The organism is Ignatzschineria sp. F8392 (genome assembly GCF_002252045.1).
Lineage (GTDB): Bacteria > Pseudomonadota > Gammaproteobacteria > Cardiobacteriales > Wohlfahrtiimonadaceae > Ignatzschineria.
The window spans coordinates 230,686-288,356 of sequence record NZ_NEFF01000001.1; the positions used below are offsets into that span (position 1 = coordinate 230,686).

Below are 57,671 nucleotides of genomic sequence, written 5' to 3' on the forward strand. Positions count from 1 at the left end.
GCTCTCTTTAATTCGCTTGATTAAGCCTGAATTGCCATGTGTGGTTTGACACCAATCATCCATGAGGTCGAGAATCTCTTGAGGTTGATAGATCGCAAGGTTAGGGCCTTCTGCTAAGAAGTTGAGATCTTTATCTGTAATGATTGAGGCGATCTCAATAATGTGGTGAATCTCCTCATCAAGGCCGGTCATCTCTAGATCGATCCAAAGTAGATTGCTCTCAGATTGCATATTTTTCTTCCTATCTTGCGTCTTAAGTAATTGAATAGTGGAGTGGGAAAGGGGCATTATACCGAAAAGAGTGGGTCGGGAGAATTAAAAAGGCAGAGTCTCATTTTGAACTCTGCCTCGTTTATCTAAAGCTATTGGAATTCTTTAAGGAGTTTAGCCCCGGATAAAGACAATTTCGCCGGTGACATCATTAGGTTTATAGGCGTATCCTTCAAGATTAAATTTCTTTAGCTCTTGGAGATCTGTAATGTTGTTTTCACTGACAAAGCGAGTCATTAAACCTCGCGCTTTTTTCGCATAAACACCAATTACTTTATATTCGCCATTACTAAAATCTTTAAAAATTGGGGTGACAACTCGTGCTTTTAGCTTTTCAGGGCGAACAGCTTTAAAGTACTCATTAGAAGCGAGGTTGATAACCACTTTTGCATCGATCTCATCAATGCGTCTATTGAGATATTCTGTGACTAGATCTCCCCAGAATTCGTAGAGATTTTTTCCACGTGGATTAGGAAGCGCCGTTCCCATCTCTAAGCGGTAAGGGGCGATAAGATCTAAGGGGCGAATAGCACCATAAAGACCCGATAAAATCGCTAAGTGACGATTGAGAAAATTGACACAATTTTCAGGTAGATCGTATGCAGAGAGCCCTTGATAGACATCGCCATTGAAAAGGTAGAGTGCGGGTTTTGCATTTTGTGAGGTAAATGGAACCTCAAAGTCTCTAAAGCGCTCTACATTCTGCTCTGCAATTCGCTCAGATACTTTCATAAGACTCTGAATCTCTTCCGTTGAGTATTGGCGAAGAATATCAATAAGAGCCTGTGAATCTTGAAGTAACTCAGGTTGCTCAAGACTTGTAATCGGCGGTGGAGTATGTTCATCCAACATCTTTGCAGGAGAAAGTAAAAACAGCATAGTAATCCTCTTTATTGTTGTTTTAATTGTTATCTTAATCTTAGTTAATGATCAATTTTATCATCTATTTGCGTTACACTCTTTTCCATCAGAGTATCTCTTTTTGCTAAAAAATAAAAGAAAATTAAGGCGACGATGTAAGCGATGATTGTGCTGACAAAAAGATCGATAGGGAAATGCATCCCAAGTCGTAATCGACTAATCATCATTAACCCAGCCCAGAGAGTCATAATAACAATCGCGACCGCTGTTTTAGGATCTTTTTCCCGGGTCATAAAACCGACAATAATAAAGGCCCACATCACCGCAAAAATCGTATGCCCTGAAGGGAATGAGTAACCTGTTTCCGCTTGCCAGTGAGATTTTAACCAGTTGGGGGTTATAGGATCATCCTTAATTGCGTTGGCAACAATTGTGCCGCGCTCTTTGCGAGGAAGCTCATAAAATGACTCAATATCTACACCTTGATCGACGACATAACTCATGTAGGGGCGAGGCTCTTCCCAGAGAACTTTAATTGTACTTTTAATGATCTGTGTGCTGCCTTGTAGCAAAAAGACACTTAAAAAGATAATAACCCAGTGATGCTGTAATTTTTTACAACGCATACTCAGCCAGATAGCCAAAACAAGCGATGTTAGTAGTGCAAAATAGGGGGCGGAGCCAGATTCAGTTACGATAAAGAGGATAGCATCTATCGCCGTATAGCTGTGAAGTGGAGACCAGTGCCAGCCTAGAATCCAAGCTAAAAGTGGGATAAGTAGTAGTGCGATAAAAACAAAAGAGAGATTACGAAATAGGGTTTTATAGGTGTTCATCATAAATAGTTGATAATCAGGTGTTAGGGTGATTGGTTATAAATCAATTCTTTATTGAGGGATAACCTTGTCGTGATGAGCTAAGGGCAGTATCAGCGAAAATAGTGGAGCCCAAAGATCTGGTCAAGTTGCCGTGCTACGCCATCTTCAATGTTTTTAGCGATGATTCGATCGGGAAACTGTGCTTTTAACGGTTCTGTTGCATTACCCATAATAAAAGGGTGCGCCACCAGTGAGAGTAGTTCTCGGTCATTGAGTTGATCACCAAAAGCGATGCAATGTTGTGGGTCGATATTGAGTGCCTCTAAGACATATTGTGCACCGACTGCTTTATTGATCCCTAGCGGCATCACTTCGAGATAGGTTGATGATGAGGTTGAAACTGAAGCGCCATCAAAGAAATCATAGGCGATTGAGAGATGGTCGTGCAGCTCCTCTTCTGGTAAGACAAAGAGCGCCTTTGTTAATGTCTCATTGACCCAATCGTGATTAGGGCAAAGAACCTCAAATCGTTCGCCGGGGCAAGTGTAATGGTGGGGAATACCATCTTTGGTGTAGATAATATTATTGTGGTAGAAGATGGGGGGATATCGATACTCATTAGAGAAGTTGAAAACTTGCTTTAAGACAGGCTTTGGTAATGTTGCCTCATGTAGAACAGCATCTCTTTTAAAGTCAAAGACGCGAGCGCCATTGTAGTTAATGATATATTCTGTTCCACCAATGGCTTTTGCAAAAGGGAGGCTACCGGCAAAACTTCTTCCTGTACTGAAGATGATCTGAATCCCTTTCGATTTTAGTATCGTAAGAATCTCCTGAAGTGCCGGAGAGAGTGCATTATTATCATTGAGACTGGTGCCATCAAGGTCTAGAAAAATCGCTTTAAAGCTCATGAAAGATCCTTTTGTCGAGTGAAATGCATAAAAGAGAACTTGTAGAGTATAGAGTGATAGCGTGAAGGCGACAAGCGGTGATCAGATGATCTCTTTTATCCCTTTTCATTTCATCTTAGATCTAAATCTTGATCTAAATCGATTAATAGCGCTTTTAAGTTGGGCTTTTAATGATCGATATTATCGCTATATACTTGAAACTAATTTCTCATTTTAGTGCTAAATAGATTATAATAAGGCGGTAATAAAGCCGATCGATACTAGTCGGTAGCAGGCTTCATGTTACTATAGAGTCGGTTTCTTGTAGCGAGGAGCTCTGATAAAATAGAGAACTCATCATATAACGACGATAAGAACTAAAAAAGTGAGAACTAAAATGGCAAAAATGCAATCCCTTCAAGACCCGTTCCTGAACTTGCTTCGTAAAGAGCGTGTTCCGGTATCTATCTTTTTAATCAATGGCATTAAGTTGCAAGGACAGATTGAATCCTTCGACCAATTTGTCATTCTATTAAGATCAAATGTCAGTCAAATGATCTATAAGCATGCGGTGTCTACAATCGTTCCTGCGAGAAATGTTAATTTAAGCAGTGAAGTGGTAGGAGAAGTTGACGCTCCTATTGCTGAATAGCAGAGGTAAGGGCCCATCCTTTATTAATGAATCATATAGTAGAGCAATTTAGTCACGAAGATGACAGAGCAATCATCGTCTCTTTAGAGATGCCTGAAAGTGAAGAGGGGGATCTTGCAGAGTTTAAGGAGTTAGTGACATCTGCAGGTGTTGAGATCCTCTCCTGTATTACAGGAACTCGGCAAACCCCTCATCATAAATATTTTTTAGGAACTGGCAAAGCAGATGAAGTACGTGTAGCCGTAGAGCAGAGCGATGCTAATGTTGTATTAATTAACCATGATTTAACGCCTAGTCAAAACCGCAACTTAGAAGAGTTATGCGGTGTTCGTGTGGTTGACCGGACTGGCTTAATTCTCGATATCTTTGCCCAAAGAGCTCAAAGCTTTGAAGGAAAGTTACAGGTTGAATTGGCACAATTAACCCGATTATCGACACGTTTAGTACGAAAGCATACTAATCTCTCGCAACAAAGAGGGGGCGCTGTAGGACTTCGCGGGCCAGGGGAGACCCGGCTTGAGATGGATCGGCGCGTTATTAGTGATCGTATTCGGCAGCTTAAAAAACGTCTTGAGACCGTGACAAAGATGCGTGCGCAGGGGCGTATCTCCCGGGAACGTAACGAGGTTCCTACAATCGCATTAGTCGGCTATACCAATGCCGGCAAATCTTCTCTTTTCAATCGATTAACTGCCGCTGGTGTCTATGTGCAAGATCAACTCTTTGCAACACTCGATCCGACTCATAGAGCGTTAGATATTGAGTTTGTTGGCAGAGCAGTTTTAGTTGATACCGTTGGATTTATCTCTAAACTTCCTCATGATCTTGTAGAAGCATTTAAATCAACTTTGCAGGAAGCTGTTGAAGCGGATCTTCTTCTCGAGGTGATCGATGTTGCAGATCCAGAGAGAGATCTAAAGATGCGAGAGGTGACTGCTGTTTTAGAGCAGATCGGTGCAGAAGCAGTACCGCGATTACAGGTCTTTAATAAGATCGATCTTAAACCTGAGATTGAGCCCCATAATGAGATGTCAGAAGGGGGCGTTGTTAAAGCTGTTTGGATTTCAGCAGCTAAAGATATTGGTATTGATCTACTTTTAGAGGGAATCGCTTCCCACTTTCAGAAAGAGCACCTCTCAATGAGATTGATACTTCCCCCAAGTGAAGGGCGATTAAGAGCAGAGCTCTATGCGCTTGATGCAGTTAAAGAGGAAGCGTTTGGCAAAAATGGTGAGTTTCTTTTAGATCTCTATGTTGCTCGATATCGAATTATGCGACTATTGAAGGAGCAGCCAGAAGCAGCTTCCTATTTCGAACAATATCTATAGGTGCAAATAGCGTAAAAAATTGGTATCTTGTCGAGTTGGTATTCAACAGTTTCGGTAAGATCTGGAATCAAAGGGATTAAATGAAAAAAAATAACTTAGAGATGGCTTGGCAAGAGCCTAAAGATAGCCAGCAAGGTGGCTCATCAGGTAGTCCTCATGGAAATAATCAGCCGAATGATCAACGACCTAAAAATGGCGCTGGACCCGATCTTGACGAAATTTTTAAAAAGTTAGGCGGTGCATTTCGTGGTAAGAAAGGGATGGGCGGTCATCGACATGGCGGTTATGGTAAATATATCGCTTTAGGTGGTGCTGTTCTTCTATGTGGTTGGTTAGCAACAGGTTTCTATACAATTGATGCGGGACAGAAAGGGGTCGAGTTACTCTTAGGTCAGTATCATGCCACTAAAGATCCTGGTTTAAGATGGCGTCTTCCTAATCCGATTGGTGATCATCGCATCATCGATATTCAACGTCGATTTTCACAAAAGATCGGTTCTACCGCTAAAGGAAATCGTCGTGCTGCGATGTTAACAAAGGATGAAAACTTAGTTGATGTGAGTGTTGAGGTTCAATATCAGATTAATAATGATGATCCTTCACAATATTGGTTTACATCTGTTGATCCCGATAAAACATTAAAAGAGGTTGTCGATAGTGCAACCCGTGAGCGTGTTGGTCAAACATCTCTAGATGATATTTTGACAGATGGTCGAGAGCAGTTGATGCAAGAGGTTAAAGAGCTTGCTCAAAGTATCTTAGATAACTATCAGATTGGTCTTGTGATTACAAACGTGAACTTAGAAGATGCGCAAGCGCCGGCAGCGGTGCAAGATGCCTTCTCCGATGCGATTCGTGCCCGTGAAGATGAGCAGAGTCGAATTAACCAAGCGAATGCTTATCAGAGTAAAGTCCATGAAGAGGCGCGCGGGGAAGCAGAGAGAATTTTGCGCCAGGCAGAAGCTTATCGTGAGAGTAAAATCGCACAAGCACGCGGGGAGGCAGAGCGTTTTAATCGCCTCTACTCAGCATATGCTGTAGCGCCAGAGGTGACTAGAGAGCGTCTCTATCTTGAAAATATGGAAGAAGTATTACAAAACAGTAATAAGCTCTATATGGGTTCAGATAGTAATAACTTAATGATGTTGCCCCTCGATAAGATGACAGGCTCTACAACAAACTCAGGATTGAGTAAGACTGAGAAGAGAGAGGGAGCGGTGACAATCGAAGTCAAAGAGACAACGCCGACACCAGAGAGCATTATTCAAAATCAACCCAATAATAACAATGTGAACGATCAGAGAAGTCGTGCGCGTTTCACTCGTTAAGAGAGGAGAGAGAAAATGAGAATTGTAACTCGCATAGTTTTACCAATCGTCATTATTGTACTGCTTCTCTTAAGCACATCTTTAGTGATTGTTAAGGAGTGGGAGAAAGGTCTTCAGCTCCGTTTTGGGCGTATCGTTGCCGTCTATGATGAGCCGGGCATCTACTTTAAATTGCCCTTTATCGATAATGTGAGAATCTTCGATGGAAGAATTCAGACATTAGATACGCCACCAGAACCTTTCTTGACTTCTGAGAAGAAGAACTTGATTGTTGATACCTTTATAAAATGGCGTGTCATCGATCCTGAGGTCTATTATCAGAAAGTATCGGGTAATCCCGGTATCTTTAACCGCCTTTTTGAACCTATTGTGAAGAATAACTTTAGAGCGGCTTTCGGTAAGCGTGATGTTCAGACAGTTGTCGGCGGTAATGTTACCTCTAAAGGGAGCAAGTATCGTGATGGTTCAAAGGTGATTGTTGTTGATAAGCCGAGTGATGCGCTCTCCTTAGATCCTAAGACATTAGAAGAGATTCATTCTGAAGATGTCGATATCGTTATTCGCAGCAAAGAGAATGTTGTTCCTGTTATTGCCGGACAAGAAGTTGATCTGAATAATACTATTAGACAAGAGATTGAGCGGACAATTTTAGTCGCGCTCTCTGTGGAAGCAAAAGAGTATGGTGTTGAGATTATCGATGTTCGTATTAATGGTGTAGAGCTCCCTGATGATGTGACCGATAACGTCTTTAAGCGAATGAGAACAGAGCGTGAGCGCGTAGCAACTGAATTGCGTTCTAAAGGGGAAGCAGCCTATATCGAAAAAGTTGCAGAAGCTGATAGTAACCGAACCATTCTTTTGGCAAATGCTTATGAAGAAGCAGAGAAGATTCGCGGGGAAGGGGATGCTGGAGCCGCAACGATTTATGGAGAAGCTTATGGGCAAGATCCCGATTTTTACTCCTTCTATCGTAGTTTAGAGGCGTATAAAAATGCATTCCAAAATGATGGAGATCTCTTAATTCTCGATCCAGAGAGTGATTTCTTTAAGCATTTTCAGCAGAAACAGTAAGACATAATTGTGAATATTGAGAATTCAATATTGGATGTAACGTTAAATATTAGTTTCAATTTCACGCTGTCTATTTGTATCAATTTAAAGAGCGCATTGCGCTAGATTCATTTTCATGAGGAAAACTTATAATGGGTAATAATGTTGTTATTATCGGGACGCAATGGGGCGACGAAGGTAAAGGAAAGATCGTTGACCTCTTAACAGATAAAGCAGAAGCTGTTGTTCGATTTCAAGGGGGGCATAATGCTGGGCATACTCTTGTTATCGATGGCGAGAAGACAGTTTTACGTTTAATTCCATCTGGAATTTTGCGTGAACATGTTACCTGTTATATCGGTAATGGTGTGGTGCTCTCTCCAGAAGCACTCTTAAGTGAGATGGATGAGCTATTAAGTCGTGGCATCAATGTCGATGAGCGTCTAAAGATCTCAGAAGCTTGCCCTTTGGTGATGCCATATCATGTTGCGATTGATCAGGCGCGTGAAGAGAAGCTTGGTAAAAATAAGATCGGTACAACAGGAAGAGGAATCGGTCCTACTTATGAAGATAAGGTCGCGCGTCGAGCAGTCCGTGTTGCGGATCTCTTCTACCCTGAAGTTTTCCGTCAGAAGCTTGAAAGTGTGATGGAGTATCATAACTTTGTTCTTGTGAACTACCTTGGTAAAGAAGCGCTCTCTGTTGATAAAGTCTTTAATGATACGATGGAGCTGGCAAAACGTCTTCTACCATTAGTCACTGATGTCTCCTACGAGCTTAAGAAGTTAAGAGATCGTGGAGCTAAGGTGATGTTTGAAGGAGCGCAAGGAACATTCCTAGATATCGATCATGGAACTTATCCTTTTGTAACATCTAGTAATACATCTGCCGGCGGTGCGGCTACCGGTTCAGGCGTGGGACCATTAGCTTTAGATTATGTTTTAGGAATTGTTAAAGCTTATGTTACACGTGTTGGTTCAGGACCATTCCCAACAGAGTTAACTTGTGAAATTGGTCAAGGCTTAGCAAAACGTGGGCATGAGTTTGGTTCGGTAACAGGTCGTGCGCGTCGTTGTGGCTGGTTTGATGTTCCGGTATTAAAGCGTTCAATCGATATCAATAGCTTATCAGGTATCTGTTTAACGAAACTTGATGTGTTAGATGGTATGGATGAGGTGAGGATCTGTACAGGCTATCAGTTAGATGGTGAAGTGGTCGATTATCCTCCTTATGGTGCAGAGAATTTTGCACGCTGTGAGCCGATCTATGAAACAATGCCGGGCTGGTCAGAGAGTACAGTTGGTGTCATGAGTTTTGATGCACTTCCCGTTGCGGCTCAGAACTATATTAAGCGTCTTGAAGAGCTTGTTAAGGTGCCGGTAGATATTATCTCTACAGGGCCTGATCGTAATGAGACATTAGTTTTAAGAGACCCTTTTGATTAGTAGAAGGTAATCCTGTAATGGAGTTAAAAGCTTTTAAAGCTTACGATATTCGGGGGGAATACCCCCTTGAGATTAATGAAGACCTAGCTTATAAGCTAGGTCTTGCATTTGTAGCGGAATATCGGGCTAAAGTGGTCGTTGTTGGACATGATATTCGTCAAAGTAGTCCGCAACTTTTCACTCAATTAGTCGCAGGTATCTGTGATGCCGGCGCCGATGTTATCTCTCTCGATATCTGTGGAACGGAAGAGGTCTACTTCAATACTGTCTATCTCGAAGCAGATGGCGGCATTATGATTACAGCAAGCCATAACCCCAAGAGTCACAACGGTTTTAAATTGGTAGCGAGAGGCGCAGAGCCTATCAGCGGTTCCACTGGCCTTGAGGCATTAAAAAGACGTATTTTGCAGGAAGATTTTGGTCATTTCACTCTGAGAGAGAAGGGGCTATTAAGGCACTTTGTCGATAAGAGGCCTTATCTTCAAGCATTGTTGCAAGCCTCTTCAATGGCATTGCCGCAAAGAGGTGAAGATTTCCCTTTAAACTCATTCACTTCAGCTTCATCAGCGTCATCAGTTTCATCCACCCTATCCACCTCACTCATTTCACCCATTTCACCCATTTCACCAAAGTCATTAAGGATCGTCTGTAATAGTGGCAATGGTTGCGCCGGAGCGATTGTTGATCTTCTTGAGCCTTATCTGCCTTATCAGCTAATAAAGATTCATCATGAGCCAGATGGTGCTTTTCCAAATGGTGTGCCTAATCCACTTTTAGTGGAGAGACGACAGGCAACCCAAGAGGCGATACAGGCTTCTAGGGCTGATTTTGGTGTTGCGTGGGATGGTGATTTTGATCGTTGTTTCTTCTTTGATGAAAGAGGGGATTTTGTAGATAGTTCCTATATTGTTGGGCTATTAGCAACCGTATTATTAACGGATCATCCCAATTCTACTATTGTGATTGATACTCGGCAGACACTCAATAGTGAAGAGGCGATCAAGAATGCTGGTGGAAAGGTTGTTATTTCTGCCGGTGGACACTCACCGATGAAGGAGAGTATGCGGAAGTTTAATGCACTTTATGGTGGAGAGATGAGTGCTCACCACTACTTTCAAGCATTTCATTACTGCGATTCGGGAATGATCCCTTTTCTTCTAATCTCTCAGCTTTTAGCAAAGAGCGATCAGACATTAGGCGCGCTCGTTGCAGCTGCAAGAAAACGTTATCCTTGTAGCGGAGAGTTGAACTATCTTGTAGTGGATTCTGACTTAGTGATCATGAAGATTGCCGATTATTTTAGAGGTGAAGCGATCTCCGAGGATTATCTCGATGGTTTAAGTCTGCGTTTAGAAGATTCACGAATCAATGTGCGCGCCTCCAATACAGAGCCTTATTTACGGATTAATATTGAAGGAAGAGGCTCAACAGAGATCGTTAAAGCGCGACAAAAAGAGATCGAGCAGCTATTGACCCCCTATTTACAATCTTCTTTATAAATAAAAATTAACAAATAAAAACCCATAAACAAAAACCCATAAACAAAAATCCATAAACAAAAATCCATAAACAAAAATCCATAAATAAAAATGCCGGCACTTAAAGCCGGCATCTCTACAATTAGGAGTTATGGTAATAATTTAAAGAGCGCATAAGCGATCGCAATCGCTAAAATTGTCGGAAAGAGAGCACCTAGTAGCGGAGAGAATCCGGAGATAAGGATAAAGTGTCCTAACATCTGTGTTGTTAAGTAGATAATGAGCCCCAAAATAACCCCGATCAAGATGCGCTCACCAATTCCTTGTCGTCTCTGCTGAGCAAAGACGAGCGGTGCAGCGATAAGGATCATTGAGATATTGGTTAAAGGATTGAAGACCTTCGACCAAAAAGCAAGGCGATATTCACTACTATCGAGATTATTCTCTTCGAGATAGTTAATAAAACGCCATAGACTCTGGCTCGATTGATATTCTGGGTCACTAATGAGTGCCGTTAAGGCCGCCTGATCAATATGGGTCTCTATTTTAAAGTCTTTTAGATTCTCTTTGGTGATTTGGCGCTCACTAAAAGTGATCGCAGAGAGTGAAGGAATCATCCAATGATCGCCTTCAAGTGTCATATGATCAGCTCTCATAATCTGTTTTAGATAATTATCTTCAGGATTATAAATCGTGATATTGCGCAGGGAGAGATCATGCATTGATCTCACTTCAATAATATAACCGCCATCAATCGCCCAAAATCCCTTCCCAACACTGCTCTTATGACTCACTTCAAGTGCTCTTTCATGGGTCTCTGGAACAATATATTCACCGATTAAGACAACGCCAAGACTTAAGATTAGAGTGGTATAGATCGCTCCTTTTAGCGTGCGAGCTTTACTAAATCCAGCGGTTCTAATAGCGGTTAGTTCATTGTGGCTAGCTAGCTGCCCCAAACCGAGAAGTGTTCCTAAGAGTAATGCCATGGGAAAGATACGATAGATGCGCGCCGGCATATCATAGAGCAGATAGAGCAACATGTCGGTGACAACATATTGATCATCAAGGTCTTGTAGCTCATTTAGAAAGGTAAAAAAGGTCTCAATAATAACGAGAAGCAGAAGACAGAGCAGGGTAAAGAAGAGGGAGGTCTTTAAGGTATATCGATCAATTTTTATCATATTATCCTCGCGATAACGATCTGTCGTCCACGATGGGATTTTGGCTATTTAGGGTTCTCATAATTGGGTCTCCTTGTAATTCTTAATTATCTCTTAGCGATATTGATGGGAGTTCTCTTGAATCATTTTTAGAGATATTATTAGAGAGATCTGTTGTAACGCCGGTAGACAATGTAGGCGAAGATAAACATGATGAGCTGAATCCACCAAATGCCTAAATCAGGGTTAATTTTGCCACTCTTAATCCAGGAGAGTCCGATACCTAAGAAGTTAAAGTAGAAGACGTAAAAGATGACCCCCACAATTAATTTATTGAAGCGACCTTCTCGCGGTCGAGAGTGTGAGAGTGCCGGGATCAACAAAATTAAGAGATAGATTGAGATCGGACCGGAAAGGCGTCGCTGTAACTCCCGTTTCTCATCTACCGTTGTGCCGGTGATGACATCATACGCACTCCAGGCAATCGCTTTCGGCCAAGCATCACTACTTTCAGTATCGAGGCGGATTCGTAGCGTATCGAAGAAGAGCACTTCTGAAAAATCAGCATTTGTGGTTGTCCTTGAGCCATCTTCTAAGATCACAAAACGGGTATTATCCTCATTGATCTGTTGGGTTCCCTTTTCGGCAATGGTAATAGTATGATGCCCATTCGCTTCATTCGTTTTGATAAAGATCTTGTTCAGCGTTCCATCTTCCGCATTGATCGATTGTACGTAGATAGTCTGCTTCCCTCTGGCAAACTCCTGGAAAACACCTGGTTTTAAGATTGTCAGCTGGGCCTCTTCTCGTGCCTTTTTTAAGACCACTTCTTGAATTTGTGCAATCTCCGGCACAATCCAGAAATTTAAAATTAAGATGAGAAAACTTAAGGGAATTCCGATCTGCAACAAAATACGATAGAGTCGTTTAACCGGCATTCCTAAAGCGTAAAAGGCGGTCATCTCACTATCTTTATAGAGTCTACCGAAAGCCAAGATAGAGGCGAGTAGAAAGCTCAAAGGGAGCAGTTCAGTGATAAATCGAACAACTTGTAGGCCTAGCAATGAGATCACAGCTGATTGCGATAGAGTTCCATTGATCACTTGGTTGAGATAGAAGGCCAATCGCTGCACAAGCAGAATAGAGATCAGTACCAAGAGTACTGCTGCGAAGGTCGACAAGATCTCTCGTCGAATATAGCGATTAATGAGACTCATATCATTACTGTTCCATAATTTGAGGACCTAAATCGGTCGCTGAAAGTGTAGATCGCTGTGAGTAAAGGAGAAGAGAGGCTATCGCGCCTCTTCATCCACCTGTTTACGCTCTCTGTAGAATTGTTCATAATATTGATCGAATGTTCCGGCATCGATGTGATCTCGAATCTGTTGCATATGCCAGAGGAAGTAGTGCAGGTTATGAATACTTGCTAAATGTGCGCCAAGCAGCTCTTTGGTTCGAATAAGATGACGAAGATATGAGCGACTAAAGTTTTGACAGGTGTAGCAGCTACAGGTCTCATCGAGTGGACGAGTGTCGAGATCATAGCGAGCATTTTTGATGCGAATATCGCCAAAACGGGTAAAGAGATGTCCATTTCGAGCATTGCGTGTAGGAATCACGCAGTCAAACATATCGACCCCTCGTTTTACCCCTTCGATAAGATCTTCTGGTTTACCGACGCCCATCAGATAGCGGGGTTTATCTTTCGGCATTTTGGGATCGAGAAATTCTAAGATACGATCTCGCTCCTCTTTCGGTTCTCCAACCGCTAGACCGCCGATAGCATATCCATTGAACTCCACCTCTTGGAGTGCATCGAGTGATTGCTCTCGAAGATCCTCAAACATACTTCCTTGAACAATCCCGAAGAGTGCATTGGGGTTCTCACCGGCAACAAAAGCATCTTTAGAGCGTTTAGCCCAACGCATTGAGAGCTCCATCGATTTTTTAGCTTCATCATAAGTTGCAGGATAGGGTGTGCATTCATCAAATGCCATCACAATGTCGGAACCTAAAACCCGTTGAATCTCCATTGATTTCTCTGGATCGAGAAAGAGTTTTTCACCATTAAAGGGGGAGCGGAAGGTAACCCCTTTCTCCTCAATCTTACGAAGTTCTGCAAGAGAGAAGACCTGAAAACCACCTGAGTCAGTAAGGATCGGTTTATCCCATTGCATAAAATCATGAAGATCGCCATGAGCGCGAATCACATCAAGTCCCGGTCTTAGCCAGAGATGAAAAGTGTTGCCAAGAATAATCTGGGCATTCATCTCTTTTAGGTTTTGGGGGGTTACCCCTTTTACTGTGGCAATTGTCCCTACCGGCATAAAGATAGGTGTTTCGATCGTGCCTCGCTCAAAAGTAATCCGGCCTCGGCGAGCAGCGCCATCGGTCTTTAAAAGTTCAAATTTCATTGCTACCTTATTTTTCCATAATTTTAATGCTATTATTTTACCGTTAAACAGTAAGAAATGCAGATATTCATTGGGGAATGAATTATCGCATATAACCCCTTTCATCGTCGGCAAAATTAATAGGCTGATTTAAGAGGCTAACTCTCTTAAAAGGTTATCTCATAATCTTACGGGATGAGGCTAGCTGATAGGTGGGCTCACAAGATTCACTGAAAAAGGATGTTATGGTACAAGTCAGCTTTTATGTTCTACCAACAAGTAACGAAGCTTCTCGACAAAAATTGTTATTGAAGATCTTAGAGAAGGCATATCTTGCTGAGGAGCCGGCACTTCTCTATAGCGATAATCAGGAGTTGATCCGCTTTTTAGATCGAAAGCTGTGGGAATTGCCCCACATTGAATTTCTTCCACATGCTGTCATTACGACGGAGGAGGATATTAATGAGGCTGATTTTATCTATCTCTCCGATAAGATGTGGCCATTACCGCATCGATCTTTAATTATCAATATCCATCCCTTTGTGCCGGATGATGTTAAAAATGGGCTCTATCAGCGTGTTTTTGAGGTGATTACGCAAGATCCGCAAGTATTAGAAGAGAGCCGAAATCGTTATCGGCTCTATCGTCAATTGGGGTTTGAGATCGAAACTCATAAGTTATAACAGGTTATAATAATTATGATGTCCTTTATAGATCGCTTATAGATCGTTTATAGGCCGTTTATAGATCGTTTATAGGCCGTTTATAGGCCGTTTATAGGCCGTTTATAAGCAGTTAGTAAGAGATAATCTTCTGTATCATAGAGGGCGGTTACTCTCGATCATCTCTTTTGCATGTTCAAAGGTGGCTTCTGTCAGCTTGACACCCCCTAGCATTCTAGCGATCTCATCAATACGGCCTTTAGGAGTGAGTGCACGAATAGCCGTTGTTGTACTACTCTCTCCTTTTGTTTTAGCCACAACAAAATGGTGATGCCCAAAACTGGCAACTTGGGGAAGATGGGTCACACAGAAGACTTGACGACCGATGCTAAGTTCTTGCAGATAGCGACCAATCATCTCTGCAACAGCACCCCCAACGCCGGTATCCACCTCATCGAAGATCAAGGTAGGAAGAGATGAGCGCATACTTAGAATTACAGAGATTGCTAAGCTAATACGTGCTAATTCACCGCCTGAGGCAACTCTGCCTAAAGGTTGTAGAGGTTGTCCTGGGTTAGCAGAGACATTAAACTCAACTGCCTCATTACCATAAGGATGGTAAGGATTATTAGGCTGAAGATGAATTGCAAATTTTCCCCCTTCCATCGCTAAGCCTTGCATCGACTCGGTGATTTTAAGATTGAGTTCCTCAATCGCCTCTAATCGCTTCTGCGTGATCTCATCAGCCATCTTCTGCCAACGGATTTTCATCTGGGCAATCTTCTCCTCAAGCTCTTCAATCTCCTCTTCAGAGACATCTTGGGCACTAAGTTCCTGTTCAAGCTCTTGTTGTTTTATTAAAAGGTTGAGAGGGTCGATCCGATGTTTACGTGCTAGGCTATTGAGCTCTTGCATGCGGCTTTCGACCTGTCGTAATTCCTCTTGATCAAATCCCTCATGGTCCATTTTGGCATTGAGCTCATTTTCCGATTCACTACAGAGAATAAGCGCATTGTTGATCATCTCTTTTATATCTTTTACAGAAGGATCGAAGTTTTCGATGGTTTGTAGTGACTGTTCTAATTGTGCTAACTTTCTGGTGATACCATTTTCATCATCACTTAAGTAGTTGATCGCTTCTTCTAGGGCGGCAATTCTCAGCTCAAAGTTATTAAGATGATCAAAGCGTTCATTGATCGTTTCCCACTCACCTTCTTGTGGCTTTATGCTATTGAACTCTGCCAACTGAAACTTTAAAAAGTTGATGCGATCTTGTGTGCTCTCATCTCGGTTTTTAAGCTCATTGAGTTTACTCTCTAACTCCTGCATCTCTCGGGTAAAGATGGCAAGGTCATTCACCTCTTCTAGGCAACCGGCATATTGATCGACCAGATGGCGTTGAGCATTAGCACGTGTTAGTGATTGATGAGCATGTTGGCCATGGATATCGACTAAACGCTCACCGATACTTTTGAGTGCATGAAGTGGCATAGCGCGACCATTGATAAACCCACGGCTTCGCCCGTTGCTTGAGATAACGCGTCGAAGAATACAGAGATCATCATCAAAACCGATCGAGTTTTCAGTGAGCCATGCTTTAGCTCTTGGGATTTTGGAGATATCAAAGGTGGCAATAACCTCACCTTGTGCTTCGCCCTGATAGATCATTGAGCTATCTGCTTTTCCGCCTAATACAATTGAGAGAGCATCGACCGTTAAAGATTTTCCCGCGCCGGTCTCTCCACTAATAACAGTTAAATTAGGGGAGAAATCGAGTTGCAACTCTTCAATAATGGCGAAGTTTTTTACATAGAGATCAATTAGCATCGGAGATTCCTTAACTTATACGGTGTCTATTGTGAGGGTCGATGAACGTCTTAGTTTGAAAATAGGCTTTAGAGGTTTACTTCGAAAATCTATTTTGAGCTATTTTTTATTTTCTCGATGATTGCATCGAGATCAAGAGGGCTTTTGTAGATCTCCTCTTGCCATTTAATGACAGGAATAAACCAACCATAACGCTCTACTAATGCATCATCGTGAACAATATCGATATAGTGATATTGAATACCTTCAGCTTGTAAACGCTCTTCAACAGCTTCGCAGAGTTGACAATCTAATGTGCTATAGAGCACGACTGTGCCAATATTTTGAGTCTGATTTGTCATACTTTATTACGCTCTTTTACTTTGAATACCAATAAATGATCCAATAAATGATCGAATAAATGATCCAATAATCACCTATTGGTATGATCAATTGGCATTATCTATTGCGGATCATTAATTGACGACGATCTGGACGATGATCTGATAATTGTGTCGCTTAGTTTACTCAATCATCTCTTAAACGACAATAAAAATATTGCTTTTATGTAATATTTGTAAAAGTTTGCAATATTTTTATATTTATAAGCGTTATCACCAGTAGCAAGAGTTGCTGTCTCTATTTTCGGTAGTTAGAGTTTTGGCGTTATTGTGGTAAAAAGTAGCTCTCCTACAAGCTCTACTAATGTTTGAGTCACAATAACAGCCGCAACTAAGGTTCTAATTTCTGCAGGAAGTGCGAAGGCAAAGGGTAATACGGCTAAGGAATTACGAGTCCCAACACTATAGATTAGAGTGCGAGTCATTGTGATGGGCAGTTTTGCACTTTTTCCGACAGCGTAACTGATGATAAAACTCATAGACATAAAGCTTGCATACAACGGAATGAGTATTAAAAGGTAGTGTCGGTTATGGTTATTGAGGACGAGTTCTATCTGTGTTGAGATGATTAAGAAGAGTACAATTGCCATAAAAGGTACTGGTAGCCAAGCACTTAGGTTAAGGATTTTGGTGGATGATTGATATCTACTTGCTAGCCATTGTAATAACATCGCTAGGAAGAAAGGGATTAAAATCATAGTGGCAAAGGTGTGAATAAAGGGGGTAATCGTAATAATTTCCGCAACTTCCTTACCAATAAAGCACCAAAGGTAGAGCGGCAGTAGCAATATTTGTGTCATAAAAAGGAGTGGCGTTGCGCTTAACATCATTTTTGCATCACCTTTCCCGAGCTTTGTAAAGACCACAACATAATCGATACAGGGGGTAAGCAGTACAAGTAAAATTCCTATTTTGAGTGTAATCGGAGGTGAGAAAATGGTGAGAAGAAGTGCAATAAGAATGGGGACGGCAATATAGTTGAGAGCCAATAAAATAATAAAAAAACAACGATGTTGAAAACTTGATTTTATTTCCCAAAAAGGGATTTGTGCAAACATTGCAAACATCAATATCCCTAGAGCAGGGGTGATAAGGTTCTCTAAAGTCGTTTTTGTAAGTTGATTGATGAAAAGCCCTAATACGATAGCAATAATGGTAGTTATGATATAGATCTGAATCTGTCTTTCTTCTAATTTCTTGAGCATTTTTACACCAAAATCAATATTTAATGATCGTTGCGCGCCGGGGGAGAGGAGTATCATATTCCTAATAATGGGTGAAAGTATATTTGTTGTAAAATAAAATGGACTTACAGTCATACCATGCTTCTTTTGTTACGCTATAATTGCATCAATTTAAATGACATACTCATTAACGAAATAGTGGCGAGCTCAATAAAGATTCGTCAATATGATGGATATTACTAGTTCCCTTTATTCGGGTAGTTAGATTAGTTTTTCTGGTTCTATTAACAAAACTTTATTTAGGAGAGAGAGCTATATATGGCTGTACATCGAGAAATATACCTAACCCATGCAAAGAATGTTTTAGCTGTTGAAGCGGGCGCCATTTTGGCATTACAATCGGAGATTGATGAGAATTTCCTACAAATTTGTGATCTTCTGAAAAATTGCCGCGGGCGCGTTGTCGTGACGGGTATGGGTAAGTCTGGGCATATTGGCAATAAAATTGCAGCAACGATGGCGAGTACCGGCACTCCTGCCTTTTTTCTCCATCCCGCAGAAGCAAGTCATGGCGATTTGGGAATGATTACTGAAGAAGATGTGGTTCTTGCGCTCTCTAACTCTGGTGAGACAGATGAGATAATTGCTATTTTACCAATTATCTCTCGGAGAGATATTCCGCTTGTGGCAATGACCGGGAATCAGCACTCCACCTTAGCAAAATCAGCCGACTATCACCTTTTAGTGAAGGTTGAGAAAGAGGCCTGTCCTCTCAATTTAGCACCGACAGCAAGTACAACTGCGGCGCTTGCGATGGGGGATGCATTGGCCGTCACGTTATTGGAGATGCGAGGATTTACCTCTGAAGATTTTGCCTTCTCCCATCCCGGCGGTAAATTAGGTCGCAGATTACTTTTGCGTGTTGCCGATATTATGGCTCCTTTTGAAGAGCTTGCGGCACTTCCTGAGTCGACAACATTAACCGATACTCTTTTAGCAATGACCCAAAAACCGTTAGGCGTTTCAGTCGCTATTGATGATCAACAGATGCTTTTAGGGGTCTTTACAGAAGGGGATCTTCGTCGCTCTTTGATGACAGGGCGAGATATTCATGAGCTCACATTAGGAGATTGTATTACGCGTACGCCTTATATTATTGCGCCCGACGCTTTAGCTGTGGATGCTGTACATTTAATGGAGACTAAGAGAATTACGGCACTCCCAGTTGTTGAGGCGGGGAAAGTACTAGGGGTAATTAATATGCATCATCTTCTTCAAGCGCGAGTGATTTAGAGCTCTGGTGGGGGATTATAAAGTCTTATAAGAGACTATAACGGCTTATTAAAACTTTTAAGGGGCTTTTAAGAGTTTGTAGAGAGTTTGTAGAGCAATAAAGGGTAATAATGAAACTCAATCCGGAACAAGCAAGTGCGGTTAATCATATTAAAACACCACTATTGGTATTAGCCGGTGCGGGCTCAGGAAAGACGCGTGTTATCACCGAAAAAATCAGATATCTGGTTGATGAGCACTATTACGATCCGCGATCAATCTATGCTGTGACCTTTACCAATAAAGCAGCAAGGGAGATGTCGGATCGATTGATCGGAACAATGGGGAAGGAGCGGGGACGTAAAGTGCGCGTCTCTACCTTCCACACCTTAGGGCTCTCTATCTTAAAAAAGCATGGGAAGTTGATCGGTCTGCGCCCGGGATTCTCTATCTATGATCAGAAAGATAGTATGCAATTGATGGAATCATTGATGGAGAGTGATTCTGAAACGATTCGTTTGGCATTAGATCGTATCTCTACGTGGAAAAATGATCTACAGAGTTTAGATGCGCTCCGTAATGCTGTTTTAGACCCCTTTGAAAGCTCTCTTGTGGAGCTTTATGATCGTTATCAGACTCAGCTTCTCTCCTATAATGCGATCGATTTTGATGATCTTATTCTTCTACCCCTACAATTGTTGCAAAAATTTCCTGATGTTCGCTATCACTGGCAAAAAGAGATCCGCTATCTGCTCGTCGATGAGTATCAAGATACTAATATGTGTCAATATGAGTTGGTGAAGTTACTGATAGGGGATCATCACCACTTAACTGTTGTCGGGGATGATGATCAGTCGATCTATGCATGGCGAGGCGCACGACCTGAAAATTTACATCAATTAAGAGTCGATTTTCCAGATTTAACATTGATTAAACTTGAACAAAACTATCGCTCAACAGGCCATATTCTTAAAGCTGCAAACCATGTGATTTCACTCAATCCTCATCTCTATGAGAAGGCACTTTGGTCCACATTAGGGGATGGAGAGAAGATTGAAATTCGCGACTTTAAGAGTGCCGAAGCAGAGAGTGAATATATCGCTACTACAATTGTGCATCATGTGATGTTAAATCGTGCTAACTACAGTGATTTTGCTGTTCTCTATCGTGGTAATCATCAAGCACGAATCTTTGAGATGGCACTGCGTATGCGCGGTGTACCGGTTAAAGTGGTTGGAGGAACTAGTTTTTTTCAACAGCCTGAGGTTAAAGATCTTCTCTCCTATCTCAAGCTCATTAGTAATCCAGCGGATGATCCCTCTCTGTTACGGGTAATTAATATCCCCAAAAGAGAGATTGGTGCGGTAACGCTCAAAAAAATTACAGCGTTTGCCGCAGAACATCATCTCTCCCTTTTTGAGACCTTAGAGCACCCCCATTTAACAAGTTATATTGGACGAGCAGGGCATAAATGCGCTCAATTTGCCGCCCAAATTCGTTCACTGAGTCGTTATGAGAATCATGTTGAGAAACTCTTTGATAAATTGATTACCGATATTGGTTATGAGGGGCATCTACGAGATCAGGCAACTTCTCCTAAATCATTTGAACGGAAATTGAATAGTGTTAATGCATTAAGAGAGTGGTTTGCCGGCGAAGAGGGGAGTTTGGGGGAGATACTCTCCCACTTAACTTTGATCTCTATTTTAGAAAATCAACGAGAAGAGGAAGAGGCAGATGCTGTGACGCTCATGACGCTCCATAGCGCTAAAGGATTGGAGTTTCCCTATGTTTTTATGGTGGGATTGGAAGAGGATCTGCTCCCGCATCGAAATAGTATCGATAGTGATATGGTTGAAGAGGAGCGTCGACTCTTCTATGTGGGTGTAACCCGAGCTCGGAGAAAATTGGAAATCACCTTCTGTCGGCAGCGCCGGCGTTATGGTGAGTGGGAGTCTTGTAAGATGAGTCGCTTTTTAGAGGAGTTGCCGGAAGAGAATATTGTCTGGTATACCGATGGCAAGATGCCCTCAAAAGAGGTTCAGCGCCAAAATACGGCAGATACGCTTGCCGGATTACAGGCCATGCTCGATGGGCTAGAGCGATGAGAGATTCTATGCATAATGAAATCAATAAAGGTGGCATAAGCGGTGGTATAAACGCGTTGGAATATGGATCTAAAAAAAACATTAGCAGGGGAGTAAACTTAGCAGATAGTGGGATTGCTATTTGTCGAGTTATGGGTCAGATTATGGCTCGAATGTTTGCACCGATCGGACGAAGAGGATTTATTGAAGGATACTTTATTCTCTCTCTGATGGCATTATCGCTCTTGGCACTCTTTCTCTACCACTATACTGATGTTGCAGAGTCGCCACAAAAACTCTTAAAGGGTATTGCTAACCTGATACTAGAACGCAATTTCTACTTAGTTATTGTGATGCTCTTTTTTTTAAGCTTTGGTATTCTCTATCTACTACGAATACGAGATAGTAGACTTTCACCGATGTTAAAGGGGCTCTTTTTTCTACCTCTTTTGCTCTTTTATCTCTTTGCTGCTGAATTGATTTTAGTGCTCACCAATACCATTGTAGAGACCAATTTTTTGCAGATGATAGCCGCGATTAAGCGCTTTTCACAAACCGCGAATGGGGAGAATTTCTCTCAAATAATTCCTCAGAGCTGGATTCTTTTATTAAAAGAGGGTGCATGGCGTTTTCAGCTACTCTCTCTTTTGCATCTCTTGGTTCTGATCTTGCCGTTACTTTTGCCGACCTCTTCCTCTCTAGATGAGAAGCGCTCTACCTCTACTTTTCAACTGATCTTTATCACTTTCTTAAAGATTCTTCGCTATCTCTTTTTCACCCTTGCGCTATTATGGTTTCTCTTGAGTCTTCTATGTTGGGGATATATCACTTATCAGACATTTCAAATTGAGAGCGCCATACAATATTTACAAGATTATCAGCGATTTCAAATGCTATTTCAGTAAATGAGAGAGAGTGATGATCAGGCGCATAATAGTTGTGATAGCAATTTTGGCATCGTTACTCTTAAATGGAGGATTGCTCTGTGGGCTTCTTTTTTCTCTTAAGGCGGATCAGCTGATTTTAGCGCAAAATGCCGGAACAGTTGAAGGAGAGCAATATTTATCGATTCAGCTATTAAGTCAGAGCCCTTCTTTAGAGACCAATACCGAGGTGGAGGTAGCGATAGAGGCAGATCCTAAAGAAAAGAGTGGAGAAAAGAGTGAAGAAAAAAGGGGAGAGCAAGTGATCGACCCGATAGATCCTCCCCAAAAAAGGGTTAAAAAAGGGCGTGAAGCTAGAAAAAGCTTAGAGAGTCAGCAGCAGCGTGCAGATACAAAACATCTAGCGAAGAGGAGCGTTGAGCCAAATAAGAATCCCGCACCTCAAAAGCAAAATAGTAAAACAGAATCACTCGCCAAAGAGGCGCCGGCAGTTGAGAAGGGTGAGAATAAGGGGAGAAGCGGCGATCAATTTGCTCAATCTTTGATGAATACTATTCTTTACAATATTGAAGGTTGCTATCCAGAGGCTTCAAAACGAAGGGGTGAAGAGGGTACGGTTGAGTTAGCATTGCAGCTGAAAGGGGGGCATATTGAAGTGATAGTGCTGAAAAGCTCAGGTTATGGACGACTTGATCGCTGTGCCATCACATCTGTTGAGAGGGCGTTAAAAAAGAGCCAGATTAAGGAGCTTCCTGCAAAAAGGGTTAAACTAAAACCGATTCGATTTCAATTACGCTAGGAGAGAGATGTTAAAAGTTGAAGCATTGACGGCAACCTTATCGACAGGGGAAAAGATTCTTACTGATATCTCCTTTTCGCTTCCTAAGGGGGCAAAGATGGCGATCATCGGCCCTAATGGTGCAGGGAAAAGCACTCTGCTGAAGGCATTAATCTCGGCAATTCCGGCAGATTATCGTACTTTAAAGGTTAATGGTTGTCACTTTGAGCAGCTCTCTTTAAGAGAGCGGGCATTGCAGATGAGTTATATCGCCCAACAACAGCAAGTCGATGAGGAGATTACCGCATGGGAATGGTGCGAGCTGAGCCGTTACCCACACTATTTAGCAGGTAAAGCCAGGGGGATAGATGATCAGATTATTAAATCCTCGTTGCTTCGTTGTGATGCGCTTCAATTTGCCGGAAGGAAATTATCAACCTTAAGTGGCGGAGAGCGGCAACGGGTCTATATGGCGGGGGCCTTAGCGCAAGAGACGCCCCTAATTTTACTTGATGAGGTGGGTGCTGCATTAGATCCCAAACATCGAGAGACGATCAATCAGTTGATTGCGCTTGAGCCGGAGAAGACCATTTTATCGATCACTCATGATCTTAATATGCTCGATGCTTATAGCCATCTTCTCGCGCTCAAAGCAGGACGTGTTTTAGCCTTTGGCTTCAGAGAAGAGGTTTTATCAAAGTCATTACTGCACTCTCTCTTTGATTACGCTTTTGAAGAGGTAGTTTATGAAGAGAAACGGCGTTATTTTTAAGGAGTTGGTGTGGCACAGCTATCAGAGATCACAAAAATCGATAAGAGAATTAAGAATAAGCTCCTCTATTTAGGTGGCATGAGCCTCATTTTTTTAATGATAATGCCCTCATTTGGGCTCACATTTCTTCTTCCTTGGGGAGAGGGCGCTGAGCTCTATTGGCAACTGCGTTTTCCTCGAGCGGTTGCAACCTGGTTGATTGGTGCAGGATTAGCGCTTGCTGGTTTGGTATTGCAAGCGATTTTACGAAATCCATTAGCAGAGCCCTTCACATTAGGGGTTGCGGCGGGGGCAAGTTTAGGAGCGGCTATCTATATCTATTGGGGGATCTCCTTCTCATTGGGGATTATGACCGGTTTGACGATCTTTGCCTTTATCGGCGCATTGATCGTGACGATCATTATCTATCAGGTGAATTTTCGAACAGGGCACTCGCCTATTAAATTATTGCTAATGGGAGTGATCTTAACCTTCTTTATCTCAAGTATCTTGATGTTACTTCAAGCTTTAGGGCGCTCCTCCTCGGCATTAGCGATGATGAGTTGGATGATGGGGCGACTCTCCTTGATCTCTTTAAATGATCTATGGCAATTGCTGTTGATAACCGTTTTTTCATCAATCATTATCTTTCGTTCGTTGATTCCTCTCAATCTATTGCAGCAAGGACAGGAGGTAGCACTCTCAAGAGGGGTTGATTCTGTTCGTGTGATGCAGGTTCTCTTTGTTATTGTCAGTTTAATGGCTGCTGTTTTTGTGGCTATTGCCGGGCCGATAGGCTTTGTTGGTATGGTAGTTCCTCATCTGGTGAAGCGAATATTAGGGAGTAGTGATCATCGTTATCTCTTTTGGGGCGTCATCTTTTTAGGGGGCGGGTTATTAGTTGTCGCCGATACTATAGGATCTGTGATTTTACGACCTTCGGAGATTCCGGTGGGCGTGATCACCGCTCTTTTAGGGGCGCCCTTTTTTCTCTATCTTCTTCTCAAGGGCAGTCGGCAGGAGCGTTTTATAAAGCCGCCTCGTAACGGGTAAGTTTAAGGTATTTAAGGTATTGAGTTACATATCAAGCCTATATTTCTCGGGATTAATTATTTTGAGGCATTTTTTAATATTATTTGAAAACAATGGATGGGTGGTAGTAGCGGTGCAAAAGGGATCCGGATCGATTTTAAGATTAATGCCCTCATTAATTTTTTGCATCTCCAGATAACTTTGCTGATACTATCTCCGGCAGATTGAAGGATCGATACGATTTCGTTTTGATGATCGGTTGAGATCTTTAGCAATACTTTTAATATTTTTTATTAACATTAAGCGCTAGGCTTTGGGAAGCAGGGTGAAAATCCCTCACGGACCCGCCACTGTGATGTCATGCGACAGAAGTCAGATACCACCTAGCGTCTACAACTCTCGAGGTTTAAGAGGCAGATATGAATACCCCTTTTTCTAATAAAGGTGCTCCGGCACTTCTTCTTATTTCATCCTTTCTATTAACTCCCGCACTTGCAGATAAGATCATAACCGACAGTAATGATGAAGAGATTATCTTTACTGCCAATAAAAGAGCGACACAACTTAGTGAAGTAGGAGCGCAGAGTATCGTTATTACAGAAAAGGAGATTCAAACACGGCAATATCAGAGTGCAGTTGAGGCACTTGCTCATCAGCCCGGCATCATTTTGAGTCAAAATAGCTATAGCGGTCCAAGCACTCTATATTTAAGAGGAAGTAGTAACACCCTACTCTTAATTAATGGTGTGCCGGTATCTGATCCGATGGGAACCGATCATAATTTTAACTACTCGCTTTTGGGGCAGTTGTTAGATGTTAATCGTATTGAGGTATTAAAAGGTCCTCAAAGTGCGCTCTATGGAAGCTCAGCGATGGGAGGGGTTGTTCAGATCTTTACTAATGATCTCAATAATCCCGGCACTCGTTTTCGTATTATGGCAGGATCATATGAAACGGTTCAGGTTGGGGCAACAACGACAGGTGCCGTAGGTGATCTGCGTTACTCTTTAAGTGGGCTTTTCTATAATACTCGTGGTATCGATGTGACTACAGATAGACCTAATAAGCCTCAGAATGATTATGATAAAGATCGAAATAAAAACCGCCAATTATCAGGGCGTTTTAATTATATTTTGAATGATAGCTTAGATGTCGATTTAGATTTCACCTATAACAATCGTTATGATGAATTCGATAACTTATACAATGTAACGCCTTACAATGACTATAACAAATCGAAAATTTTTACAGGAAGAGTAGGGCTCAATGGTTCATTTTTTGAGGATCAATGGAGCTCAACCCTCTCTTATGGTGTAGTGAATTTAGATCGAGATAGTTATTCGGGGGAAGATGTTTATCGTTTTGATCCAAATCCAAACTGGGATAAAAATGATCCTGATTCTCCGGAATATGTCTCTGTCAAAATTGGTGAAAGACCAACAGATTCTCGTTTTCGTGGAAAAGCGCAAACAGTTAATTTTGATAATGAATTAAGCTTTTATAAAGATTTCTCAACCCGTTTTGGAGTGGGGTATCACCACGATAAAGGGTCAGATAATAGTCGCTTAGATCACTCACAAAATACGAAGAGTATCTATGTAGAACAATCTCTCGATTTTGCAGATAAGTTCTTTAATACAGTGGGAATTCGTTATGATAAAAACTCTATTTTTGGAAGTAAAACCACTTATCGTTTAACTTCTCGTTATAACATCAATGAGATGCTTGCCGTTAAAGGGAGTTTCGGGACAGGATTTACAACACCGACTATTTATCAATTATATGTTCCAGTATATGGAGATAAAGATTTAAAACCGGAAACGAGCCGTGGTTATGATTTGGGGATTGAATTAAGACCTTCATCCAATAGTCTGATATCACTAAGCTATTTTTATACTGATTATAAAAATATGATTGCAGGAAATTCTAAAAACAACTACAAATATGAGAATTTAAATAGAGCAAAGATTAAAGGCTTTGAAATAGCTGGCTCTATGGCAATAACGGATCAGTTAGCTTTATCTGCAAGTTATACTTATCTTAATGCTAAACAGAGGGCAGAGGGAGAGAGGTATGAGCAGATGCTGCGACGCCCCAAGCATCAAATTACAGCGAATGTGACTTATCAACCTATTCATAATTTAACGCTTAACGCATCGGCTATCTATTACAGTCAACGAGAAGATGCCGTTTATGGTAAGCCCAATGTAAAACTCGACCCTTTTGCTCTTTTTGATATCACCGGCATTTATAAGATCAATAACACCTTTGAAGTCGATGCAAAGATTCAAAATCTCTTTAATAAAGATTATGAGTTTGCTCGAGGTTATCGAGAAAAGGGAAGAACAGCTTACCTTGGAGTGAATATCTCTCTTTAGGATACTGTTTTATAAGTACATTAAGCATTGAAAGTAGTATTGAGAGAGTGCTATTTCAGCATTGGAATAGCACTTTTTTAATGGGCTAATTTGAGAACTTATGTAATTATAAGTTGACTGGTTGATTAGTTGACTAGCTTATAAATAAATTTATAAACTCATTACAAAAGTGTGTGGATCGATAACATTATGAATAATAAGGCTGCGTTAGTGGTACAAACCCTCATACAAGCATCTCTACAAAGACTCAAACTCCGTTTTTGCTATATCGCCAATATTGTCCAAATAGTTGTTGCCGGCATTTTGCTTATCATGCTGTGTGCTCCTACCTTTGCTGCAACGATGACTATTCCTAAAGGAGAGAGTCGGCAATGCCAAAGAATTGTCTCTATCTCTCCGGCATTGAGTGATATGTTGGTAGAGATGGAGTTAGAGGAGCATATTGTTGGTGCGACACGTTATGATCGTCTGCCGGCAACAGAAAAGCGTGAGATTATTGGTGGTTATTTTGATCTCAATATTGAGAAAGTGGTCTCATTGAAGCCCGATATTGTCTTTCTTGAGGGGAATGTGAATAATCCCATATCGGAACGATTAGCAACTTTGGGTGTTAAAAATCGTGTCTATGCGCTCGACACCATTGAAGAGATTGAAGCTGCGAAGCAGGAGATTGGCCACTATTGTGAAGGGAAGATGGAGATTCACTCTCAAACGCTGAAAGATCAGTTAGCGGCCTTAACGCCTCTTGATGAATTTGATCAAGAGAAACCTCGTGTGTTGATACTCTACAATTATGGTGATCATGCTGAAACTATTTTGCCAAAATTAGCAGCAGGCCGTAGTTTTCATGGAGAACTGTTGGAGACACTTGGTATGCGCAATGTCTATTTGGGATCGCTCAATGCGCCGGAGTTAACGCGAGAAGCGATCTCTATTCTTAATCCTGAATGGATCTTTATCCTTAATGGAGCGGTTGATGATACATCCTTAACACGCAATGAGTTGGTTGTGAAACAGCTCTCTCCCCGTTGGGAGTTTCTCTCCCGTGTAGAGGCTGTTAAGAATCATCATGTTTATGAGATATTTGGCTTTTATACACAGATCCCTTCCGTTTCTGCAATGAAGCAGTTAGCGGCTCTTTTTGCACAATTAGTCTATGGTATTGAGATCGAAGATCGGGCGGTATCAACTCATTAAATTTCGGGTGTAAAGTTGCTAAATATGGTAGACTAAGCCGCTTTATCGACCGATTTATTGATTTTAGGAGTAAATTATGAGCAAACAACAGACATTATCGATTATCAAGCCAGATGCAGTTGCTAAAAACTTAGTAGGTGCGATCTATTCACGTTTTGAAGCAGCAGGTTTTAAAATTGTTGCAGCAAAAATGACTCACTTAACACGTGAAGAAGCTGAAGGTTTCTACGCAGTTCACAAAGAGCGTCCATTCTTCAACGATTTAGTTGAATTCATGATCTCAGGTCCTGTTGTGATCTCTGTATTAGAAGGTGATGATGTGATTGCTAAACATCGTGATCTTATGGGTGCAACAAATCCTAAAGATGCATTAGCAGGTACACTTCGTCATGACTATGCAGAATCAATCGATGCGAATGCGGTTCACGGCTCAGATGCGCCTGAAACAGCGAAAGTAGAAATTGAATACTTCTTTGGTCCTAACGCAGTTGCAGCACCTAAAGTGTGTGCATAATCGCTAAGCACTAAAGAACAGTACCGACCCGCAATATTGGCAGTGTTTTTAGACGCTATCGATATTGCGGGCGTATTGATAGTAATAGAAGGACTCTAAATATCTATGTTAGATATTGACATTGAAGTAAAAGTTGAAGATGTGAAGCGTCAAACAGATCTGATTAATCTTTATAGTTTGACCTTTGCCGACTTAAAAGAATTTTGCCTCTCAATCGGGGAGAAACCCTATAGAGCGACCCAAATAATGAAGTGGCTCTATCATAAAGGGGTACGTTCGATTGATGAGATGACTGATATCTCAAAAAAGACACGAGAGAAGCTCAAAGGAATTACATCATTATCACTTCCCGAGGTGATCATGGATCATCTATCAGAAGATGGAACGCGAAAATGGTTGATTCGTTTAGATTCCGGTAACTCAATTGAGATGGTCTATATTCCCGAAGATGATCGAGGAACGCTCTGTGTTTCATCACAGGTGGGTTGTGCGCTCGATTGCTCTTTCTGCGCAACTGGAAAGCAGGGCTTTAATCGAAATTTAGCAGTGGAAGAGATTATTGGGCAACTGATGATTGCAAAGTTGTTGCTTAATGATTTTGAAGAGATCGATAACTTTACCCCTAGAAAAGTGACTAATATTGTCTTTATGGGGATGGGGGAGCCACTCCTAAATTATCGTAATGTGGTAGCTGCGATGGATATTATGCTCGATGATTACGGTTTTGGGCTCTCAAAACGACGTGTGACCTTGAGTACTTCAGGCGTTGTGCCGGCACTCTACCGTTTAAAAGAGGATATTGATGTCGCTTTAGCGATCTCTCTGCATGCACCCTATAATTCATTAAGAGATGAGTTAGTGCCAATCAATCAGAAGTATCCTATTGAAGAGCTTTTAGCGGCATGCCGTAACTATATTGATGGCACAAATAAGAAGATTACGTGGGAATATGTTCTTCTACGAGATATTAATGATCGTGATGAAGATGCTCATGCGCTAGCACGTTTGATCCGTAATATCCCCGGAAAAGTAAACTTAATTCCTTTCAATCCTTTTGATGGTGTTGATTATAAGACAACAGAGCGTCAACAGATCGATCGCTTCCGTTCGATTCTCATGAGTTATGGACTTGTTGTGATGACTCGTAAGACGCGTGGTGATGATGTTGCTGCGGCATGTGGTCAATTAGCAGGGAAGGTCAAAGATCGTACGAAACGAACCGGTCAGAGTGAAGTGACCGAAGGATAGATGATCGAGAGTTGAGATCTTTTGTTCGCTTCTTCTCAATGAAGCTTCTTATCAATAGATATTAAGAAGTATCGGAAGGCATCGGGAGCGTTACCGTGAGGTTAGTTTTTAAAGAGAGCGTTATCATTGTGATACGCTCTTTTTTGTTCTCTCTCTATCGATTTGTTTCCTCTATCATTTCTCTATTTTTCCCCTATCTTTTCCCGTCTTCTCTTTTTAATCATTATTTACTCACCGCTTGTCGATCATCTGATCTCGATTGAGATCGTGATATCTATTTTAAGCCTCATGATATTGCTGACATTTCATGATATTGAGAATCATGACCTAACTTTATCTAGTTATCTAGTTATCTAGTTCTCTAGCTATCTAGTTACCGTGTCATTTCATGATCTCTTTTCTGCACTAAGAGAGACTGATATAGAAAATTGATGAAAGGAGTCGGCTGTTGAGAAGAGCGTTGTTAAAAAATGTATTATTAATAATGATCGCCTTTGGAGTAATAGGGTGTGCTCATATAGGAGGATCGGGGGCGCTAACAACTTATCTCGATCAAGAGGCGCTCTCTTTAGCGGATCAGAAGCAGTATGAGTTGAGTCTCTACTATATCGAGTCAGGACATTATAAAAGCGCCCGGGAGAAGCTTGAGCGATTGGTGATAGACAATCCCAACTTTCCCGATGCTTATAATGGATTAGGAGTGATCCATGAAAGGCGAGGGAGAGTGACGTTGGCGGCTGATTATTTTTTACGAGCAATTCAATTAAATCCCAATTATGATACGGCGATCAAAAATTATGGGGTATTAATGTGTTATGTCACGGGGGGAGATGGTATTATCTCTATGGCAAAGGATCAGTATCAGACGATGGTAAAATCTCGTCTATATAGTGAGGCGGCAAGGTGTTATCTCGATAATGAGAAGTATCAGCAAGCCACAGATGCCCTTAACAAAGCGTTACAATTCGATACCGATTATGCTGATAGCTATCTAATTAAAGCAAAGCTCGACTATAAATTAGCACAATATGAATCGGCCGAGAGCGCAATCTTTCATTTTAATGATCTCAATGGTTATACAGAAGAGAGTGTTCGCTTAGCGCTTATCTTAGCGGAAAAGAGGGGCAATCAAGCAGATATTGATCGCTATAAAAATATATTAGTCGAGCAGTTTCAGATGACGAAATAGTGTCATATAGTGTCATATAGAGACATCAAAATAGAAATAGAGGCCGCTATACTGATAGCTTTTATCTGTAGATAGGGCGTTTTAATGAAAGATGAGGAAGAGGAAAGCATGAATGCACAGGAACTAGGCGCAAAGCTAAGAGAGATCCGATTAGAGAAGGGCTTATCAATAGAGCAAGTTTCACGTGTATTATCATTAAGACCCGCGCTTGTTGAAGCGATGGAGAGTGGTGATTATCGGGAAATTGGGGCGCTTCTCTATGCAAAAAACTACCTCAAAAAGTATATTCAATTTTTAGGGGTTGATGATCCCCATTTTAGTGCAAGCGTTGAGGCACTTTCCGATGGTTTAGATCCTAAGAGTCAAGGTTTTTACGAAACCTCAAAGGTGAAGCTTGAGGTGGAAGAGAAGAAGCGCTCCAATAATTTTAAGTATTATCTTCTCTTTGTTTTAGTGCTCTTAGCGATCTTTGCCTATCTCTATCAGAGTGGTATGATTCCTTCTCCTTTTAGAGAGAAGTTATCTACTGAAGGGCAAGGAGCAGTCTCTCTTCCTAATGAGCGACTCCCCTCTTTAGAGCTTGAGTATAATCTTAAAGAGAAGGAGTTAACCTCTTATGAAGAGAAGAGCTTTGAGGAGATTCTGCTCGATGCAACACAGCAACAACAAGATTTAATGGTTAATGAGGTTCATGGAACAGAATCTCTTTTACATTTAGAGAGCGATGCCTTTTCAGAAGATCCAGAAAATGCCCATCTTGTAAGGTTAGATCTACAAAGTGAATTGAATATCGATGCGATGCTCCCAGAACTTTCTAATAAAAGAGGGGGATATCAACGCTCGGGAAATTATGCCGTTTTAGGAAAAGCGCTTCGAAATTATGCCCCGCTCTTGACCGATGATAAATTACCACTTATCGATTTGGGCTCAAAAACGGTCTCATCACAATTTATAATTCCAGAAAAGCATATCGATTATCTCTATCAGTCGCCCAATAGCGTTCGATTAGGGCTTATCATTCCTAAAAGCTTTGAAGAGCAATTGGCGGCATTGCAATCTAAGAAGCTCTCTCTCTATGATCGGGAGAGTGGTTACTATCCCCTTTTAAGTCGTATTGTTGCTGAAAAACAGCTTCTAAAGTTGAAGCGTGAGTATCAAGCGTTGAAAGAAGAGGAGGGAGCTCTCAATGCTCTTGTTGTGGCAGATGATGTCGGTGATAATCTATTAGGCGCTCTTAAGCAGAACCTCCTACTGCAAGCAGAAAAAGAGGCCTCAATTAGCACTCTACAGGCCCTTTTAGAAGAGAAAGCGATCGTCACAATTGTGGCACAAGATATTACAACTTTAGGGGTTGAGGATGAGAAGGGGCGCCAGATTGCCAATAAGGTACTAAAACGAGGTGACCAGTATCAGTTAGAAGGGCAAGGGATTTTTGAGATATATTTAGGGAATCCGGCAGTTATTGATAGAATAATGGTAAATGGAGCGCCGATTCCAGAGTATCATTATAAGCCCTTAACAGAAGAGGCTGTATCGATCCGTTTTTCGCTCAATTCAGGACAATATCTTTAAATATCATTAGGAAATAGTAATGAGTAATAAAATTAATGCATTGCGTGGAATGCACGACTGCTTACCTGCTGAAATTGGTTATTGGCAGACAATTGAAGGACATCTCCGTTCACTCTTTGCCGAGTATGGTTATTGTGAAATTCGGACCCCGATGTTAGAAGAGACCCGTCTCTTTACACGTTCAATTGGTGAGGTGACCGATATTGTTGAGAAAGAGATGTACACATTTCCTGATCAGAGTGAAAGTTTGAGTCTCTCTTTACGCCCTGAGATGACGGCGGGAATCGTTCGTGCCGGCATTCAGCATGGACTCTTCTATAATCAGGTGCAAAAATTGTGGCAGATCGGACCTGCATTCCGTTATGAGCGTCCTCAAAAAGGGCGCTATCGTCAATTCCATCAAGCAGATGTTGAGGTTTTTGGGGTTGAAACACCGGATGTTGATGCTGAAATGTTAGCGATGTTAGCTCGCTTTTGGCAACGACTCGGCATTGCAGATGAGGTAAAGCTTGAGATCAACTCGATGGGAACAGCGGAATCTCGTGCTCAATATCGTGAAAAATTGATCCAATACTTTGAGGGTTTCATGGATCAATTAGATGAAGATTGTAAGCGTCGTCTCTATACCAATCCTCTTCGTATTTTAGACTCAAAAAATCCTGATTTAAATGAGATTATTGCCGGAGCACCTAAACTACTAGATCATCTAGATTCTGAATCAAAAGAACATTTTGATCTGCTCTGTCAGCAGCTCGATATTTTAGGTATTCCTTATATTGTTAATCCTAGAATCGTTCGCGGTATGGATTACTACACACGTACGGTCTTTGAGTGGACGACAACAAAACTCGGTTCTCAAGGAACGGTTTGTGGCGGTGGGCGTTATGACAAGATGGTAGAAGAGTTAGGGGGCCGTTCAACGCCGGCAATCGGTTTTGGTATGGGAATGGAACGACTGATTCTTCTTTGCCAAGCTTGTGGCGTTCAGGCACAGGAATCAACACCCCTTTTAACCACGATCTTTTTGGGTGAAAAAGCAACATTACAGGGGCTCGCAATCGTTGAGTCTTTACGCAATGAGATTGCGCATGCTGAAATTATCACCAACCTAGGGGGTGGTAGCATGAAGTCTCAGATGAAAAAAGCAGACCGTTCAGGAGCGAAATATGCTTTAATCATGGGTGAAAATGAGTTAGAGCAAGATATTGTGATCTTAAAAGATCTCAGAGAGAATGGGGCGCAAGAAGAGATTGCTCGAACAGAGTTAGCGACATTTCTCCGTGCTAAGTTAGCAGAGCGCTAAGTCGGTAATATAGAGTAGATAGGATTAGATGTTAACCTATTCAAATAATTGAAGTAAACTAGAGTGATTTCTAATTTTAGATCAAAAGGTTTAGATTGAATGGCTTTAAATCAATATGAAACAGATGAGCAACGTGCAGAAGTACTGATCGATTGGCTCAAGAGAAATGCGGGCTACCTCCTTCTTTTAGTGGTAGTTGTGGTCGCTTCCATCGGGGGCGTGGAATATTATAAGCATCATAAGGTGCAGAAGCTCAATGAGGCTTTTGATCGTTATGATACCTTTTTAACAACTTATGATAACGAGCCTGTAGATCTAGGGAAGAGTGCAGTACTTATTAGTGAAAATGAGGGGGTTTATCAGATCTTCTCAGCACTTCTTTTAGCCAAAGAGGCTCATGGTGCCGGTGATTACCAAGGTGCGGAAAAATTATTAAAATCAGCTTTGACAGTAGATCTTAATGATCCTGGTTTAAAAGATCTGATCAATTATCGTCTTGCGATTGTTCAATTTGATCAAGGAGAGGATCAGCAGGCGTTAGTGACGCTAAAAGAGATTCAATCATCAGAGTTTTTAGGTTTACGAAAAGTATTAGAGGGTGATATCTATAGCGCATTAGGTGAGATAGAAGATGCGAAGATCGCTTATGAAGAGGCTCTCAGTAGCGAAGTTGTTCCTGATGATGCGCGTGATAAATTGCATCTTTTAAGTGCTCAATAATCAATCCTCGATAGGACTCTAAGCAATATGAAAAAAATCATTACAACCTTGATCATATCATTAGTGATTGCTGGCTGTGCCGGCGGTCTTCGTGGTAAAAGTAACTTGACGCCACCCACTGAGTTGGATTTAACGGTGCCGGCAACTTTAGTGAGCCAGAATTGGCACATTAAAACAGGTAGCCAAACCCCAAAAGAGAGTAATCTTCGCTTCTATATTGCCGATGATGGTTTAGGTACACTCTATATCGCCGGACAAAAAGGGGTTGTGACTGCTATCGATCGTCATAATGGACAAAAGCGATGGGAAGTTAAGACGCAATCTCCTCTCTATACCGGGGTTAGTTATAGTCAAGGCATTCTCTTAGTCGGAACGCAAGATGGGCATATAGAGGCACTTTCAGCTTCCAATGGTGCGCAAGTTTGGCGTCAAAAACTGTTAGGTGTTCCTGCTGTTCCTCCTGTCGGAAATGGTCAATTAGCGATTGTACGAACCCTCTTTGGTGCGGTAGAGTCATTTAATCTGCAAGATGGTAGTGAGGAGTGGGCTTACCTCTTCCCACGCTCAGAGTTTTCGGTTCGAGGTGCAGCGCCTCCGACATTCCTCAATGGTAATATCTTAATTGCCGGCGATACGGGTACACTCTCTTTAATTAATGCCGAAACAGGAGCTGAGATCTGGAGTAGAGTTCTTAGTCAGCCTCAAAATGGTAGCTATATGGGGGGATTGCGAGATGTTGATGCCGCGATTATTGTCTCGCCACAGCGGATCTTTGTGGGACAATATTTAGCAGGTGTTACAGCTTTAACGCATGATGGCCGTAAGTTATGGCAAGCAGGTAAAGGCGTCTATGCGGGGCTTGCTTATACCGGTGAGAGTGTGATCTCTGTAGAGAGAGATAGTACAATTCAAGCATTGAATGCTCAAAATGGAGCATCAGTGTGGCAAAACCTCGATTTAAGAGGGCGCAATTTAACGAAGCCTGTGATCGTGCGAAATCGTATTGTTGTAGGTGATTTTGAAGGATATGTCCATGTTATTGATGCAACAACAGGAATACTTCAAGGCACTACAAAAGTAGGGTCAACAGGATTTTTATGGGATATTAGAGAGATCGATGGCAGTGTCTATCTGCTCGATTATTCAGGTACACTTTATAAAGTTTCGATATAAATACGATATTTTGATTCGATATTAATTAGTATAAGGGAAAGGATGTCACAACCACTTATTGCGCTAGTAGGGCGTCCCAATGTAGGAAAATCGACAATTTTTAATGCATTAACGCGAACAAGAGATGCGTTAGTTGCCGATCAACCTGGTTTAACTCGTGATCGCCAATATGGTGAAGGGCGAGTAGGTGATCGTCCCTATAATGTATTGGATACCGGTGGATTATCAGGTGATGATAATCAGATGGATAATCTCATTGCAGAACAGGTCTGGATTGCCACTGAAGAAGCAGATCTTATCTTCTTTATTGTTGATGGTCGGGCAGGTGTTACGGCTTTTGATGAGCAGATCGCAGATCGACTTCGGAGAATGGGAAAGCCGGTCATTGTTGTTGTTAATAAGGCTGAGGGTATTTTACCTGAAGTTATTGTCGGTGAGTTTTACTCATTAGGTTTAGGGGAGCCTATTGCTATTTCGGCCTCCCATAATCAAGGTTTATATGAGTTACTTCATCGCGCTTATGAGGAGATTGAATTTCCTGAGGCTGTTGTCTCTGAAGAGATTCAAGATGATATTATCCGTTTGGCGGTCTTCGGTCGTCCTAATGCCGGGAAATCGACTCTCATTAATCAGATGGTGGGAGAAGAGCGTGTTTTAGCCTCTGATGTGCCGGGAACAACGCGAGATAGTATTGAAATTCCATTTACAGCTTATGATCGAGAATTTATTCTCATCGATACTGCGGGGATTCGTCGCCGTAGTCGTGTCACTGATATGATCGAGAAGTTTAGCGTTATCAAGAGTTTAGATGCTCTTGAGAAAGCGAATGTTATCGTCTTTGTCTTTGATGCTAAAGAGGGATTATCGGATCAAGATGCGACCCTTTTAGGAGCTGTTTTAGAAGCTGGTAAAGCGCTTGTTCTTGCGGTTAATAAATGGGATTCGCTCGATGAAGATGAGAAGAGTTGGGTTCAACAAGATTTTGCGAGACGTTTTGCCTTTATCGATTTTACGGAGCCGCTCTTTATCTCTGCGCTGAAAGGACAGGGAGTACGTCAAGTGATCCGTCAAGCGATCGAGGTATTTGATCAATCGATGCGTGAATTCTCTACAAATGAGCTCTCTAATATTTTAGAGTATGCTGTTCATGCGCATCAGCCACCGATGGATAAAGGATATGCACCGAAGTTGCGTTATGCGCACCAAGGGGGCAAAAATCCATTGAAGATCATTATTCACGGTAATCGGACTCAATATGTTAAAGATAGCTACACTCGTTATCTTAGCAATATGTTCCGTGAGCAGCTTGAGATTGTCGGAACCCCGGTTCGTATCCTCTATCGTACTAATGAGAATCCTTATGCAAATCGTCCAGGAAAAACCACAGAGATTCGTGGAAGTGCGAAGCGTAAACGCAAATTAGAGCGAGCAAAAGAGAAATAATAGAAATAATATAATAGAAGCAGGATAAGAGAAGCTAGAAGAGAAGTCAGAAGAGAAAATGGATCGATTCGTGAATCTCCATCTCTTATTAAGATTTTTGCTTAACCTCATTATTATAGAATTTATCATTATTTATCATTATTTATCATTAAAAAGGTCATAACGTTAAATGTTATGACCTTTTTCATTTGTGCGCTTTACTGTGTAGTGAGCCAAGTAGTGAGCTAAATGGTGATCACTTATCCAATTGTTAATTGCCAAAATCCCGTATGATCTTTTGTGAGTACTAGTGTATCGAATTGATAATCGCCATCATTGTAATAGAGGGTATAGCGGACAATAGCCCGATCCTTTTCACTGTTATATTCAATGGTATGATACTCAATTTTATTAATTCCCCCCTTTTCTTGAATATTGAGTGCAAGATCGGTGAAAATAATTGTTAGAATTTCATATGCTTCTGCCTCTGCTTCAGGATCTTTTAGTTTCTCTTCAAGATTGAAAAGGGAGAGAAGCTCGGGATAATTCTGCTGGTTGAGGGATTCATAGAAGAGTTGAATACTCTCTTCAGGAGAGTGGGAGGGAGTACATGCTGCAATTAGAAGAGTCAATCCCACTATGGATGTGCGTAATAAAATTTTTAATCTATGAAACATCATAAGCCTTAAAGGAGATTGGAGCTAAGAGCAGATTATAGCAGAAGTGAATGATAGATTTGTGGAATAGGAGATATCTGCCGGGTGCGAAAATGAATTGAGCCATCGTTTATTGCGATCAGCGGAATACTCACTATTAAGAAAGAAGAGCACTAAGAAAAAAAGATCACCTCACTAAGGTGATCTTCTCTCTTGTGTGATCTCTTTATAGATATATCCATTACTCGATGCTTTTAATATATCTTTTGTTATCAACGGTTAATTAACAGTCGTTGATTAACAGCTATTGATCAACGTTTTTTCAGAGATTTTAAAGCATCGGCAAAAGGATTATTGCTGATTGATCCGCCTCTATTTTGTGAATCACGATCTCTGTTGCGATTTCTGCTTCCTTGATGATTTCTTGCGCTATTTTCTCGTGAGTGACTTGTTCGGTGGGTATCGGTATCGGAGGTGTGATTCTCCCCTTGTGGAAGTGGATCATTCATCCGCATCGAGAGCCCAATTCGTTTTCTTGGAATATCAACCTCTAATACTTTTACCTCAACAACATCCCCCACTTTGACCACTTCATGGGGATCTTTAACAAAACGATCTGCTAACGCACTGATATGAACCAATCCATCTTGGTGGACTCCAATATCAACAAAAGCCCCAAAGTTTGCCACGTTAGTCACAACGCCTTCCAATTTCATTCCTGGCTTGAGATCTTTCAGTTCAGAGACATCTTCTCTAAATTGAGCGGTAATAAATTCAGGGCGAGGATCGCGTCCCGGCTTTTCAAGCTCTGCTAAGATATCCTCAACAGTGGGAAGACCAAATTTTTCACAGACATAATCTTGAGGATTAAGCCCCTTAAGAAAAGTACTATTACCAATAATCTCTTCTAATTTTTTACCACTTTTTTGGAGAATTCTCTCTACGACAGGATAAGCTTCAGGGTGAACTGCGGAGATATCGAGGGGATGATCTCCTCTAATCCGTAGAAATCCGGCGGCAAGTTCAAATGTTTTGGGGCCTAAGCGGGGAACTTTTTTGAGTTGAGCGCGATTTTTGAAAGGACCATTTTCATCACGATAAGCGACAATATTGTACGCAGTGGTGCTATTGAGACCGGATACTTTTGCAAGAAGCTCTGTGGATGCTGTATTCGCATCAACACCGACGGCGTTAACACAATCTTCCACAACACTTTCGAGCATGCGATTGAGTTGTACTTGATTAACATCATGCTGATATTGCCCAACACCGATCGCTTTTGGTTCGATCTTAACTAATTCGGCAAGGGGATCTTGGAGACGTCTAGCGATCGAAACTGCTCCACGTAGAGAGACATCAAGATCGGGGAACTCTTTTGCTGCTGTTTCAGATGCTGAGTAGACCGATGCTCCCGCTTCACTTGTGACCACTTTATTGAGCTTAGAAAATTGCTTGCAGAGCTCAGCTGCTAATTTATCTGTTTCACGCGATGCCGTACCATTGCCGATAGAGATCAGTTGAGGATTATATTTTGTGACAAGCTGTGCAAGTATCTCTAAGGATTGAGTCCAGCGATTGTGGGGTGCATGTGGATAGATCGTCGCAGTTTCTAATAATTTCCCAGTGCGATCGACAACAGCGACTTTACATCCTGTCCGAAGGCCGGGATCGATTCCTAAAATCGCTTTCTCTCCGGCAGGAGAGGCGAGGAGAAGATCTTTTAAATTACGCGCAAAAACGGCAATCGCTTCTGTCTCTGCCGCTTCACGCATCTGGTTGATCAACTCTAAAGAGAGGGAGAGATGTAATTTGGCTCTCCAGCTAAGGCGGATTGTCTCTTTAAGCCAAGGATGTGGCGCAGTGAGCGCTAATTGATCGGTGATTATTTGAAGGGGCACCTCTTCTAGTAATTCCGGCAGTTTGAGGTTGAGCTGTAAAATATCTTCATTTCTTCCTCGAAGAAGTGCTAAAGCCCGATGAGAAGGAATTTTGTGAATCGGTTCTTGAAACTGAAAGTAATCTTTATAATTGTTCCCAAGCTCCTCTTTTCCAGCTTGAACTTGCGCATGAAGCTCTCCCTCTTTCCAGAGATAGTGACGAAGTTCTCCTAGAAGTTCAGCATTTTCAGAGATTCTTTCAATGAGAATAAAACGAGCACCATCGAGGACCGCTTTATGATCGGCAAAACCATGATCAGGATTGAGATAGGGCGCAGCGAGCGCTTCAATATCGAGATCGGAATCATTATTTAATGTGAGAAGTTGATCTGCTAAGGGCTCAATGCCGGCTTCAATGGCAATCTGTGCACGGGTTCTTCGCTTAGGGCGATAGGGAAGATAGAGATCTTCAAGTGCCATTTTAGTCTCGGCATCGTTAATCTTTTTGCGAAGATCATCACTCAATTTATCCTGCTCTAAAATGGAGTTGAGGATGGTCTCTCTTCTCGCATTGAGCTCGCGAAGGTAGATTAAACGCTCTTCAAGATTACGTAGCTGTGTATCATCTAAGCCGCCTGTAACCTCTTTACGATAACGGGCAATAAAGGGAACCGTTGCACCCTCATCAAGTAGCTTAATCGCGGCTGATACCTGTGCCTCTTTAGCATTGATATCGGTGGCGATAATAGTGGGTAGTGCTGCGAAATGGGCTTGCATATCTGCCTGAATCGTCATTAACAAGAACTCCTTCTGCTCAAAAGTAATGAAAAAGAGCTCTATTATATCGTGATTTACTACTAGGAGCGTATCGCTTTACGTTTAAAGTAAAGATTCGAGTAATTGTTAGACATAATTATCTTATATCAATATTGAATCAATATTGGGTCAATCGTGGATCAATAGTGGATTAAGATTGGATAGATTGTTGCACTTATTATGCGCTCTAATAGGATAGTAGATGTAATAAGGAGAGACTCTGACATTACTTCTGATATTACTTCTGATATTACTCAATGTATGGATCAATCGATGTCGCTTCTTAGGGGTGAGAATTTTTCTCCATGAAAAGATCTATGCTAAACTGACAAAAATTAAAAAACGTAAAATCGATCTTTCAATAGCGAAAGCATCAGGATCGATATGCGAAGAATAGGAAGAAATAATGAGTAGAAAAAAGATAGAGATGATCACCATTCTCCTATGCCTTATGGGGAGCTTTCTCTTCGGTGTGACATTCGCAGCGGAAAAGGCAAAAAAAGGGGCAATGGAGAAGGATCATAGTGTTCAGCGAGTATCTCAGCCAATTTTAGGACGTTATGAACGTGTCAAAATTGATGAGTTAGGTGGCAAAACTATTAAAGCAAAAATTGATACCGGTGCTTATACCGCCTCTTTGAATGCAATTGATATTGAGTATTATCAGAAAGATGGGGAAGATTGGGTTCGCTTTACGCCTGTTGTTGATGATAAGCCTCTACAGACACAAACACTTCCCTTAGTTAAAATTTCTCGAATTAAACAGCGAGCAGAGGAGGGGGATGATAGCGATGATATTGCATCTGCGAAGCGTCCTGTTGTGGCAATGACAATCTGTATTGGTGATCAAAAGGCAGTGATTGATGTCAACTTAACTAATCGCGGTCATTTCAATTACCCTCTTTTGATTGGTGCAAAAGCTTTAAGAGAGCTCAATGCTCTAGTTGATGCTGGAAAACGCTATATTGCGCCGGCAGATTGTGATTAATTGACCTATTGTCAATTGATCAACTTTATCTATTTAAGCCATCTATTTAAACTAGCTATTTAAAAAGTAATTTAAAAAGTAATTTAAAAAGTAATTTACTTAATAGTATTTAATAGCACTTAATAGTGATCGATTTAATTATTACTGATTGAGTTGTTACTGATTTAGTCGTTACCGATTCGCCAAATAAGGAAAGTCTCCAATGCGTTCCGTCAATCTTCATTTAAGAGTTTTAGTATTTCTTCTTGTAGCATTCGGCTTAGGCTCTATCGCTTATGAGCGTTATGTGTTACAGATCCCTTTTACCGATCGAGCCGTTGAAGATCTCTGGACGATCGATGCCAAGATCACCTATGACGTCCCCGCTAATTCGGGCGTCAGTGTGAAGTTCTATCTACCGACAATCTATAATCAATACTCGCTCTATAGTGAGTCCTTAATTGCAGATAAGCAGTATGGGCAGGTATTAGAGCAAGATGAGTATGGAAATAAGATTGGGCACTACTCCATTCGAAGAACAAAGGGGCCAGAGACGCTCTACTATCGTTTAGCTTTGTCCCCTAATTTTGGTATGAGTGAAAAGGTGGAGGAGAAGGGACCTATCTACCGAGAGCCGATACCTCTCGAAGGGGCTGATAAATTGGCCGCTGATGCATTAGTCACTGATATTCGTGCAACCTCATCGAATACATTGAGTTTTATTAGTGAGGCGATTCGCCGAGTGAATGATCCTGATAATATCAATGTGAAGACCCTTCTAAAGGGGGATAACTCTGTTAAGAATCGTTATGCAGTCGCAGAACTTCTTCTCTCCCAGGCTCATATTCCTGTTCAGCGCGTTAATACTTTGGAGTTAAAGCCGAGCGTTGATCAATCACCGGAGATCTGGTTAAGAAGTTATATCGAAACAACCAAAAAAGAGGGTTCAAAAAACACAACCGTTGGTAAATGGTATTATTTCAACATTACGAATGGCATGGTGGGATTACCCAAGAATGCGATTATCTGGTCAATAGGTGATCAGCCGATTCTCTCTGTAGATAATGGCGTTCGTGCTAAAGTCTCCTTTAGTGTGACGGACAAACAGTTAACGGCAATTAGCCTTGCACAATCGACAAATACCGCTAGTTCTGAATTTTTAGCTTACTCGCTCTATAGTTTGCCCATCTCCATTCAATATGGTTATGAATTGATGCTGATGATTCCTTTTGGCGTTTTGGTCATTCTTTTAGTGCGTAACGTTGTCGGGATTCAGACATTAGGAACATTTACTCCAGTATTGATAGCGCTCGCATTTAGAGAGACGGGATTAGCATTTGGGGCGATCTTCTTCTCCATTATTATTGCGATGGGGCTACTGGTTCGCTCCTACCTTGAGCATCTAAAATTACAGATGTTATCGCGACTCTCTGTTGTTTTAACCTTTGTGATCATTATGATCGCTGTTTTAAGTATCTTCAGTTATAAGATGGGCTTTGCTAAAGGCTTGGCTATTGGCCTCTTCCCTATGGTGATCCTAACGATGACAATTGAGCGCCTTTCGATTACGTGGGAAGAGCGTGGTGCTGGTAATGTCTTAAAAATTAGTATCGGTACATTGATTGCTTCCTCTTTAGCTTATCTTTTGATGGAGGTTGAAGAGTTAGTCTATTTTGTCTTTACCTTCCCCGGCATCCTCCTTGTTCTAGCTGGTTTTATGTTGATGATGGGGCGTTATCGTGGTTATCGCTTGACGGAGTTGAAGCGCTTTAAGGCGATGTTAAAAGAGGATAAGTAGAGATGTTGACATGGATTAAACGCTGGCGCGCTCTGCGAAAACGAGGCGTCATGGGGATCAATGAACGAAACGGGGATTTTGTCCTTAAATATAATAATCGCCGTTTCTACCCTTACGTTGATGATAAGATCTTGACCAAAGAGCGAGCAATTGCTGCGGGAATCAATGTGCCGGAGATGTATGGCGTTATTGAGACTGAGAGCGATATTAAACGGCTGAAAAAGATTATTGGTGATAAACGGGAGTTTGTGATCAAGCCCGCTCAAGGTGCCGGAGGCGATGGTATTATTGTGATTGCCGATAAATTTGATGAGTATCGTTATAAAACGGTTTCAGGACGTTTAATTACGCTTGATGAGATTGAGTATCAGATCTCTAGTACATTGACCGGTCTCTACTCATTAGGAGGTACGCGAGATCGAGCTCTGATTGAGTATAAGGTAACCTCCGATCCGATCTTTAGTAGCATCAGTTACGAAGGTGTTCCCGATATTCGGATTATTGTTTTGATGGGATATCCGATTATGGCAATGTTACGATTACCGACAAGGCAGTCAGGAGGGAAAGCAAACCTCCATCAGGGCGCTATCGGTGTTGGCGTTGATCTAAAGAGTGGGACCACCTTAAAAGGGACCTGGCTCAATGAGATTATCCATCGACATCCCGATACTAATAATGAGGTCAGTAGTGTGACACTCCCTAATTGGGAGGGTTTTTTAGAGCTGGCAACGAGTTGCTATGAGTTGAGTCAATTGGGTTATATCGGTGTTGATATGGTACTCGATGAGACAAAAGGGCCATTAGTTTTAGAGATCAATGCGCGTCCGGGATTAAACATTCAGATTGCTAATAATGCCGGCCTTTCTGCAAGAGCTAGAAAGGTTGAGGAACATTTAGCGATGCTTAAAAAAGAGGGGTTACCTGCAGAATCGATTGTTGAGAGAATGGCCTTTTCTCAGCAATATTTTGGTGATGAGATGAAAGAGACTTTAGAGAAGTAGTTGAAGATGACGCAACTGAAAATGCAGCGATACTATTACTATCACCGATTTCCCGCTGGGGAGATCGGTTTTTTATGGCAAAAAGAGGGGTTATTAGCTCTCGATATCTCTCAGTTAAAGATGGAGCTCACAGATGATCTACACCGCTTTCTGCGGGAGGTATCTCAAACGGAATCGCAAGAGACAGATCATTCATTAGCAATAGCATGGCAGAGAATCGCAGTAGCGATCTCCGATCCTTTAGAACTTTTAATGCCTACAGATCTTAACGAAAGCGCGGAATCATCTTCTGAAGAGAGATTGTCAGAGCAGAGTCTTAATGAGCGCAATTATCAGCTCATTACTCAAGCGATTGCCGAGCTCTCTGCCTATTTTGCCGGAACTTTGCAGCAGTTTACAATACCTCTCTTTCCACTTGGAACCCCATTTCAGCGACAGGTTTGGGAGGCTTTAGGAAGAATACTTTACGGAGAGGTGATCAATTATCAACAATTAGCTCTCTTAATTGATCATCCGCGGGCAACTCGAGCGGTGGGGAGTGCAAATGGCAAAAATCCATTGCCGATTATTATTCCTTGTCATCGCGTGATTGCCAGTGATGGCAGCTTGGGAGGTTATAGTGGAGGGCTGATAACTAAAATAGCACTCCTTGAGCAGGAAGGATTTACCATTACTGCAGAAAAAAAGCGATTAAGAGTAGTGCCAAGAGAATCTGTCCTATTCCAAGAATAAGCGCATAGAGTGCTAATTTTCCTCCTTGCTGTTTGAGGAGTGAGAAATTAAGGCGTAGCCCAATCGCTGCAAGTGCAGTTACCTCAAAGAGTCCACTTAAGGTGAGAAACCCTTTTGTAAGATCTTGATGAATGATCTCAATAGAGTTGAGGGTGCAGGCGATCATAAAACCAAAGAGATACCAAGGAACGATTTTAATGATCGATTGTAAAAATGATGATACCGTAGATGGCGCTTTATCGTTGACCGATGGGTGCCTCTTAGAAGCATTTAGCTCTTCTTCCTCGGACATTGAAATGGTTACTTTTTTTGAGTTTTTTATCACCGCACGACTATTTCGTGCTGCAATTTGGTGAAAAAGTAGAACAATAAAGATCAATGAAGCGATCCGCATAATCTTAAAGATTGTAGCATCTCGCATCACCTCATCACCTAACATACTTGCGCTAGCAATCACTTGCCCAACAGATTGTAAAATTCCACCAATAAAAGCACCTTGCAACAGCGCATGATCATAAAGCGTTAGGGCGATAAGGGGGAGAAGAAACATCATCACGGTCCCCATGAGGTTAACAATGGTAATGATCAGGCCTCTCTCCTCTTCTTTTGCTCCAATAACCGGTGCTGTAGCGGCGATAGCGGAAGAGCCACAAACACCATTTCCAGCGGCCATGAGGAGGTAGTAATTTTGTGTGAAATGAAGAAGTTTACCAATCCCAATCGCTAAGAGAAGGGTGCCGATAATCTGTAGTGTGATAAAGAGTGTGCCGGCAAAGCCAAGTTCGCCCAAAGTAGAGAAGGTCACTGAAAAACCTAATAAGACAATGGCATATTCTAGTAGACGCCCCTCAGCAAAGCGTGTTCCTTTTTGAAAAATATCCTGTTTAAAGAAGAGATTTCCTAAGATAATGCCTAAGAAGATCGCAATAGGAGAGGGGCCAATCGCTGGAATCCAGAGCGCTAAAATAGCCGCTACAGCAGCGGTTCCTATTGCAAGAAGTAGACCGGGAATAATCGCTGGAATTTCTGAAGGTTTAGGGATAAAGCTAGGGTATCTCATCATGATAGGCAGTAATAGATTTGTGCTAGAAGTTTGAGGTAAGAATCTGAAATAAGGCTTGAAATAAAACTTGAAATAAAAGATTGAAATAGGAGTGAAAATTGCTATTTTATCCTACTCCTTTTCAGGAAATGTGCCAATTAATGTGCTAGTTAATGAGTAGAAATTATGCGATTAGAGAGTAAGAAAAACGCCACAACCTCTTGCTTATTAAAAGGGAGATTGTGGCGTTCTTCTATTCTTATTATGATATTGATTATGCTTATTTTTATCGATCGCTTTTTAGTTAACTTCTAGAACGATTTTACCAATGTGGGCACTAGATTCCATCAATTCATGAGCCTTATCAGCTTCTGCAAGTGGGAAGGTGGCACAGATTACAGGTTTAAAGTGACCTTCCACAAGAAGCGGTAAAACATCGCGACGAATATCTTCTGTTAATTGACGTTTAAATGCATATTCACGTGAACGAAGGGTGCTACCAGTAACTGTGAGGCGTTTTTGCATGATTTTCATGAGATTTGCCGTTACTTTGGCGCCCCCCATAGAGTTGATATAGACGAGTCGACCATCTGGGTTGAGAAGATCGATATTCTTCTCATAATAATCACCACCGATCATATCGAGAATAACATCGATGCCGACACCCTTTAAGACCTCGGCAAAATCATCCTCTTTATAGTTAACCGCTATCTCTGCCCCTAAAGCTTTTACTGCCTCCTGTTTTTCGCTATTTCCAACAGTTGTGTAGACATTAGCCCCAATAATTTTTGCCAGTTGAATTGCTGTAATACCAATGCCGCTACTGCCGCCATGAACTAGAAAATTCTCCCCTTTTTTTAGCGAGCCTCTTTGAAAGACATTGCTCCAGACCGTATAGAGGGTCTCAGGAAGGCTAGCTGCTTCAACGAAGCTTAGCTCTTTCGGTTTAGGGAGAGCCAAATCTTGATCGACACGAACGTACTCAGCATAACCGCCCCCGCCAATAAGTGAGAAGACCTCATCGCCTACCTTCCAACGGGTCACTTTGCTCCCGACCGCTTCCACAATACCGGCGACCTCTAATCCAAGAATGTCTTGAGGTTCTCCTTCGGGAGCTGGATAGTAACCTTTTCGTTGAATGACATCAGGGCGATTAACTCCTGCCGCTTTCACTTTGATCAGAATGTCATTCTCACCTACTGTTGGGCATTCTTTCTCTCCAAGTTGAAGAACTGAAGGTGCGCCAAACTCTGTAAGAATAACTGCTTTCATAGTATCCATAATATCTCCTTATCTGTTTTGTAAGAGAGGGAGCGGGCTCGATAAAACTGCTATCTATAATACCGCTATCTATAATACTGTTATCTATCGATACTTATTTAAAATGATAGATAGACACTATAACCTATCTTCAATCTTGATTGCTATCTCTGCAAAAGTGGGCTCAACAGTTGATTGAGTTTCACAATCGGATGAACAATCTCAACATTATCGAAGCGTTTTACCTGACTTCGGCAGGAAGATCCAGTAGCTAAGAGTGTTTCAGGTGCATTCTCTTTGATGATCTCGCCCCATGATTGAGAGTAGATCTTTTCAGAGAGATCTCTATTTTTCTTAATATGGCCAAAGCCACCACTCATTCCACAACAACCACTCTTCTCCTCACTTAAGTGGAGGCCAAAACGGGCAAATATCTCTTGCCATGCTTTAGGCGCATGTGTTGCATTGGTCTTTTCAGTACAGTGGCTCATCAGCTTGAGATCGATCTTCTCTTCAATCTGTGGAAGATCTTGTCTATTGGCAAGATAGGTGGCTAACCACTCTTGAATGAGTGCAACATTGGGGGAAGCAAGCCCGATAGCAGGATACTCTTCTCGATAGGTGAGTGTGATCGGTGGTTCGATACCTACGAGTGGAATGCCGTAAGCGGCAAGCTTCGTTAAGAGCTCATTTTGAGCTTCAGCCTCTTTTTTAAATTGTGTTAAAGCACCATAGACATGAGCGACCTTTCCAGAGGATTGGTAAGGCGCGATAAAGATTATGACGCCTAATTGATGAAGGAGCTCTACGGTGGCATTAAAGGTTGTCGCATCATAGAACATAAAGAAGGAGTCCGGCACTAAAATAACTGCGTTTTCCGGAGATTTAACCGACTCTAAGCAGGAGAGGTTATCGAGTGTTAATTGTTGATAGTAGTGTTGATCTGCATGATATTGGGCTCGCTCAAGTTGTGGAAGATCGACGAGTCCAATCTGTGAGAAGAGCTGCTTCGTTAGGCTGTTTTGGGTAATCCAATTAGTAATTCCTGCAACCTTGGCACTCTGTTCTACCATCTTTTCAGCATTGATCAAGATTTTTTCATAGAGTGGGCGTTTTCTCTTTTGATAATATTCATTGAGAAATTGGGATTTTGCCGCCGGGATATTGACTTTAATAGGGCATTCTCCGGCACATGATTTACAGCTTAAGCAGAGTGAGAGTGAATCATAGAGCTCTTGCTCAAATTGGGGTTGAACAATATTGTGTGATTTTTGACGAAGCCACTCTTTGATCAATTCTGCTCGACCTTTAGGGGAGTGAATTCGCTCTCTTGTCGCTTTATAGCTTGGGCACATTGCGGCATTGAGATCATAATTGAAGCAGGCGCCATTTCCATTACAGTAGAGAGTTGTCGCATAAGCATTTTCAGCCCAGTAATGGCTATTGATCTGACGATTAAAATCAGCACGAAGTGGCACTTCATCAATCTTTAAGAGTGCATGATCCGCAACGGCTGCAATTTTGCCGGGATTGAGTTGATTGTAAGGATCGAACGTTCTTTTTACACTCTGGACAAGGGGATAGAGCTCACCAAAGAAATCTTGAGCATATTCAGAGCGAACCCCCTTTCCATGCTCTCCCCAAAGTGCGCCCCCATACTTTTGGCAGAGCTGATAGACTTTGTCGGAGATTTGTCGAATAAGCGGGCGATCCTCTTCTAGTTTGAGATCAAGTGCGGGGCGGACATGGATAACGCCGGCATCAGCATGACCAAACATGCCATATTTGACTGCCGCTTGGTCTAGAATAGCTCGAAATTCAGCAATAAAGGGGGCTAGATTTTCTGGTGGAACAGCTGTATCTTCCACAAAGGGAATCGGGCGACGATTTCCTTGAACAGCGCCTAACAATCCCACCGCACGTTTACGCAGACCATAGATATCAAGTACCGCTTTTTTTCCTAAGAGTGGGCGAATGGAGAGTCGGCTTTTGTGAGGATGGGTCTCAATATAGTGTGTAAAGTCGGTGACCTTCTCTTGCAATGTCGGAAGATCATCAGCATTAAATTCAACAAGTTGAATCGCTTTAAGCGCCTCATAATCGATGCCGCTAAAATACTCTTCTGTTGTCGCCCAGATAAAGTCATTCTTAGCGATCTCCATGACAATATTATCAATCACTTCGACCGATGTCGGCTTAGGTGTTGCCCCCATTAAGAGGGGAGCATCCTCTAGCGCGCCGATAAAATCATTATAGGTGATCAGAACCAGCGCTGTCTCTTTAGGGATCGGCAAGACATTGAGTTTAGCTTCTGTAAAAACGCCCAATGTTCCTTCTGACCCACAGAGAAGATGGTTGAGGTTGATCATCTCATCTTGGGTAAAGTGATCAAGATCATATCCGGTGATAAATCGATTAAGTTGAGGGAAGTGAGCATGGATCTTCTCTTTATGGGGAAGAAGTGCTTGATAGAGAGATTCCGCTATTGGCAAGCGTTGTTCATCTTTCTGATTTTGAGAAAAAGGACGACTCACAAGCGCTTCACCACCGATGCGATAAGCTAAGATCTCAAGGACATGTTGGCTGGTCTTGCCATACTCACAGCTTCCTTGGCCAGAAGCATCAGTATTGATCATTCCACCGATTGTTGCACGGTTAGAGGTTGAAAGCTCAGGTGCAAAGAAGAAACCATAGGGGCGAAGATAGGCATTGAGCTGATCTTTGACAACTCCCGTTTGCACTGTCACGACCCTCTTATCAGGATCAAAATTTAGGATCTTATTCATATGGCGTGACAGATCTAAGATAATCCCTTGATTGAGGGATTGCCCATTTGTTCCTGTGCCACCTCCACGAGTGGAGAGCGTAATATGGCGAAATCGCTCCTCTCCTAGCAGTACCATCACTTTCTCCACATCGTGATTATCTTTGGGAAAAAGGATCGCTTCCGGCATCAATTGGTAGATAGAGTTATCCGTTGCCGCGATTAATCTTTGGGCATAAGAGACCTCAATCTCGCCGCTAAAGTTTTTTGCGCTTAAGACTTCTAAAAACTGCTCTGTACTTGGGGTGGGGTGGATGCTCATAATCTCTCTCCGTTATCTCTTTATTGTTTCTCTTTGTTGCTCGTTCTTTTTGGTTGATCGAGATACTCTTGTGATTGCATCTCAATAAGGCGACTAATTGTGCGATCAAACTCAAAGTCGAGCGCCTTTTCACCTTTCGGCGCATAGAGTTGATTCATCGGAACTTCCGAACCAATAATCACTTTGACCCCTTGGTCATAGAACTCATCAATCATAATCACAAAGCGTCTTGCCTCATTCTCTAAATCTCGCGTTAATTGCGGTAAGCCACTGAAGAAAACGGTATCTAAGATTGATGCAAGATAGATAAAGTCTTGAGATGAACGTGCTTTGCAACAAGCTTCATCGAAGGTGAACCAGGCACTCTTCTCATAATGTTCTAACATATGAAATGGATGGCCATTGACATCGAGCGTTTCGGGATGATCTGAACCTCCGGTGAGCTTCTCAAATTTTAGTTTGAACTGCTTCTCTTGCTCCTCTTCTGTACCGGTAAACCAAACATCGGCACTATCGATATGGCGCATACGATAATCTTGATCTGTATCGAGAACAATGACTTCAAGACGATTCTTGATAATGTCGATTGCCGGTAGAAATTGTTGACGCTGTAATCCATTTTTATAGAGATCTTCAGGTGGACGGTTAGAGGTTGTGATAAAGAAGATACCTTCCGCTAAGAGGGCATCGAGTAGACGATAGAGAATCATCGCATCGGTAATATCGATAACGTGAAACTCATCTACACAGAGAACTTTACACTCTTTGGCAAACTCTTTTGCTACCAATTTAAGCGGATCTTCACTTCCTTGGTATTGACGCATCTTTTGGTGAACATCTTGCATAAAGTGGTAGTAATGCTCTCGAATTTTGGGAACATCGATATTGTTAAAGAAGAGATCCATTAGAAAGGTTTTTCCTCTTCCTACGCGCCCATAGATATAGAGTCCACGAGGATCGCTATAGGTCATCGGTTGCTCGGCAAAAGGTTTTAACATCTTCTGCATAAAGGAGCGAGAATCCTCTGCCGGAATCGGTTTGTCATTGAGAATTTTAGCTTTTAATTTGTCATAGCTCTCAGCGACAGAAACTTGGACGGGATCGACCTTAAAACCTTTCTCTTCGATTAGTTTGAAATAGGCTTCTTTAATGGTTGTCATAATGATTAGCTCCTCTATTTTTTAACCCGACGCTCTTTAAAAAATGCTTTGATAAGTGAACGACACTCCTCTCGGAGGATGTGTGGAATAATGGTGATTTTATGATTAAATGCTTTATAGTCATTGATATTGAGGTTAGTTCCTAATGCGCCATTCCGGGAATCTCCGGCACCATAAACAACGGTATCGATACGTGCGTGGAGAAAACTGCCTGCGCACATTGTACAAGGTTCTAAAGTGACATAGAGTGTCATCCCCGGCAGACGATAGTTTTTGATTTTGGCACAAGCTTTGCGAATTGCAACAATCTCGGCATGTGCTGTAGGATCATTATCGATAATGGAGCGATTATGCCCACGTGCGATAATTTCTCCATTGTAGACGATCACAGCACCGATAGGGACTTCTCCGATCTCCCCTGCTTTTTGTGCCTCAAGAAGAGCCTCTTGCATAAAGTATCGATGTTGCTGATATGCTTCATCAGGGATCTTATCTATCGTGCTCTTTTCTCGTACTTCACTCATATTGTATGATCTATTCTTATGTGATCTGTCATCAGATGCTGGATTTATTATTTTTCTATAGCGTTCTATAGTGTTCTATAGCTCTTCTACTGTTACTGCCTAACTATTATTTCCCAACTGTTACCTTTTAACTGTTACCTTCTAACTATTATTATCCTGATAATCAGGTTTTCTATGAGGTTTTGCGAAATGCTCTTTTCATTCGCTAGGCAAAGAAGATCAATTTTGCGTAGAAATGATTGATCACATTTAAGCCTAAGAAGAGACCGAGGACAATCACCATTGGGCGAAAATCGATCATACCGACCTGTAGCTTAAAAGGGAAGCGTTTCATAATGGGGGCAAGTAATTGATTGAGAAGACTTAAAAAGACGCTCTGTCTTGGAGATGAGCCGATCCAACTACTAATTGCTTGGATAATATAAGCAAAGAGATAGATATAGATAATGTTGCGCAAGATCTCTAAAATCACCACCCCTACTAATGCTAGCGGTGTAATCGGCAACATCACTTTAAGTAACATCAAGAGGAGATATTTGATGATTGTAATGATAATCGCCGCTAAGATTGCAGACCAATCGGCACTGCCGACGATGGGCGTGATTTTACGAATCGGTAAGATAATTGGATTGGTGAGTTTAACGATCGATTGCACAATCGGATGGTAAAAGTTTGCCTTAACTAATTGCAATAGAAAGCGAAGAAGAATAAAGATCATCGCAAAGCTATAAGCAACTTCAATGAGAAATTCGAGAATATTGTTGATCATTAGAGATTTTGCTCCTCATCTATCTAATGGGGGGAAATAGGAAATAGGAAAATAGTGGAAATAGAAGAATTTATAACTGAGATTGAGTCGGTGATTCAATGGCGTTAATAGCGTAACGAATAGATGATTCATCGCTACTCTAGATCACCTATATTTTCTCAGAGATGAGTTCGGAAAGTTCTTGATCACGATTAAATGCAGCTCTCATCGCCTCCTCAATAATCTTGTCAAAATGATTTTTCTCTAAGCTAAAGATCGCCTGCTCTGTTGTTCCTTGGGGGGACATCACATTGCGCTTTAACGTCTCAAAAGAGAGATCAGAAAGTTGACTATAACGTGCTGAACCTAGCACCGCTTGCTGTGTCAATACTTTACTATTTTCAGGAGTAAGCCCCATCTCTACTCCGACACGGCTCATAATATCCATCAGATAGTAGAGGTAAGCAGGGCTTGAGCCCGAGACAGCTACCGCCGCAGAGATGAGCTCTTCAGATGCAAGCCAAGTAGTAATGCCACAGCTTGCGAAGATCTGGCCGGCATCATTGCATGCAGATTTTGAGACCGCTTCATTAGCATAGAGTGCAGAAGCGCCTAATCCAATAGTGGATGGGGTATTAGGCATGACACGAATGATGGGATATTCCGTTGCATCGATGCCACGTAAAATGGCTTCTATTGAGACGCCGGCAGCGATAGAGATAATGAGTGGTTTCTCTTTAAGTGCATGAAGAATGGGTTTAAGTTCAGCAAGGAGAGCTGGGAATCCTTGGGGTTTGATGGCTAGAATAAGGATATCGACCTGATCGATAAAATCGCGATAATCTGCTGAAGTGGTAACGCCGAGCGTCTGTTGAAAATAGGTGCGTTTCTCTTCATTTCGATCACAAAGATAGAGGTCAAAACAACGCTCTTTTTGTGATAATCCGCTCAATATCGCCTTTGCCATATTGCCACCACCGATAAATCCTACCGCTTTTTTCATAAATACTCCTCGCTTTATTGTTCGTATTGATCTCTTTTGCATCCTTGAGGTGAGATCTTTCTGATGTTACGAAAGTTGCAATCCCCGGCGTTAATTAAAAGGTATTAACTTAGTGTTAACGCAAATAGGGGATTTTGAGCTCATTGGGTCATTTTATCATGCTCTTTAAGGAAAAACTTTAGGCAAGAAGAAACTCTCGCTTAAGACGCTCAATCTCATCTCGCATCTCTGCAGCCGCTTCAAACTCTAAGTTTTGTGCATGATCGAGCATCTCTTTTTCCAATTGTGCCAGATGTTTTGCCAATTTTTTAGGATCAGATTTGAATTGATGCTCATCATTAATACTCTGTTCATCGATGATCAATTTACCGCGATACTCTTTGATATATTCATTATCAGGAGCGGCATCGCGGGCATCATACATAATGTCTTGAATCTGTTTTTGAATGGTTTTAGGGGTAATATTGTGTTCAATATTGTGCGCCTCTTGTAGTGCTCGACGACGTTCCGTCTCATCGATTGCGGCACGCATCGCTTTAGTGATCTTATTGGCGTAGAGAATGGCTTTCCCTTCTGAGTTTCGTGCGGCGCGCCCTATAGTCTGAATCAGGGAGCGCTCTGAACGGAGGAATCCCTCTTTGTCGGCATCTAAAATCGCCACAAGAGAGACTTCAGGGATATCGAGTCCTTCTCGTAACAGGTTGATTCCCACTAAAACATCAAAGACACCGAGTCGTAGATCGCGAATAATCTCCACTCGCTCTACAGTATCGATATCTGAATGGAGATATCGAACTTTGATTCCATGATCGGCTAAGAACTCGGTTAAATCTTCTGACATCTTCTTCGTTAAAGTGGTAATAAGAACCCGTTCATTTTTAGGAATTCGTTGATGGATCTCAGAGAGAACATCATCGACCTGTGTCTCTGCCGGACGAACCTCTACAATCGGATCGAGAAGTCCTGTTGGCCTTACCACCTGTTCTACAACTTGATCTGCATGTTCTGCCTCATAGATACTTGGCGTTGCCGAGACAAAGATCGTTTGAGGCATTAAATTTTCAAACTCTTCAAATTTAAGTGGGCGGTTATCGAGAGCAGAGGGGAGGCGAAAACCGTAATTGACTAAGGTCTCTTTTCGAGATCGATCCCCTTTATACATTGCCCCTACTTGAGGAACGGCAACGTGAGACTCATCAATAAAGAGAATGGCATTTTTAGGGAGATAATCGAAGAGTGTGGGAGGTGCTTCTCCCGGCGCTCTTCCGGAGAGGTAGCGCGAGTAGTTTTCGATTCCCTGGCAATAGCCCAGTTCAATCATCATCTCAATATCAAACTTGGTTCGTTGCTCAATTCGTTGTGCTTCCAATAATTTATTTTGTGAACGAAGCTCTTCTAAGCGTGCGGCGAGTTCCACTTTAATCTCTTCCACGGCGGCAAGTAGTCGATCTTTGGGGGTTACATAATGGCTTGAGGGATAGACCGTCAAGCGGGAGACATTGCGAGAGACATGACCGGTTAGAGGATCAAAGAAGGAGAGTTTTTCAATCTCATCATCAAAGAGCTCAATTCGAACCGCATCTCGTTCACTCTCTGCGGGAAAGATATCGATCACTTCGCCTCGAACTCTAAAGTTTCCGCGCTCTAAGATCGTATCGTTGCGTGTATATTGTAGTTCTACTAAACGCTTAATAATATCGCGTTGATCGATCCGCTCCCCTTTAGTGACATGGAGAATCATACTCATATAGTGATCTTTATCGCCAAGACCGTAAATTGCGGAGACAGTGGCAATAATAATAGTGTCGGGACGCTCTAAGATCGCTTTAGTCGCTGAAAGTCGCATCTGTTCGATATGATCATTGATAGAAGCATCTTTTTCAATAAAGGTATCTGATGCCGGCACATAGGCTTCTGGCTGATAGTAATCGTAATAGGAGACAAAATATTCCACAGCATTTTCAGGAAAAAATTCCTTCATCTCACCATAGAGTTGTGCAGCAAGTGTCTTGTTGGGAGCTAAGATCATTGCCGGGCGCTGTGTATTTTGGATCACATTGGCCATGGTAAAGGTTTTCCCTGATCCTGTAACGCCAAGAAGGGTCTGAAAGGCTAGTCCATCGTTGAGTCCTTCTGTTAATGCAGTAATTGCTTCGGGCTGGTCTCCTGCCGGAGAATAATGGGTAGAGAGCTTGAAATGCATAGGATCTGTCGCCATATTGAGTGTTATGTATGTCTGTATCGGTTTTAGAAGTCACTTTCATAAAGCATCGAATATAGAGATAGTATGTCATTTGCGATTGATGATTTGATGAAAGTACGAAAGTAATAAATGAAATAAATGAGTGATCAAAAGAGTGATCAAAAATTTGATATTAATTTTATGTTAATTTTCTACCAAAATTATATCAATTCTCTCTCTTTTATATTTTTTATCTCTTTTGTACAACTGGATATCACTTAGTATTACTTATGTTACTTATATCACTGATAACCTCTCGTCGGTTGATCTGCTATCTGATAGTAATCTATAGCAATTGATAGCAATTGATAGCAATCAAGATCAACAGAACTTATGAGGTTCAAGTATCTCATAGTGATTCTAAGAGAGGCTAACGATAGCATAACTTCTAACAATCACTGTTAGGTGGTAAGATCATTAATGTAGAGATTTATCGATAAAACGTGGATGAATACCAAATCACATTATAATAAATTGGAGATAAAAACGAATGTCTCAAAAACGAGTAAAAGATGCGGAATTACCTATTTTAGCGCTTCGCGATTTAGTAGTATTTCCGGGGACAAAAACTCCACTTTTAGTGGGTAGACCTCTTTCAATAGGTGCGCTTGAGATGTCAACGGAGGTTGATAATCGTGTTCTATTGATGAGTTTAAAAGATCCTGATGAAGAGCGAATTAATATGGAGACAATCTACCATACCGGTGTTGTTGTCCGTATTATCTCAAGTAAACTCTCAAAAGGGGGATCCTACCAAGTTACATTAGAAGCCCTTGAACGAGTTAAATTGCAGAAGACAAAAGAGTTAGTCTATGAAAACGGTGAGGGCTACGTTTTTGATTTTGTAATGGGAAGTTATGAGCTTGCCCCTTTTGAAAATAATCTAACAGAGGCAGAAGAAGAGGTCTACTACGCCACTTTTGAGAAGTTGGTGAAGAAGCTTTTAGAAAATGCTCAAATTAAACAATTAACGCCGGAATTGCTCTTAGAGGATAAAGCGCTCTATCCATTGGTGATGAAGCTTGCTTGTGAGATTCCAATGTCGGTGGAAAAGAAACAATCGATCTTAGCGGCAGAAGATTTAGGTGAAGCTGCGGATCTATTGATTAACCACTTAAGTGTTGAGCTCAATATTATCGATCTTCAGCGCCGAATTCATGGCCTGGTGCAGACTCAGATCTCAAAAAATCAGCGTGAATATTACCTCAATGAGCAGATCAAAGCGATCCATAAAGAGCTTGATGATCTAAACGATTCTGGTCTTTCAGAGCTTGAGACACTCGAAGAGAAGATTAAAGCAGCGGGAATGCCCAAAGAGGCTGAAGAGAAGGGGCTAAACGAAGTTAAGCGACTTAAATCGATGCCGGCAATGTCCGCTGAGGGTACTGTTGCGCGTACCTATATCGATTGGCTCTTAAAGATGCCATGGAATGATCGCTCGCGTCTTCGTTATGGACTGATTACTGCGAAGAAGACGCTCGATCGAGATCATTCTGGCCTTGAGAAG

48 protein-coding genes and 1 riboswitch (2 of these 49 only partly in view) are annotated in these 57,671 nt (G+C 41.8%); of the genes, 28 read left to right on the top strand and 20 right to left on the bottom strand.

Annotated elements, in window-relative coordinates; translation table 11 throughout:
- From orn to B9T19_RS01025, 4 genes are all read right to left on the bottom strand, one after another.
- Positions 1–231 carry the 5' end (the start) of an oligoribonuclease gene (gene orn / locus B9T19_RS01010; RefSeq protein ID WP_094566757.1) on the bottom strand. The gene continues 309 nt to the left of window position 1, outside the view, so 231 of the gene's 540 nt are visible here — the first part of the coding sequence; its start codon is at positions 229–231; its stop codon lies off the left edge, out of view.
- A gap of 153 nt (positions 232–384) precedes the next feature.
- The gene (gene yaaA / locus B9T19_RS01015; RefSeq protein ID WP_094566758.1) at positions 385–1,149 is read right to left on the bottom strand and encodes a peroxide stress protein YaaA; all 765 of its coding nucleotides are present in this window, start codon (positions 1,147–1,149) and stop codon (positions 385–387) included.
- A gap of 44 nt (positions 1,150–1,193) precedes the next feature.
- The gene (locus tag B9T19_RS01020; RefSeq protein ID WP_094566759.1) at positions 1,194–1,970 is read right to left on the bottom strand and encodes a phosphatase PAP2 family protein; all 777 of its coding nucleotides are present in this window, start codon (positions 1,968–1,970) and stop codon (positions 1,194–1,196) included.
- An 89-nt stretch (positions 1,971–2,059) separates the two neighbouring features.
- Positions 2,060–2,860 (bottom strand): Cof-type HAD-IIB family hydrolase, encoded by an 801-nt coding sequence (locus B9T19_RS01025; RefSeq protein ID WP_094566760.1) that lies wholly within the window; start codon positions 2,858–2,860, stop codon positions 2,060–2,062.
- Positions 2,861–3,236: 376 nt separating this feature from the next.
- Here B9T19_RS01025 and hfq point away from each other — a divergent pair, with 376 nt between their 5' ends.
- The 6 genes from hfq (at position 3,237) to B9T19_RS01055 (ending at position 10,141) form a co-directional block, all read left to right on the top strand.
- Positions 3,237–3,491: an RNA chaperone Hfq gene (gene hfq / locus B9T19_RS01030; RefSeq protein WP_094566761.1), complete on the top strand. Its 255-nt coding sequence runs from the start codon at positions 3,237–3,239 to the stop codon at positions 3,489–3,491.
- A 26-nt stretch (positions 3,492–3,517) separates the two neighbouring features.
- Positions 3,518–4,819 carry a ribosome rescue GTPase HflX gene (hflX, locus tag B9T19_RS01035; RefSeq protein WP_094566762.1) on the top strand — a complete coding sequence of 434 codons (1,302 nt, stop codon included), beginning with the start codon at positions 3,518–3,520 and terminating at the stop codon, positions 4,817–4,819.
- A gap of 80 nt (positions 4,820–4,899) precedes the next feature.
- Positions 4,900–6,147 carry an FtsH protease activity modulator HflK gene (gene hflK / locus B9T19_RS01040; RefSeq protein ID WP_094566763.1) on the top strand — a complete coding sequence of 416 codons (1,248 nt, stop codon included), beginning with the start codon at positions 4,900–4,902 and terminating at the stop codon, positions 6,145–6,147.
- A 15-nt stretch (positions 6,148–6,162) separates the two neighbouring features.
- Complete coding sequence (gene hflC / locus B9T19_RS01045; protein WP_094566764.1) at positions 6,163–7,218, top strand: protease modulator HflC; 1,056 nt, start codon at positions 6,163–6,165, stop codon at positions 7,216–7,218.
- Between the two features lie 131 nt (positions 7,219–7,349).
- Positions 7,350–8,642: an adenylosuccinate synthase gene (locus tag B9T19_RS01050; protein ID WP_094566765.1), complete on the top strand. Its 1,293-nt coding sequence runs from the start codon at positions 7,350–7,352 to the stop codon at positions 8,640–8,642.
- A 17-nt stretch (positions 8,643–8,659) separates the two neighbouring features.
- On the top strand, positions 8,660–10,141 hold the full coding sequence (locus B9T19_RS01055) for a phosphomannomutase/phosphoglucomutase (protein WP_094566766.1): 1,482 nt from the start codon (positions 8,660–8,662) through the stop codon (positions 10,139–10,141).
- A gap of 128 nt (positions 10,142–10,269) precedes the next feature.
- On the opposite strand, the gene lptG is transcribed toward B9T19_RS01055, so the two are convergent.
- From lptG to tgt, 3 genes are all read right to left on the bottom strand, one after another.
- A complete protein-coding gene (lptG, locus tag B9T19_RS01060; RefSeq protein ID WP_094566767.1) occupies positions 10,270–11,304 on the bottom strand; it encodes an LPS export ABC transporter permease LptG in 1,035 nt (344 codons plus the stop codon).
- A gap of 140 nt (positions 11,305–11,444) precedes the next feature.
- On the bottom strand, positions 11,445–12,500 hold the full coding sequence (gene lptF, locus B9T19_RS01065; RefSeq protein ID WP_094566768.1) for an LPS export ABC transporter permease LptF: 1,056 nt from the start codon (positions 12,498–12,500) through the stop codon (positions 11,445–11,447).
- 78 nt (positions 12,501–12,578) lie between these two features.
- On the bottom strand, positions 12,579–13,700 hold the full coding sequence (gene tgt / locus B9T19_RS01070) for a tRNA guanosine(34) transglycosylase Tgt (RefSeq protein ID WP_094566769.1): 1,122 nt from the start codon (positions 13,698–13,700) through the stop codon (positions 12,579–12,581).
- A gap of 224 nt (positions 13,701–13,924) precedes the next feature.
- Here tgt and B9T19_RS01075 point away from each other — a divergent pair, with 224 nt between their 5' ends.
- Positions 13,925–14,362 carry a DNA polymerase III subunit chi gene (locus B9T19_RS01075; RefSeq protein WP_094566770.1) on the top strand — a complete coding sequence of 146 codons (438 nt, stop codon included), beginning with the start codon at positions 13,925–13,927 and terminating at the stop codon, positions 14,360–14,362.
- A gap of 135 nt (positions 14,363–14,497) precedes the next feature.
- Here B9T19_RS01075 and recN read toward each other — a convergent pair whose 3' ends face one another.
- The 3 genes from recN to B9T19_RS01090 all read right to left on the bottom strand — a co-directional run bounded on the left by recN (position 14,498) and on the right by B9T19_RS01090 (position 17,753).
- Positions 14,498–16,168, bottom strand: a complete 1,671-nt coding sequence (gene recN, locus B9T19_RS01080) for a DNA repair protein RecN (protein WP_094566771.1) — start codon at positions 16,166–16,168, stop codon at positions 14,498–14,500.
- A gap of 89 nt (positions 16,169–16,257) precedes the next feature.
- The gene (locus B9T19_RS01085) at positions 16,258–16,509 is read right to left on the bottom strand and encodes a glutaredoxin family protein (protein ID WP_094566772.1); all 252 of its coding nucleotides are present in this window, start codon (positions 16,507–16,509) and stop codon (positions 16,258–16,260) included.
- 290 nt (positions 16,510–16,799) lie between these two features.
- Positions 16,800–17,753, bottom strand: a complete 954-nt coding sequence (locus tag B9T19_RS01090; protein WP_233146753.1) for an arsenic resistance protein — start codon at positions 17,751–17,753, stop codon at positions 16,800–16,802.
- Positions 17,754–18,050: 297 nt separating this feature from the next.
- Here B9T19_RS01090 and B9T19_RS01095 point away from each other — a divergent pair, with 297 nt between their 5' ends.
- The 16 genes from B9T19_RS01095 (at position 18,051) to der (ending at position 37,273) form a co-directional block, all read left to right on the top strand.
- Complete coding sequence (locus B9T19_RS01095; RefSeq protein ID WP_094566774.1) at positions 18,051–19,025, top strand: SIS domain-containing protein; 975 nt, start codon at positions 18,051–18,053, stop codon at positions 19,023–19,025.
- 110 nt (positions 19,026–19,135) lie between these two features.
- Positions 19,136–21,112, top strand: a complete 1,977-nt coding sequence (locus B9T19_RS01100) for a UvrD-helicase domain-containing protein (RefSeq protein WP_094566775.1) — start codon at positions 19,136–19,138, stop codon at positions 21,110–21,112.
- Positions 21,113–21,255: 143 nt separating this feature from the next.
- Positions 21,256–21,996, top strand: a complete 741-nt coding sequence (locus B9T19_RS01105) for a hypothetical protein (protein WP_143436839.1) — start codon at positions 21,256–21,258, stop codon at positions 21,994–21,996.
- Between the two features lie 13 nt (positions 21,997–22,009).
- Complete coding sequence (locus B9T19_RS01110) at positions 22,010–22,774, top strand: energy transducer TonB (RefSeq protein ID WP_094566777.1); 765 nt, start codon at positions 22,010–22,012, stop codon at positions 22,772–22,774.
- Positions 22,775–22,781: 7 nt separating this feature from the next.
- Positions 22,782–23,525: an ABC transporter ATP-binding protein gene (locus B9T19_RS01115; protein WP_094566778.1), complete on the top strand. Its 744-nt coding sequence runs from the start codon at positions 22,782–22,784 to the stop codon at positions 23,523–23,525.
- Positions 23,526–23,534: 9 nt separating this feature from the next.
- Positions 23,535–24,557 carry an iron ABC transporter permease gene (locus tag B9T19_RS01120; RefSeq protein WP_233146754.1) on the top strand — a complete coding sequence of 341 codons (1,023 nt, stop codon included), beginning with the start codon at positions 23,535–23,537 and terminating at the stop codon, positions 24,555–24,557.
- 269 nt (positions 24,558–24,826) lie between these two features.
- Positions 24,827–24,939: riboswitch (cobalamin riboswitch) on the top strand.
- Positions 24,940–24,955: 16 nt separating this feature from the next.
- Positions 24,956–26,914 carry a TonB-dependent siderophore receptor gene (locus tag B9T19_RS01125; protein ID WP_094566779.1) on the top strand — a complete coding sequence of 653 codons (1,959 nt, stop codon included), beginning with the start codon at positions 24,956–24,958 and terminating at the stop codon, positions 26,912–26,914.
- A 189-nt stretch (positions 26,915–27,103) separates the two neighbouring features.
- The gene (locus B9T19_RS01130; protein WP_094566780.1) at positions 27,104–28,111 is read left to right on the top strand and encodes an ABC transporter substrate-binding protein; all 1,008 of its coding nucleotides are present in this window, start codon (positions 27,104–27,106) and stop codon (positions 28,109–28,111) included.
- A gap of 76 nt (positions 28,112–28,187) precedes the next feature.
- Entirely contained in the window at positions 28,188–28,625 is a 438-nt protein-coding gene (ndk, locus tag B9T19_RS01135) for a nucleoside-diphosphate kinase (protein ID WP_094566781.1), read from the top strand.
- 105 nt (positions 28,626–28,730) lie between these two features.
- Complete coding sequence (gene rlmN, locus B9T19_RS01140; protein WP_094566782.1) at positions 28,731–29,873, top strand: 23S rRNA (adenine(2503)-C(2))-methyltransferase RlmN; 1,143 nt, start codon at positions 28,731–28,733, stop codon at positions 29,871–29,873.
- A 448-nt stretch (positions 29,874–30,321) separates the two neighbouring features.
- Positions 30,322–31,062, top strand: a complete 741-nt coding sequence (locus B9T19_RS01145; protein ID WP_143436840.1) for a tetratricopeptide repeat protein — start codon at positions 30,322–30,324, stop codon at positions 31,060–31,062.
- 108 nt (positions 31,063–31,170) lie between these two features.
- Positions 31,171–32,634, top strand: coding sequence for a helix-turn-helix domain-containing protein (locus B9T19_RS01150; protein ID WP_158214319.1), 1,464 nt, complete (start codon positions 31,171–31,173; stop codon positions 32,632–32,634).
- Positions 32,635–32,653: 19 nt separating this feature from the next.
- Complete coding sequence (gene hisS / locus B9T19_RS01155) at positions 32,654–33,937, top strand: histidine--tRNA ligase (RefSeq protein WP_094566785.1); 1,284 nt, start codon at positions 32,654–32,656, stop codon at positions 33,935–33,937.
- Positions 33,938–34,036: 99 nt separating this feature from the next.
- Complete coding sequence (locus tag B9T19_RS01160) at positions 34,037–34,657, top strand: tetratricopeptide repeat protein (RefSeq protein WP_094566786.1); 621 nt, start codon at positions 34,037–34,039, stop codon at positions 34,655–34,657.
- A 27-nt stretch (positions 34,658–34,684) separates the two neighbouring features.
- Positions 34,685–35,830, top strand: a complete 1,146-nt coding sequence (locus B9T19_RS01165) for a PQQ-binding-like beta-propeller repeat protein (RefSeq protein WP_094566787.1) — start codon at positions 34,685–34,687, stop codon at positions 35,828–35,830.
- A 42-nt stretch (positions 35,831–35,872) separates the two neighbouring features.
- Positions 35,873–37,273 carry a ribosome biogenesis GTPase Der gene (gene der / locus B9T19_RS01170; protein WP_094566788.1) on the top strand — a complete coding sequence of 467 codons (1,401 nt, stop codon included), beginning with the start codon at positions 35,873–35,875 and terminating at the stop codon, positions 37,271–37,273.
- A gap of 239 nt (positions 37,274–37,512) precedes the next feature.
- On the opposite strand, the gene B9T19_RS01175 is transcribed toward der, so the two are convergent.
- On the bottom strand, positions 37,513–37,932 hold the full coding sequence (locus tag B9T19_RS01175) for a DUF4878 domain-containing protein (protein ID WP_094566789.1): 420 nt from the start codon (positions 37,930–37,932) through the stop codon (positions 37,513–37,515).
- A gap of 287 nt (positions 37,933–38,219) precedes the next feature.
- Positions 38,220–40,580, bottom strand: coding sequence for a Tex family protein (locus B9T19_RS01180; protein ID WP_198959024.1), 2,361 nt, complete (start codon positions 40,578–40,580; stop codon positions 38,220–38,222).
- A 427-nt stretch (positions 40,581–41,007) separates the two neighbouring features.
- On the opposite strand from B9T19_RS01180, the gene B9T19_RS01185 reads away from it, so the two are divergent.
- The 4 genes from B9T19_RS01185 (at position 41,008) to B9T19_RS01200 (ending at position 45,099) form a co-directional block, all read left to right on the top strand.
- Complete coding sequence (locus tag B9T19_RS01185; protein WP_275665745.1) at positions 41,008–41,589, top strand: ATP-dependent zinc protease; 582 nt, start codon at positions 41,008–41,010, stop codon at positions 41,587–41,589.
- A gap of 202 nt (positions 41,590–41,791) precedes the next feature.
- Entirely contained in the window at positions 41,792–43,366 is a 1,575-nt protein-coding gene (locus B9T19_RS01190; protein ID WP_094566790.1) for a UUP1 family membrane protein, read from the top strand.
- A gap of 2 nt (positions 43,367–43,368) precedes the next feature.
- Positions 43,369–44,367 carry an alpha-L-glutamate ligase-like protein gene (locus B9T19_RS01195; RefSeq protein ID WP_094566791.1) on the top strand — a complete coding sequence of 333 codons (999 nt, stop codon included), beginning with the start codon at positions 43,369–43,371 and terminating at the stop codon, positions 44,365–44,367.
- A 6-nt stretch (positions 44,368–44,373) separates the two neighbouring features.
- Positions 44,374–45,099 (top strand): methylated-DNA--[protein]-cysteine S-methyltransferase, encoded by a 726-nt coding sequence (locus tag B9T19_RS01200; RefSeq protein WP_233146755.1) that lies wholly within the window; start codon positions 44,374–44,376, stop codon positions 45,097–45,099.
- On the opposite strand, the gene B9T19_RS01205 is transcribed toward B9T19_RS01200, so the two are convergent.
- From B9T19_RS01205 to uvrB, 8 genes are all read right to left on the bottom strand, one after another.
- On the bottom strand, positions 45,038–46,162 hold the full coding sequence (locus B9T19_RS01205) for a YeiH family protein (protein ID WP_233146756.1): 1,125 nt from the start codon (positions 46,160–46,162) through the stop codon (positions 45,038–45,040). The two genes, B9T19_RS01200 and B9T19_RS01205, sit on opposite strands and share 62 nt — an antisense overlap.
- A 279-nt stretch (positions 46,163–46,441) precedes the next feature.
- Positions 46,442–47,413, bottom strand: a complete 972-nt coding sequence (locus tag B9T19_RS01210) for an NAD(P)H-quinone oxidoreductase (RefSeq protein ID WP_094567346.1) — start codon at positions 47,411–47,413, stop codon at positions 46,442–46,444.
- Positions 47,414–47,565: 152 nt separating this feature from the next.
- On the bottom strand, positions 47,566–50,487 hold the full coding sequence (locus tag B9T19_RS01215) for an FAD-binding and (Fe-S)-binding domain-containing protein (RefSeq protein WP_094566792.1): 2,922 nt from the start codon (positions 50,485–50,487) through the stop codon (positions 47,566–47,568).
- Between the two features lie 20 nt (positions 50,488–50,507).
- On the bottom strand, positions 50,508–51,647 hold the full coding sequence (gene zapE / locus B9T19_RS01220) for a cell division protein ZapE (protein WP_094566793.1): 1,140 nt from the start codon (positions 51,645–51,647) through the stop codon (positions 50,508–50,510).
- 14 nt (positions 51,648–51,661) lie between these two features.
- On the bottom strand, positions 51,662–52,171 hold the full coding sequence (gene tadA, locus B9T19_RS01225; RefSeq protein WP_094566794.1) for a tRNA adenosine(34) deaminase TadA: 510 nt from the start codon (positions 52,169–52,171) through the stop codon (positions 51,662–51,664).
- A gap of 205 nt (positions 52,172–52,376) precedes the next feature.
- On the bottom strand, positions 52,377–52,940 hold the full coding sequence (locus B9T19_RS01230) for a YggT family protein (protein ID WP_094566795.1): 564 nt from the start codon (positions 52,938–52,940) through the stop codon (positions 52,377–52,379).
- 148 nt (positions 52,941–53,088) lie between these two features.
- A complete protein-coding gene (gene proC / locus B9T19_RS01235) occupies positions 53,089–53,922 on the bottom strand; it encodes a pyrroline-5-carboxylate reductase (RefSeq protein ID WP_158214320.1) in 834 nt (277 codons plus the stop codon).
- A gap of 178 nt (positions 53,923–54,100) precedes the next feature.
- Positions 54,101–56,140 carry an excinuclease ABC subunit UvrB gene (gene uvrB, locus B9T19_RS01240; protein WP_233146757.1) on the bottom strand — a complete coding sequence of 680 codons (2,040 nt, stop codon included), beginning with the start codon at positions 56,138–56,140 and terminating at the stop codon, positions 54,101–54,103.
- A 514-nt stretch (positions 56,141–56,654) separates the two neighbouring features.
- On the opposite strand from uvrB, the gene lon reads away from it, so the two are divergent.
- Positions 56,655–57,671 carry the beginning of an endopeptidase La gene (lon, locus tag B9T19_RS01245; RefSeq protein ID WP_094566798.1) on the top strand. Its footprint extends 1,434 nt past the window's final position, so the window shows 1,017 of its 2,451 coding nt (coding positions 1–1,017); it begins with the start codon at positions 56,655–56,657; its stop codon lies beyond the right edge, outside the window.

Coding starts and splice junctions, on each gene's coding strand:
- B9T19_RS01205 (WP_233146756.1), bottom strand. CDS start 46,162: ATGATGAGATACCCTAGCTTTATCCCTAAACCTTCAGAAATTCCAGCG.
- B9T19_RS01075 (WP_094566770.1), top strand. CDS start 13,925: ATGGTACAAGTCAGCTTTTATGTTCTACCAACAAGTAACGAAGCTTCT.
- B9T19_RS01200 (WP_233146755.1), top strand. CDS start 44,374: ATGACGCAACTGAAAATGCAGCGATACTATTACTATCACCGATTTCCC.
- yaaA (WP_094566758.1), bottom strand. CDS start 1,149: ATGCTGTTTTTACTTTCTCCTGCAAAGATGTTGGATGAACATACTCCA.
- B9T19_RS01230 (WP_094566795.1), bottom strand. CDS start 52,940: ATGATCAACAATATTCTCGAATTTCTCATTGAAGTTGCTTATAGCTTT.
- B9T19_RS01020 (WP_094566759.1), bottom strand. CDS start 1,970: ATGATGAACACCTATAAAACCCTATTTCGTAATCTCTCTTTTGTTTTT.
- der (WP_094566788.1), top strand. CDS start 35,873: ATGTCACAACCACTTATTGCGCTAGTAGGGCGTCCCAATGTAGGAAAA.
- B9T19_RS01175 (WP_094566789.1), bottom strand. CDS start 37,932: ATGATGTTTCATAGATTAAAAATTTTATTACGCACATCCATAGTGGGA.
- B9T19_RS01085 (WP_094566772.1), bottom strand. CDS start 16,509: ATGACAAATCAGACTCAAAATATTGGCACAGTCGTGCTCTATAGCACA.
- hisS (WP_094566785.1), top strand. CDS start 32,654: ATGAGTAATAAAATTAATGCATTGCGTGGAATGCACGACTGCTTACCT.
- B9T19_RS01090 (WP_233146753.1), bottom strand. CDS start 17,753: ATGCTCAAGAAATTAGAAGAAAGACAGATTCAGATCTATATCATAACT.
- B9T19_RS01110 (WP_094566777.1), top strand. CDS start 22,010: ATGATCAGGCGCATAATAGTTGTGATAGCAATTTTGGCATCGTTACTC.
- lptG (WP_094566767.1), bottom strand. CDS start 11,304: ATGATAAAAATTGATCGATATACCTTAAAGACCTCCCTCTTCTTTACC.
- B9T19_RS01095 (WP_094566774.1), top strand. CDS start 18,051: ATGGCTGTACATCGAGAAATATACCTAACCCATGCAAAGAATGTTTTA.
- zapE (WP_094566793.1), bottom strand. CDS start 51,647: ATGACAACCATTAAAGAAGCCTATTTCAAACTAATCGAAGAGAAAGGT.
- hfq (WP_094566761.1), top strand. CDS start 3,237: ATGGCAAAAATGCAATCCCTTCAAGACCCGTTCCTGAACTTGCTTCGT.
- tgt (WP_094566769.1), bottom strand. CDS start 13,700: ATGAAATTTGAACTTTTAAAGACCGATGGCGCTGCTCGCCGAGGCCGG.
- B9T19_RS01180 (WP_198959024.1), bottom strand. CDS start 40,580: ATGACGATTCAGGCAGATATGCAAGCCCATTTCGCAGCACTACCCACT.
- rlmN (WP_094566782.1), top strand. CDS start 28,731: ATGTTAGATATTGACATTGAAGTAAAAGTTGAAGATGTGAAGCGTCAA.
- B9T19_RS01150 (WP_158214319.1), top strand. CDS start 31,171: ATGAATGCACAGGAACTAGGCGCAAAGCTAAGAGAGATCCGATTAGAG.
- B9T19_RS01055 (WP_094566766.1), top strand. CDS start 8,660: ATGGAGTTAAAAGCTTTTAAAGCTTACGATATTCGGGGGGAATACCCC.
- hflX (WP_094566762.1), top strand. CDS start 3,518: ATGAATCATATAGTAGAGCAATTTAGTCACGAAGATGACAGAGCAATC.
- B9T19_RS01190 (WP_094566790.1), top strand. CDS start 41,792: ATGCGTTCCGTCAATCTTCATTTAAGAGTTTTAGTATTTCTTCTTGTA.
- lptF (WP_094566768.1), bottom strand. CDS start 12,500: ATGAGTCTCATTAATCGCTATATTCGACGAGAGATCTTGTCGACCTTC.
- B9T19_RS01105 (WP_143436839.1), top strand. CDS start 21,256: ATGGCTCGAATGTTTGCACCGATCGGACGAAGAGGATTTATTGAAGGA.
- B9T19_RS01050 (WP_094566765.1), top strand. CDS start 7,350: ATGGGTAATAATGTTGTTATTATCGGGACGCAATGGGGCGACGAAGGT.
- B9T19_RS01195 (WP_094566791.1), top strand. CDS start 43,369: ATGTTGACATGGATTAAACGCTGGCGCGCTCTGCGAAAACGAGGCGTC.
- B9T19_RS01185 (WP_275665745.1), top strand. CDS start 41,008: ATGAGTAGAAAAAAGATAGAGATGATCACCATTCTCCTATGCCTTATG.
- ndk (WP_094566781.1), top strand. CDS start 28,188: ATGAGCAAACAACAGACATTATCGATTATCAAGCCAGATGCAGTTGCT.
- B9T19_RS01130 (WP_094566780.1), top strand. CDS start 27,104: ATGAATAATAAGGCTGCGTTAGTGGTACAAACCCTCATACAAGCATCT.
- B9T19_RS01215 (WP_094566792.1), bottom strand. CDS start 50,487: ATGAGCATCCACCCCACCCCAAGTACAGAGCAGTTTTTAGAAGTCTTA.
- hflC (WP_094566764.1), top strand. CDS start 6,163: ATGAGAATTGTAACTCGCATAGTTTTACCAATCGTCATTATTGTACTG.
- B9T19_RS01125 (WP_094566779.1), top strand. CDS start 24,956: ATGAATACCCCTTTTTCTAATAAAGGTGCTCCGGCACTTCTTCTTATT.
- hflK (WP_094566763.1), top strand. CDS start 4,900: ATGAAAAAAAATAACTTAGAGATGGCTTGGCAAGAGCCTAAAGATAGC.
- B9T19_RS01165 (WP_094566787.1), top strand. CDS start 34,685: ATGAAAAAAATCATTACAACCTTGATCATATCATTAGTGATTGCTGGC.
- recN (WP_094566771.1), bottom strand. CDS start 16,168: ATGCTAATTGATCTCTATGTAAAAAACTTCGCCATTATTGAAGAGTTG.
- tadA (WP_094566794.1), bottom strand. CDS start 52,171: ATGAGTGAAGTACGAGAAAAGAGCACGATAGATAAGATCCCTGATGAA.
- B9T19_RS01100 (WP_094566775.1), top strand. CDS start 19,136: ATGAAACTCAATCCGGAACAAGCAAGTGCGGTTAATCATATTAAAACA.
- B9T19_RS01025 (WP_094566760.1), bottom strand. CDS start 2,860: ATGAGCTTTAAAGCGATTTTTCTAGACCTTGATGGCACCAGTCTCAAT.
- B9T19_RS01210 (WP_094567346.1), bottom strand. CDS start 47,413: ATGAAAGCAGTTATTCTTACAGAGTTTGGCGCACCTTCAGTTCTTCAA.
- B9T19_RS01115 (WP_094566778.1), top strand. CDS start 22,782: ATGTTAAAAGTTGAAGCATTGACGGCAACCTTATCGACAGGGGAAAAG.
- uvrB (WP_233146757.1), bottom strand. CDS start 56,140: ATGGCGACAGATCCTATGCATTTCAAGCTCTCTACCCATTATTCTCCG.
- B9T19_RS01160 (WP_094566786.1), top strand. CDS start 34,037: ATGGCTTTAAATCAATATGAAACAGATGAGCAACGTGCAGAAGTACTG.
- proC (WP_158214320.1), bottom strand. CDS start 53,922: ATGAAAAAAGCGGTAGGATTTATCGGTGGTGGCAATATGGCAAAGGCG.